50 protein-coding genes and 3 pseudogenes (2 of these 53 running past the window's edge) are annotated in these 56,645 nt (G+C 69.8%); 21 read left to right on the top strand and 32 right to left on the bottom strand.

Translation table 11 applies throughout. From position 1 onward, the window contains the following. Positions 1-1,159, bottom strand: partial view of an FAD-dependent oxidoreductase gene (locus RG19_RS11865; protein ID WP_058836584.1) — the 5' portion only. The gene continues 20 nt to the left of window position 1, outside the view; 1,159 of the gene's 1,179 nt are visible here — the first part of the coding sequence; its start codon is at positions 1,157-1,159; its stop codon lies beyond the left edge, outside the window. Beyond that, on the bottom strand, positions 1,156-2,379 hold the full coding sequence (gene ubiH / locus RG19_RS11870; RefSeq protein ID WP_058835445.1) for a 2-octaprenyl-6-methoxyphenyl hydroxylase: 1,224 nt from the start codon (positions 2,377-2,379) through the stop codon (positions 1,156-1,158). Before ubiH ends, RG19_RS11865 begins: the two co-directional genes overlap by 4 nt. 87 nt (positions 2,380-2,466) lie before the next feature. Between ubiH and RG19_RS11875 the strand changes: the two genes are divergently transcribed. The 10 genes and pseudogenes from RG19_RS11875 to RG19_RS11920 all read left to right on the top strand — a co-directional run. Continuing rightward, positions 2,467-3,051, top strand: coding sequence for a hypothetical protein (locus RG19_RS11875; protein ID WP_058835446.1), 585 nt, complete (start codon positions 2,467-2,469; stop codon positions 3,049-3,051). A 22-nt stretch (positions 3,052-3,073) separates the two neighbouring features. Further along, positions 3,074-3,631: a cob(I)yrinic acid a,c-diamide adenosyltransferase gene (locus RG19_RS11880; protein ID WP_058835447.1), complete on the top strand. Its 558-nt coding sequence runs from the start codon at positions 3,074-3,076 to the stop codon at positions 3,629-3,631. A gap of 2 nt (positions 3,632-3,633) precedes the next feature. Continuing rightward, positions 3,634-4,548 carry a histone deacetylase family protein gene (locus RG19_RS11885; protein ID WP_058836585.1) on the top strand — a complete coding sequence of 305 codons (915 nt, stop codon included), beginning with the start codon at positions 3,634-3,636 and terminating at the stop codon, positions 4,546-4,548. A gap of 282 nt (positions 4,549-4,830) precedes the next feature. Then, positions 4,831-7,236, top strand: coding sequence for an LPS assembly protein LptD (gene lptD, locus RG19_RS11890; RefSeq protein ID WP_058835448.1), 2,406 nt, complete (start codon positions 4,831-4,833; stop codon positions 7,234-7,236). Then, a complete protein-coding gene (locus tag RG19_RS11895) occupies positions 7,233-8,543 on the top strand; it encodes a peptidylprolyl isomerase (protein WP_058835449.1) in 1,311 nt (436 codons plus the stop codon). The genes lptD and RG19_RS11895 overlap by 4 nt, the downstream gene beginning before the upstream one ends. Before the next feature lies 1 nt (position 8,544). Next, complete coding sequence (gene pdxA / locus RG19_RS11900; RefSeq protein ID WP_058835450.1) at positions 8,545-9,543, top strand: 4-hydroxythreonine-4-phosphate dehydrogenase PdxA; 999 nt, start codon at positions 8,545-8,547, stop codon at positions 9,541-9,543. A gap of 10 nt (positions 9,544-9,553) precedes the next feature. Further along, the gene (locus RG19_RS11905; RefSeq protein ID WP_058835451.1) at positions 9,554-9,904 is read left to right on the top strand and encodes a tRNA-binding protein; all 351 of its coding nucleotides are present in this window, start codon (positions 9,554-9,556) and stop codon (positions 9,902-9,904) included. A gap of 7 nt (positions 9,905-9,911) precedes the next feature. Next, positions 9,912-10,730 carry a 16S rRNA (adenine(1518)-N(6)/adenine(1519)-N(6))-dimethyltransferase RsmA gene (gene rsmA / locus RG19_RS11910; RefSeq protein WP_058835452.1) on the top strand — a complete coding sequence of 273 codons (819 nt, stop codon included), beginning with the start codon at positions 9,912-9,914 and terminating at the stop codon, positions 10,728-10,730. A 201-nt stretch (positions 10,731-10,931) separates the two neighbouring features. Beyond that, a complete protein-coding gene (gene apaG / locus RG19_RS11915) occupies positions 10,932-11,315 on the top strand; it encodes a Co2+/Mg2+ efflux protein ApaG (protein ID WP_058835453.1) in 384 nt (127 codons plus the stop codon). 25 nt (positions 11,316-11,340) lie between these two features. Continuing rightward, positions 11,341-12,159: pseudogene (locus tag RG19_RS11920) on the top strand (symmetrical bis(5'-nucleosyl)-tetraphosphatase); the annotation flags it as partial. Between the two features lie 37 nt (positions 12,160-12,196). Here the strand turns inward: RG19_RS11920 and RG19_RS11925 are convergent. From RG19_RS11925 to RG19_RS11950, 6 genes are all read right to left on the bottom strand, one after another. Next, complete coding sequence (locus tag RG19_RS11925; protein ID WP_058835454.1) at positions 12,197-12,679, bottom strand: dihydrofolate reductase; 483 nt, start codon at positions 12,677-12,679, stop codon at positions 12,197-12,199. Beyond that, the gene (locus RG19_RS11930; protein ID WP_058835455.1) at positions 12,669-12,971 is read right to left on the bottom strand and encodes a hypothetical protein; all 303 of its coding nucleotides are present in this window, start codon (positions 12,969-12,971) and stop codon (positions 12,669-12,671) included. Before RG19_RS11930 ends, RG19_RS11925 begins: the two co-directional genes overlap by 11 nt. Before the next feature lie 33 nt (positions 12,972-13,004). Further along, positions 13,005-13,799: a thymidylate synthase gene (locus RG19_RS11935; protein WP_058835456.1), complete on the bottom strand. Its 795-nt coding sequence runs from the start codon at positions 13,797-13,799 to the stop codon at positions 13,005-13,007. 1 nt (position 13,800) lies between these two features. Continuing rightward, complete coding sequence (lgt, locus tag RG19_RS11940; protein WP_058835457.1) at positions 13,801-14,721, bottom strand: prolipoprotein diacylglyceryl transferase; 921 nt, start codon at positions 14,719-14,721, stop codon at positions 13,801-13,803. A 106-nt stretch (positions 14,722-14,827) separates the two neighbouring features. After that, the gene (locus RG19_RS11945; protein ID WP_058835458.1) at positions 14,828-15,607 is read right to left on the bottom strand and encodes a TerC family protein; all 780 of its coding nucleotides are present in this window, start codon (positions 15,605-15,607) and stop codon (positions 14,828-14,830) included. Positions 15,608-15,641: 34 nt separating this feature from the next. Beyond that, a complete protein-coding gene (locus tag RG19_RS11950) occupies positions 15,642-16,019 on the bottom strand; it encodes a diacylglycerol kinase (protein ID WP_058835459.1) in 378 nt (125 codons plus the stop codon). A 243-nt stretch (positions 16,020-16,262) separates the two neighbouring features. Between RG19_RS11950 and RG19_RS11955 the strand changes: the two genes are divergently transcribed. Further along, on the top strand, positions 16,263-16,973 hold the full coding sequence (locus RG19_RS11955) for an SGNH/GDSL hydrolase family protein (RefSeq protein ID WP_058835460.1): 711 nt from the start codon (positions 16,263-16,265) through the stop codon (positions 16,971-16,973). 22 nt (positions 16,974-16,995) lie between these two features. Here RG19_RS11955 and RG19_RS11960 read toward each other — a convergent pair whose 3' ends face one another. The 6 genes from RG19_RS11960 to RG19_RS11985 all read right to left on the bottom strand — a co-directional run bounded on the left by RG19_RS11960 (position 16,996) and on the right by RG19_RS11985 (position 24,042). Next, positions 16,996-18,051: an isoaspartyl peptidase/L-asparaginase family protein gene (locus RG19_RS11960; protein WP_082672639.1), complete on the bottom strand. Its 1,056-nt coding sequence runs from the start codon at positions 18,049-18,051 to the stop codon at positions 16,996-16,998. Between the two features lie 221 nt (positions 18,052-18,272). Continuing rightward, a complete protein-coding gene (locus RG19_RS11965; RefSeq protein ID WP_058835461.1) occupies positions 18,273-19,505 on the bottom strand; it encodes an ABC transporter permease in 1,233 nt (410 codons plus the stop codon). Then, positions 19,502-20,227, bottom strand: coding sequence for an ABC transporter ATP-binding protein (locus tag RG19_RS11970; protein WP_058835462.1), 726 nt, complete (start codon positions 20,225-20,227; stop codon positions 19,502-19,504). Before RG19_RS11970 ends, RG19_RS11965 begins: the two co-directional genes overlap by 4 nt. Beyond that, complete coding sequence (locus tag RG19_RS11975) at positions 20,224-21,777, bottom strand: efflux RND transporter periplasmic adaptor subunit (RefSeq protein WP_058835463.1); 1,554 nt, start codon at positions 21,775-21,777, stop codon at positions 20,224-20,226. Before RG19_RS11975 ends, RG19_RS11970 begins: the two co-directional genes overlap by 4 nt. A gap of 257 nt (positions 21,778-22,034) precedes the next feature. Further along, on the bottom strand, positions 22,035-23,306 hold the full coding sequence (locus RG19_RS11980) for a sensor histidine kinase (protein WP_058835464.1): 1,272 nt from the start codon (positions 23,304-23,306) through the stop codon (positions 22,035-22,037). 22 nt (positions 23,307-23,328) lie between these two features. Further along, positions 23,329-24,042, bottom strand: coding sequence for a response regulator transcription factor (locus RG19_RS11985; RefSeq protein WP_058835465.1), 714 nt, complete (start codon positions 24,040-24,042; stop codon positions 23,329-23,331). A gap of 129 nt (positions 24,043-24,171) precedes the next feature. Between RG19_RS11985 and RG19_RS11990 the strand changes: the two genes are divergently transcribed. Further along, the gene (locus tag RG19_RS11990) at positions 24,172-24,522 is read left to right on the top strand and encodes a DMT family protein (RefSeq protein WP_058835466.1); all 351 of its coding nucleotides are present in this window, start codon (positions 24,172-24,174) and stop codon (positions 24,520-24,522) included. Positions 24,523-24,849: 327 nt separating this feature from the next. Here the strand turns inward: RG19_RS11990 and RG19_RS11995 are convergent, their stop codons facing one another. From RG19_RS11995 to nudE, 4 genes are all read right to left on the bottom strand, one after another. Beyond that, the gene (locus RG19_RS11995; protein ID WP_058835467.1) at positions 24,850-25,152 is read right to left on the bottom strand and encodes an Mpo1-like protein; all 303 of its coding nucleotides are present in this window, start codon (positions 25,150-25,152) and stop codon (positions 24,850-24,852) included. A 119-nt stretch (positions 25,153-25,271) separates the two neighbouring features. Then, positions 25,272-26,108, bottom strand: a complete 837-nt coding sequence (gene mazG / locus RG19_RS12000) for a nucleoside triphosphate pyrophosphohydrolase (RefSeq protein ID WP_425599701.1) — start codon at positions 26,106-26,108, stop codon at positions 25,272-25,274. A gap of 32 nt (positions 26,109-26,140) precedes the next feature. Then, entirely contained in the window at positions 26,141-26,938 is a 798-nt protein-coding gene (gene cysQ, locus RG19_RS12005; RefSeq protein WP_058835468.1) for a 3'(2'),5'-bisphosphate nucleotidase CysQ, read from the bottom strand. Next, positions 26,925-27,488, bottom strand: a complete 564-nt coding sequence (gene nudE / locus RG19_RS12010; protein ID WP_058835469.1) for an ADP compounds hydrolase NudE — start codon at positions 27,486-27,488, stop codon at positions 26,925-26,927. Before nudE ends, cysQ begins: the two co-directional genes overlap by 14 nt. Positions 27,489-27,517: 29 nt before the next feature. On the opposite strand from nudE, the gene bioA reads away from it, so the two are divergent. Together bioA and RG19_RS12020 are read left to right on the top strand one after the other, a co-directional pair. Continuing rightward, positions 27,518-28,915 carry an adenosylmethionine--8-amino-7-oxononanoate transaminase gene (gene bioA / locus RG19_RS12015; protein WP_058835470.1) on the top strand — a complete coding sequence of 466 codons (1,398 nt, stop codon included), beginning with the start codon at positions 27,518-27,520 and terminating at the stop codon, positions 28,913-28,915. A 196-nt stretch (positions 28,916-29,111) separates the two neighbouring features. Continuing rightward, a complete protein-coding gene (locus tag RG19_RS12020; protein ID WP_058835471.1) occupies positions 29,112-29,849 on the top strand; it encodes a 16S rRNA (uracil(1498)-N(3))-methyltransferase in 738 nt (245 codons plus the stop codon). Positions 29,850-29,923: 74 nt separating this feature from the next. Here RG19_RS12020 and RG19_RS12025 read toward each other — a convergent pair whose 3' ends face one another. Genes RG19_RS12025 through RG19_RS18520 form a run of 3 tightly spaced genes read right to left on the bottom strand, consistent with a single transcriptional unit; the run spans position 29,924 to position 34,413 of the window. Then, positions 29,924-30,427 carry a chemotaxis protein CheW gene (locus RG19_RS12025; protein WP_238376631.1) on the bottom strand — a complete coding sequence of 168 codons (504 nt, stop codon included), beginning with the start codon at positions 30,425-30,427 and terminating at the stop codon, positions 29,924-29,926. After that, complete coding sequence (locus RG19_RS12030) at positions 30,420-32,021, bottom strand: chemotaxis protein CheB (RefSeq protein WP_162267073.1); 1,602 nt, start codon at positions 32,019-32,021, stop codon at positions 30,420-30,422. Before RG19_RS12030 ends, RG19_RS12025 begins: the two co-directional genes overlap by 8 nt. Then, entirely contained in the window at positions 32,014-34,413 is a 2,400-nt protein-coding gene (locus RG19_RS18520) for a hybrid sensor histidine kinase/response regulator (protein WP_202905377.1), read from the bottom strand. The genes RG19_RS12030 and RG19_RS18520 overlap by 8 nt, the downstream gene beginning before the upstream one ends. Positions 34,414-34,505: 92 nt before the next feature. Between RG19_RS18520 and RG19_RS18525 the strand changes: the two genes are divergently transcribed. Continuing rightward, positions 34,506-35,705 (top strand): pentapeptide repeat-containing protein, encoded by a 1,200-nt coding sequence (locus RG19_RS18525; RefSeq protein WP_425599728.1) that lies wholly within the window; start codon positions 34,506-34,508, stop codon positions 35,703-35,705. 391 nt (positions 35,706-36,096) lie between these two features. Here the strand turns inward: RG19_RS18525 and RG19_RS18530 are convergent. The 5 genes and pseudogenes from RG19_RS18530 to pilG form a co-directional block, all read right to left on the bottom strand. Beyond that, positions 36,097-38,343, bottom strand: a pseudogene (locus tag RG19_RS18530) (Hpt domain-containing protein); the annotation flags it as partial. 76 nt (positions 38,344-38,419) lie between these two features. Then, positions 38,420-40,441, bottom strand: coding sequence for a methyl-accepting chemotaxis protein (locus tag RG19_RS12040; RefSeq protein ID WP_058835475.1), 2,022 nt, complete (start codon positions 40,439-40,441; stop codon positions 38,420-38,422). Positions 40,442-40,471: 30 nt separating this feature from the next. After that, positions 40,472-41,026, bottom strand: a complete 555-nt coding sequence (locus RG19_RS12045) for a chemotaxis protein CheW (protein WP_058835476.1) — start codon at positions 41,024-41,026, stop codon at positions 40,472-40,474. Next, positions 41,023-41,394, bottom strand: a complete 372-nt coding sequence (locus tag RG19_RS12050) for a response regulator (RefSeq protein ID WP_058835477.1) — start codon at positions 41,392-41,394, stop codon at positions 41,023-41,025. Before RG19_RS12050 ends, RG19_RS12045 begins: the two co-directional genes overlap by 4 nt. Before the next feature lie 21 nt (positions 41,395-41,415). Next, the gene (pilG, locus tag RG19_RS12055) at positions 41,416-41,817 is read right to left on the bottom strand and encodes a twitching motility response regulator PilG (protein WP_058835478.1); all 402 of its coding nucleotides are present in this window, start codon (positions 41,815-41,817) and stop codon (positions 41,416-41,418) included. Positions 41,818-42,017: 200 nt separating this feature from the next. Here pilG and gshB point away from each other — a divergent pair, with 200 nt between their 5' ends. Continuing rightward, positions 42,018-42,965 carry a glutathione synthase gene (gene gshB / locus RG19_RS12060; protein WP_058835479.1) on the top strand — a complete coding sequence of 316 codons (948 nt, stop codon included), beginning with the start codon at positions 42,018-42,020 and terminating at the stop codon, positions 42,963-42,965. 24 nt (positions 42,966-42,989) lie between these two features. Continuing rightward, positions 42,990-43,859, top strand: coding sequence for an energy transducer TonB (locus tag RG19_RS12065; RefSeq protein ID WP_058835480.1), 870 nt, complete (start codon positions 42,990-42,992; stop codon positions 43,857-43,859). Between the two features lie 33 nt (positions 43,860-43,892). On the opposite strand, the gene lepB is transcribed toward RG19_RS12065, so the two are convergent. The 3 genes from lepB to RG19_RS12080 form a co-directional block, all read right to left on the bottom strand. Next, complete coding sequence (gene lepB / locus RG19_RS12070; protein ID WP_058835481.1) at positions 43,893-44,531, bottom strand: signal peptidase I; 639 nt, start codon at positions 44,529-44,531, stop codon at positions 43,893-43,895. 328 nt (positions 44,532-44,859) lie between these two features. After that, positions 44,860-45,564, bottom strand: a complete 705-nt coding sequence (tsaB, locus tag RG19_RS12075) for a tRNA (adenosine(37)-N6)-threonylcarbamoyltransferase complex dimerization subunit type 1 TsaB (protein ID WP_058835482.1) — start codon at positions 45,562-45,564, stop codon at positions 44,860-44,862. A 123-nt stretch (positions 45,565-45,687) separates the two neighbouring features. Then, positions 45,688-46,029 (bottom strand): FmdB family zinc ribbon protein, encoded by a 342-nt coding sequence (locus RG19_RS12080; RefSeq protein WP_058835483.1) that lies wholly within the window; start codon positions 46,027-46,029, stop codon positions 45,688-45,690. A gap of 113 nt (positions 46,030-46,142) precedes the next feature. On the opposite strand from RG19_RS12080, the gene RG19_RS12085 reads away from it, so the two are divergent. After that, complete coding sequence (locus tag RG19_RS12085; RefSeq protein ID WP_058835484.1) at positions 46,143-46,856, top strand: SIMPL domain-containing protein; 714 nt, start codon at positions 46,143-46,145, stop codon at positions 46,854-46,856. A gap of 122 nt (positions 46,857-46,978) precedes the next feature. Here the strand turns inward: RG19_RS12085 and RG19_RS12090 are convergent, their stop codons facing one another. Continuing rightward, complete coding sequence (locus tag RG19_RS12090) at positions 46,979-47,656, bottom strand: hypothetical protein (protein WP_058835485.1); 678 nt, start codon at positions 47,654-47,656, stop codon at positions 46,979-46,981. A 244-nt stretch (positions 47,657-47,900) separates the two neighbouring features. After that, on the bottom strand, positions 47,901-49,784 hold the full coding sequence (locus RG19_RS12095) for an ABC-F family ATP-binding cassette domain-containing protein (protein ID WP_058835486.1): 1,884 nt from the start codon (positions 49,782-49,784) through the stop codon (positions 47,901-47,903). Between the two features lie 189 nt (positions 49,785-49,973). Here RG19_RS12095 and RG19_RS12100 point away from each other — a divergent pair, with 189 nt between their 5' ends. Further along, positions 49,974-52,388 carry a TonB-dependent receptor plug domain-containing protein gene (locus RG19_RS12100; protein WP_058835487.1) on the top strand — a complete coding sequence of 805 codons (2,415 nt, stop codon included), beginning with the start codon at positions 49,974-49,976 and terminating at the stop codon, positions 52,386-52,388. 167 nt (positions 52,389-52,555) lie between these two features. After that, positions 52,556-54,223, top strand: a pseudogene (gene ybaL, locus RG19_RS12105) (YbaL family putative K(+) efflux transporter); the annotation flags it as partial. Between the two features lie 119 nt (positions 54,224-54,342). On the opposite strand, the gene RG19_RS12110 reads toward ybaL, so the two are convergent. Continuing rightward, positions 54,343-55,266: a TIGR01777 family oxidoreductase gene (locus RG19_RS12110; RefSeq protein ID WP_058835488.1), complete on the bottom strand. Its 924-nt coding sequence runs from the start codon at positions 55,264-55,266 to the stop codon at positions 54,343-54,345. 169 nt (positions 55,267-55,435) lie between these two features. Here RG19_RS12110 and RG19_RS12115 point away from each other — a divergent pair, with 169 nt between their 5' ends. Beyond that, positions 55,436-56,645 carry the 5' portion of an MFS transporter gene (locus tag RG19_RS12115; RefSeq protein WP_157515371.1) on the top strand. Its footprint extends 74 nt past the window's final position, so the window shows 1,210 of its 1,284 coding nt (coding positions 1-1,210); its start codon is at positions 55,436-55,438; its stop codon lies off the right edge, out of view.

Consider the following 56,645-nt stretch of genomic DNA (forward strand, 5'->3'; position numbering starts at 1 on the left):
GCCACAGCGCCTGGGCCAGTGATGGCACCCGGCCGGCCGCGCCCAGCGCATGACCGCGCGCGAGCGTCAGCAGCGGGTCGTCGCTGGCGTAGGTCCGGTTGATGCCGTCGAAACTCCAGGCCGCCACCGCGTTCTCGCTGCGCCGCGTCCGCGCCCAGCGTCGCAGCCCATGCGGCGAGGCCCAATCGACACGCCGACGCCCGGCCGCTTCGACCGAAGCCAGCAAGGCGGCGACATCGCGCAGGCCCAGGTTCACGCCCTGCCCCGCGAGCGGATGCACGACGTGCGCGGCATCGCCGAGCACCAGCACGCGTCCCTCGCACTGGCTGTCGGCCAGTTGCCTGCGCAGCGGGAACGCCACCCGCCGCGTCAGCGGCCGTGCCCGGCCAAGGCGTGCGGCGAACGCCCGGGTCAGCGCATCGCCGAATCCGGCGTCGTCGAGCGCCAGCACGCGCTCGGCGTCGTCGTCGGGCAGGCTCCACACGATCGAACTGCTGCCGTCCGCGCACGGCAGGAACGCCAGCGGCCCACCCACCAGGAAACGCTGCCACGCCGTGGACTCGTGCGCGGCCTCGGTGGCGACATAGGCCACCACGCCACGCTGTCCGTAGGCGTGTCGCACGATGCCGATGCCGGCCAGCGCGCGCAGCGTGGACGCCGCGCCGTCGGCGGCGATCGCCACACGCGCAGCGATCCGGCCGCCGCCAGCCAAACCCAGGCGCACGCTCTCGTCGTCCTGCTCCAACGCGTCCAGCTCGGCCGGACAGCGCACCTCGACGCCCGCCGCCGGCAACGCCGCCCAGAGGCGGTCGACCAGCAGGCCGTGCTCGACGATCCAGCCCAGCGCCTCGCGTCCGTAGGCATCGGCGTCGAAACGCAGTTCGTCGCCGCCGGCCGCATCCCAGACCCGCATGCGCCGGTACGGCTGCGCACGCGCACCGCGCACCGCATCCCAGACGCCGAGATCGCGCAGCAGCACGACGTTGTCGGCGGCGAACGCATAGACGCGCAGATCGGGCGCATCGGCCTGCCAGGGCACCGGCGGGCGCGCTTCGAGCAGCACGACATCCAGCCCCGCCCGCGCCAGGCCGAGCGCGCAGGCCGCGCCGACCACGCCGCCGCCGACCACGGCCACATCGTGACGTGGGCGTCGGCTCACGAGGCGTCCCTCCGGCACAGGACGGGCACTTCGCCGCGATATCCCATGGCGCCGCCGGCCACGCCCGCTTGCAGGCCGCTATCGAGATCCAGGGCCATCAGGCCGGCACTGCGCAGCGGGCGCAGCAGACCGGAGGGGTTGGACGTGAGCCGCGCCAGCTGATCCGAGAACGCCAGCGTGCGTTCGCGGTCGTCATGGCGCCGCCGCACGTGCGTGTCCAGCACCTGCGCCTGGCCGGCGTCGCGCGGCGACGCGGCGATGGCTTCGGCCAGGATCAGCGCGTCGCGCAGGCCGAGGTTGAATCCCTGCGCACCGATCGGATGCAGGGTCTGTGCGGCATTGCCGACCAGCACCGCGCGCGGTGCGGCGACCGCCTTCGCGACCACGCGGCGCAACGGATACCGGCTGCGCGGCCCCGCCTCGACGAAGCGCCCCGCGCGCCAGCCGAAGACGGCCTGCACGCGAGCCAGGAATCCGGCGTCGTCCAGCGCGGCCACCGCGTCGGCCTCGTCGGCGAGCACGCCATGCACCAGACCGTAGTGGCGGTCTCCACGCGGCAGCAACGCCGTCGGTCCGCCGGTGGTGAGCCGCTCCCAGGCCACACCGCCCGGCGGCCGGTCCGTGCGCAGGCGCGACACGAACAGCGCCTGGCCGTAGTCGTGCGCGTCCACGCCGATTCCGAGTCCGTCGCGGACACCGCTGGCGGTCCCGTCCGCGCCCACCAGCAGACGGGTCTGCACGGTCTCGACCGCGCCATCGCGTTCGATCCGGATCCGCCGCACATCGCCGTCCACGACGCTGTCCAGATAGCGGGCGGGCCGATAGCGGGTCAGACGCGGCAGCGCGGCGAGTCCCTGCTCCAACGCCTCGCCGAAATCGCGCGCCACCACGACTTGTCCGAACGCCTCGCGGCCGTAGTCGGCCGCGCGCAGGCGCACGCGGCCGAAATCGCCCTGGCGGCTGACATGGATTTCGCGGATCGGCCCGGTCGGCGCACGCAGCCGCCGCATGACGCCCAGGGCGTCGAGCGCGTTCACCGTGGCGTCGGCGAAACTCAGGTTGCGCTGGTCGAACACCGCCGGCAGGTCGCCAGGAGGCGCCAGCTCGACCAGGCCGACATCGAGGTCGAGGCGGTCGAGCGCGATCGCCAGGCTGGCGCCCACCAGGCCGCCGCCGACGATCAGGACATCATGGGAAGCCGTCGTGCCTTGGAGGGTCATCCCGGCATGATACGGCCGACGGGCGTCGCCGGCTGCCGCGCCGTGCGCACTCGGCTAGAATGCGGGCCTGAGCCACCGGAGCCGTCCATGTCCCCCACCGCCCGCAATGCCCTGATCTTCGCCCTGCTGGCGCTCGTGCTGGCGGCGACCCGCCTGCATCACTTCGCCGTGGTGCCGGACGCCTCCTGGGCCGTGTTCTTCCTGGGTGGCTTCTATCTGCGCGCGCAGGCCCGCTGGGCATTCCCCGCGCTGATGGCGCTGGCCGTCGTGGTCGACTGGGCGGTCATCACCGGCCAGGGCCTGAGCTTCTGGCAGCACTACTGCGTGTCGCCGGCCTACTGGTGCCTGATCGGCGCCTATCTGCTGCTCTGGGGCGGCGGCGCCTGGGCGGCGCAGCGTGCGCCGACGCTGGACCTGACCACCGCTGGCCGCGTGGCAGCGGCGCTGTTGGTGTCGGGCGCGGCCTGTCACCTGGTGGCCCAGGGCAGCTTCTACTGGATCAGCGCCAGCGTGGCCGACCCGACCTTCGCCGGCTGGTGGAAGAACTACAGCGACTGGTTGCCGGCCTATCTGGGCAGCATGGCGCTCTATGTGGCCATTGCCGCCGCCGTGCATGCGGGCGTGGCGCAGGTCTCGGCCGCCGGCGCGCTGCAGCGCGACCGTTCGGCCTGATTCCTCGGCCGACCGCTATCCGGTGGGCAACCGCCTCTCCAAGATCTACACCCGCACCGGCGACGATGGTTCGACCGGCCTCGGCGACGGCACCCGGGTCTCCAAGGATTCGGCCCGTGTCGCCGCCTACGGCACCGTCGACGAGGCCAACTCCTGCATCGGCGTCGTGCTGGCCTGCCCGGATCTGCCGGACGACGTGCGCACGCTGCTGGTCTCGGTGCAGCACCAGTTGTTCGATCTCGGCGGTGAGCTGTGCATCCCCGGCCACGCCGCCATCGACGACGCCGACATCGAGCGCCTCGAGGCGCAACTCGATCATCACAACGCGGACTTGCCGGCGCTGAAGGATTTCATCCTGCCCGGCGGGGGCGAGGCGGCGGCGCGCTGTCACGTGGCCCGGACCGTGGTGCGACGCGCCGAACGCGAGGCGATCACCCTGGCCCGGCAGGATGCGGTCCGTCCGCAGGCGATCCGCTATCTGAACCGCCTGTCCGACCTGCTGTTCGTGCTCGCCCGCGTGCTGGCACGCGCCAGCGGCCAGGGCGAGGTGCTCTGGCATCACGAGCGCCGGTGCGGGTGAGCCTGCCGGTCTTCACCCATTCAGCCTGTCTCGGCCACGACACCGGCCCGGGACATCCCGAGTCGTCCCAGCGCCTGGCCGCGGTGATCCAGGCGCTTCACGACGCCCTGCCCACGCTCGACTGGCGCGAGGCGCCGCGCGCCAGCCGCGGCCAGCTGTTGAGCGTCCACGACGCGGCCCTGCTCGACGCGATCCTCGAACGCGCCCCCGACACGCTGACCCACCTCGATCCAGACACCGTGCTCTCGCCGTCCTCGGGGGAGGCCGCGCTGCGCGCGGCGGGCGCCGGCATCGCCGCAGTGGACGCCGTCATGGCCGGCAACAGCGATACCGCGTTCTGCGCGGTCCGCCCGCCCGGGCATCACGCCACCGGCGGCCAGGCGATGGGGTTCTGCCTGTTCAACAACGTCGCCGTCGCGGCTGCGCACGCGCTCGACCGGCACGGCCTGGCCCGCGTCGCGATCGCGGATTTCGACGTCCACCACGGTAACGGCACCCAGGCGATCTTCGAGGCCGACCCCCGGGTCCTGTACCTGAGTTCGCACCAGAACGGCCTGTTCCCGCACAGCGGCGGCGCCCGCGAGCGCGGCGTGGGCAACGTCATGAACCTGCCCCTGCCCCCCGGCACCGGCAGCCGCATGTTCCAGGAGGCCTGGGTGGAGCGGTTGCTGCCCGAGCTCGAAGCATTCCGGCCGCAGTTGGTCCTGATCTCGGCCGGCTTCGACGCCCACTGGCGCGACCCGCTCGCACAGATGCAGCTCGACGCCGACGACTACGCCTGGCTCACCGGCGAACTGCGGGCCATCGCGCAGCAGCACGCCGCCGGCCGCGTCGTCTCGACCCTGGAGGGCGGCTACGACCTGCAGGCCCTGCGCGAGTGCAGCGTCGCCCATCTGCGCGCGCTCGGCGCCGGCTGACGCTCCTGCGCCGCCGGCCCGACGCTCCGCAGCAGCGCGTGACACCCACTCGCACGGAACAGGGGCCACCCCTCCCAAAGCCACCACCCGGGCCGGCGCCATGCGGGGTCTCGCGCCCCCCGGCACCACCCGCCTGGAACGCGGGGTCCACGCTCCCTGAACGAAGCCGGGGATCGCCGGCGTACGGAACCTGAGGCCTGCCCGCGACCTGCCATCGATCGCAATTGCCGCTTCGAAAGGGATACGGCATGCTGGCGACCGTTTGACCCGACGGACCACCGCGTGCGACCTGCCCTGCGCCTGCTGCCCCTGCCCCTGTGCATCGCGTTCTCGCTGTCGGCCACGGCCCAGGAGCGTCCCGAGGACTGGCGCCTGTGCCCGCTCGAAGACGCGGTCCCGGTGTTCCCCGATGCGCCGCCGCCGATCGGCGATGCGGCCGACCGCCAGTCGATGCCGACCGACATCGACGGCGACATGCTCACCGGCCAGCGCGACGAGGTGGTCAACGTCGACGGCAACGTGCGCCTGCAGCGCGGCGACCAGTTTCTCGGCACCGACAACCTCGACTTCAACCAGGAAACGGGCCAGTACGTGGCCGAAGGCAGCGTCCGCTACCAGGACTCGGGCATGCGCATCGTGGCCGAGCGCCTGCGCGGCAACCAGGAAGAGGACAGCCACGAGATCGAGAACGTCCGCTATCAGTTGCTGGAACAACGCGGCAACGGTGGCGCCGACCGGGCGGAGATGGTCGGCCATCTCGGCTCGCTGTACGGCTCGACCTATTCCACCTGCCCGCCGGAAGACCGCCACTGGGAACTGCGTGCGCGGCAGATCGACATCGACTCCGAGGAAGGCTGGGGCACCGCGCGCGGCGCGACCCTGCGCCTGGGCCGGTTCCCGATCCTGTACATGCCCTATTTCAAGTTCCCGATCGACGACCGCCGCAAGACCGGCCTGCTGTATCCGGCAATCGGCTACTCGGGACGCAACGGTTTCGATTACCGCCAGCCGATCTACCTGAACCTGGCACCGAACTACGACATGACGCTCGAGCCGCGGCTGATGACCAACCGCGGTGCCCTGTTGGGCACCGAGTTCCGCTACCTCACCGACAACGGGCGCGGCACGGTGTACTTCGAGTACCTGCCCTCCGACGACCTGACCTCGCGCGACCGCCAGCGCGAGATCGACGAGGGCATCCCCGAAGAGAATCGCCGCGAGGAAGATCGCGGCATGTTCCATTACTCGGGTCGGCATCGTTTCAATTCGACCTGGTCGTCCTCGACCAGCCTCAACTGGATCAGCGATCCGCGCTACATCGAGGACATGAGCAGCTCCACCATGGAGGGCTCGTCGGCGTCGCTGACTAGCGTCACCGGCTTGTATGGCCGCGGGCGCTATTGGGATGCGGGCATTCGCGCGGACTACAACATCCTGGCGGACTACACCCGCGGCGAACGCCAGTTGCCGTACAACCGCATGCCCAACATCTTCGGCCACTGGGAACAGCCTCTAAGCCCTTGGCTGGTGGCGGGCATGGATGTGGACATCACCCGCTTCTCTCATACCGACCACTCCCGTCTCGGAAGCGGCTTGCGTGATAGGGCGGGCGGCAGCCGTATCGATGCCAAACCCTACGTTTCGATGCCGTTCGAAGGCGCGGCCTGGTATGTCCGCCCAACGCTCGCCTATCGCAGCACGGCCTATCAGTTGGACGAGGAACTCGCACGGCAGCTGGCGCCAGAAGGCGCTGAAATCGACCGTTCGCCGACCCGCAACCTGCCCATCGCCAGCCTCGATGCAGGCCTGTTCTTCGAACGCGAGTCGATGTTCCGTGGCGACCAGCATGTGCATACGCTGGAGCCGCGGATCTTTTACCTGAATACGCCGTACCGGAATCAAGACAATCTGCCGTTGTTCGACACCCGCGCGATGACCTTCAGCTGGGGGCAACTGTTCCGCGACAACCGCTTCTCCGGCGGCGACCGTCAGGCCGACGCCAACCAGATGACGGTGGCGCTGACCACCCGCCTGATCCGCGAATCGGATGGCCTGGAGCGACTGTCGGCCAGCATCGGCCAGATCCGCTACTTCGACGACTCCGAAGTGACTCTAACTCCGAACCAGCCCCCGCTGGAGTCCGGCGAGTCGTCCTGGGTCGCCGAGGCCGCCTACGCGATCAACGACCGCTGGAGCGTCAACGCCGGTTACCAATGGGATCCGGAGATCCGCCGCGAAGACCTGATGAGCTTCCGCACCCGCTACCTCATCGGCGACGACGGCATCGTCAATCTCGGCTACCGCTACCGGCGCGACCTCCTCGAGCAGATCGACTTCTCGTTCCTGTACCCGATCAACCAGACCTGGAGCCTGGTCGGCCGCTACTACTACTCCCTGCTCAATAACGCCAATTCCAACCCCGGCGTTCTCGAAAGCATCGCCGGCGTGCAGTGGGACAGTTGCTGCGTCACCATGCGGCTGGTCGCCCGCCGCTACGTGCGCAATCGCCTCGGCGAGATGAACAACGCCATCCAGCTGGAAGTTGAACTGAAGGGTCTGAGCTCGCTGGGCGCGGACACGGAGGACCGGTTGCGCCGTGCTATTCTCGGCTATCACCGAGACGACCTGTATCTCGTGCCGCCGCCAGGCCTGAACGGCGAACCCGTCGAAAACGATCCCCTGCCATGAAGAAACTGTTCCTGTCCCTGCTGGCGGCCGCCGTGCTCGCTGGCGCCTCCGTCCACGCGCAACAGGTGCAGCCGCTCGAGCGCATCGTGGCGGTCGTCGACGAAGACATCATTCTCCAGACCGAGCTCGACCGCGCGGTCGCCAACGTGCTGTCGCAGTACGACGGCCGTTCGGACCAGTTGCCGCCACGCCACATCCTGGAGCGGCAGGTCCTCGAGCGTCTGGTCCTGGTGCGTCTGCAGACCGCCCAGGCCTCGCAGATGGGCGTGCGCGTGAGCGATGCCGAAGTCGACGGTGCGGTCGGCATGATCGCCCAGCAGAACGGGTTCTCGCCCGACCAGCTGCGCCAGCAGCTGGCGTCGGAAGGCCTGTCCTTCGACGAGTTCCGCGCCTCGCTGCGCGAGGAGCTGATGATCCAGCGCCTGCGCCAGCGCTTCGCGCAGACCCGGGTCGTGGTCAGCGATGCCGAGGTCGATGCCGCGCTGGAGGGTCAGGCCAACAACCGCCAGTACCAGCTCGCCCACATCCTGGTCGCGCTGCCCGACGGCGCCACCCCGGACCAGATCGCCACCGCCGAAGAGCGCGTGAATGGCGTCAAGAGCCTGATCGATCGCGGCGAGATGGCGTTCCAGGCGGCGGCCGTGCGCTACTCCGACAGTCCGAACGCGCTCGAAGGCGGCGACCTGGGCTGGCGCTCGCTCGACGAAATCCCGACCTCGTTCGCGGGTGCCGTGCAGTCCATGCAGCCGGGCGAAATACTCGGCCCGCTGCGCGGACCCAGTGGCTACCAGTTGCTGCAGCTGGTCGACGTGCGCGATACCGATGGCGCCAGCGGCTCGGTCACCCAGTACCAGGCGCGCCACATCCTGATCCGCAGCGGCGGCGAGGTCACCGACGACCAGGCCGAGGCCCGCGCCCGGACCTTGCGCGCACGCGCGGTCGGCGGCGCCGACTTCGCCGAGCTGGCCCGCGAAAATACCGACGACGCCTCTTCCCGCGACAACGGTGGCGATCTGGGCTGGTTCACCGTCGATCAGTTCGGCCCCGACTTCGGCGCCCAGGTCGCCGGCCTCGCCGACGGCGGCGTGTCCGAGCCGTTCCGGACCCAGGCCGGCTGGCACGTCGTGCAGCGCATCGGCACCCGCCAGACCGCGGCCAGCGACGAAAACCGCCGCGCCCAGGTGCGCGAGGCCATCGGCCAGCGCAAGCTGGAAGACGAGTGGAACCGCTTCCTGCGCGAGATCCGCGGCGAAGCCTACGTCGACGTCCGCAACGGCGACAGCGATCCCGCCGCTACCGGCGGCTGACATGCGGCGTCCACGGCTCGCGCTGGTCCCGGGCGAACCGGCCGGCGTCGGGCCGGAGCTGGCCGTCGCGGCCCTGTGCCGCGACTGGGAGGCCGACCTCGTCGTCCACGGCGATCTGCCGAGCCTCCAGCGCGCCGCCGCACAGCTGGGCCGCACCCTGCCTCGCAGGATTGCCGCCGATGCGCCCACCGGCACCGCCGGGCTGCGCCTGGTCGAGCACCCCCATCCCGAACCCGCGCCGCACGGCGAGCCCCGCCCCGCCAACGCCGCGAGCGTGGTCGCGGCCCTGACCGCCGCCGCGCGGGCCTGCGTGGCGGGCGACTGCGATGGCATGGTGACCGGGCCGGTGCACAAGGCCACGATCAATGCGGGCGGCATCGCCTACACCGGCACCACCGAGCTGCTGGCCGCGCATGCCGGCCGCGACGTGGTGATGATGCTGGCCAACGACGTGGTGCGGGTCGCCCTGGTCACGACCCACCTCCCGCTGCGCGCGGTCGCGGATGCGGTCGACGCTGCGACAGTCGAGCGCGTGGTGGAGATCCTGCACCGCGCCCTCGTACACGACTTCGGCATCGCCTTTCCCGTGATCGCCGTCCTCGGTCTCAACCCGCATGCCGGCGAAGACGGGCATCTCGGGCGCGAAGAGATCGACGTCATCGCCCCGGCGCTGGCCCGGCTGCGTGCTGCACGCGGCTACGACCTGCGCGGCCCGCTACCCGCCGACACCGCCTTCCTGCCGGCACGATTGCGCGATGTCGACGCGGTGCTGGCCATGTACCACGACCAGGGCCTGCCGGTGCTCAAGTACAGCGGCTTCGAGCGGGCGGTGAACCTCACCCTCGGCCTGCCCTATCCGCGCGTGGCCGTCGACCACGGCACCGCCCTCGACCTGGCCGGCCGCGGCATCGCCGATCCGTCGAGCCTGTTCGCCGCGATCGAGACCTGCACCCGTCTCGCACGGCAGCGGCTCGCGGGCGATCCGGCCGTCCGCGCGTGAGCACGCGCGCATGAGCGACATCGACTGGGACGCCTTCCAGCAGGTCGAGTTGCGCGTCGGACGCGTCGTCGAAGCCCGTCCGCTCGCCGAAGTGTTTCCCGGCGCACGCAAGCCGGCGTACGTCCTGCACGTCGACTTCGGCCCGGGGATCGGCATCCGCAAATCGAGCGCACAGATCACCGAGCGCTACTCCGTCGACGCACTGATCGGCCGCCAGGTGGTGGCCGTGCTCAACCTTCCTCCCAAGCAGATCGGGCCGTTGATGTCGCAATGCCTGGTCACGGGCTTCCACGACGCGCAGGGGCACGTGGCATTGTGCGTGCCCGATGCCGACGTCCCGCTCGGCACCCGACTGGCATGAGTTCGCCATGAATACCTCCACCGACTCCGGTTTCGGCCGCGCCAAGAAGGCGCTCGGCCAGCACTTCCTGCACGAGCGCGGCGTGATCGAGCGCATCCTGCAGGCACTGAACCCGACGCCTGGCGACCGCATCGTCGAAATCGGACCGGGCCAGGGCGCGCTGACGTTCCCCCTGTTGCGCGCGCACGGCGATCTCACGGTGATCGAGTTCGACCGCGACCTGATCGCCCCGCTGACTGCGGCTGCCGCGCCGCTGGGCCGGCTCGAGATCGTCCACCGCGACGTGCTCAAGGTCGACTTCGCCGCCCTGGCCGGCGACGACGCGCCGCTGCGCCTGGTCGGCAACCTGCCGTACAACATTTCCTCGCCGATCCTGTTCCACGCCCTGGAGCACGCCACGGCGGTCCGCGACATGCACTTCATGCTGCAGAAGGAAGTCGTCGACCGCATGGCCGCCGCACCCGGCAGCAAGGTCTACGGACGTCTGAGCGTGATGCTGCAGGCCTGGTGCGACGTGACACCCCTGTTCACCGTGGCGCCGGGCGCATTCCGTCCACCGCCGAAAGTGGACTCGGCCGTCGTGCGGCTGGTGCCGAAGCCGGCGACGCGGCGGCCTTCGGTCGATCCGGCGCGCTTCGCGCACGTCGTGCGCGCCGCGTTCGGCCAGCGCCGCAAGACGCTGCGCAACGCGCTGTCCACGGTCATGGATGCCGAAGCCATCGCGGCCGCCGGGCAGGAGCCCGGCGCCCGCGCCGAGCAGTTGTCGGTGGACGATTTCGTCGCACTGGCCAACGTGCCGGTCGACACCGCCACCGCGAACCGCTGAGTCCGCAGGCGAATCGCGCACCACGCCGTTGCGGGTCTCCGCACCAGGATCGCGTGGGAAAAGCGGGGGCCCATGCCACGCGGGCGGCGACGCGCACGGCAGCATCGATCGCGGATGATCGTCCGATCCGCGCGCGGCGCGCCCGCTTCCCGTGCATCGGCATCACCCACCGTTGCAGCGCGCTCCCTATACACTAGGCGCATGAGCGAGACGCCCGACTACACGCTGGAGATCCACATCGCGACCCGCTTCCTCGACGAGGAATCGGAGCCCGAGCAGGACCGCTACGTGTTCGCCTACACCATCCGCATCCGCAATCTCGGCCGGCGTGCGGCGCAGTTGATCTCGCGGCACTGGATCATCACCGACGGCAACGGCAAGGTCGACGAGGTGCATGGCGAGGGCGTGGTCGGCGAGCAACCGACCATCGAACCGGGCGACGCATTCGAATACACCTCCGGCGCGGTGCTCGAAACCGCAGTCGGCAGCATGCAGGGGCGCTACGACATGGTCGGCGACGACGGCACGCAGTTCGATGCGCCGATCCCGCCGTTCACCTTGTCCATGCCGCGCACGCTGCACTGACCTCGACACGGGAGCCGGAGAGGACATGGCGGTCTGGGCGATCGGAGACCTGCAGGGGTGCTACACGGCAACCCAGCGCTTGTTGGAGCGGATCGCGTTCGATCCCGCCCGCGACCGGCTGTGGTTGTGCGGGGATCTGGTCAACCGCGGCGGCGAATCGCTGGAGACGTTGCGTCTGGTTCATTCGCTGCGCGACAACGTCGACGTCGTGCTGGGCAATCACGACCTGTCGCTGCTGGCCATCGCCGAGCGCGACGAGGCGCAGCAGCGGCGGGTGAACCCGGACCTGCAGCGGATCCTGTTCGCGGACGATCGCGCGCCGCTGCTCGACTGGCTGCGCGCCCGGCCGCTGTTGCATCAGGACCGCGACCTCGGCTGGATGATGATCCACGCCGGCCTGGCGCCGAAGTGGACCGTGCAGATGGCGGCCAAGCACGCCGAAGAGGTCGAGCGTCGGCTGCGCGGCAACGGCTATCGCAAGCTGCTGCGGAACATGTACGGCGACCGCCCCGCCTGGACCCCCGGCCTCAAGGGCGTGGAACGCGAGCGGGCGATCATCAACCTGTTCACCCGCATGCGCTACTGCACGCCGCGCGGGCGGATCGCGTTCGAGGAGAAGGGCGCACCCGGCACCCAGGCCAACGGCCTGTATCCCTGGTACGAAGTGCCCGGACGCGCCGAGCGCGACTTGCGCATCGTGTGCGGCCACTGGTCCACGCTGGGGCTGTTCATCGGCCACGGTGTGCATGCCATCGACACCGGTGCGGTCTGGGGCGGCAAGCTGACCGCCCTGCAGCTCGATACCGACGAATTGCGCGTGGTGCAGGTGCCGGGGCGCGATGTGCCGGCCGGCGACCGCAGGGAGTGAGCGTCCGCGCGGCTCAGCCGCGTGCGTAGTCCACGAACTCGAACGGGATCACATGCCGTGTGTCGGCGGGTCGTGCCTCGCGCGCCACGACGTTCCACGCCATTTGCGTCCAGTCCGGAAAGAACGCATCCGCATCGGCCACGATCGTATCGACATGGGTCAGGTGCAGCACGTCGGCATGCGGCAAGGTCAATGCGTAGATCTCGCCACCGCCGATCACGCACAGCTCGTCCGCGTCGACGGCCAGCGCCGCGTCGAGCGAGCTCACCGCACGCATGCCTTCGAACGGCAACCGGCCACTGCGCGTGAGCACCAGATTCTCGCGTCCGGGCAATGCACGCCCCAACGACTCGGCGGTCTTGCGTCCCATCAGCACAGGCTTGCCGAGGGTCAACGCCTTGAACCGTTTCAGGTCGTCCGGCAATCGCCAGGGCAACGCGTTCCCCCGCCCGATCGCGCGGTTGCGGTCCAGGGCGGCGATCAGGCTAATGCGCATCCGGATGGAGCCTTGAGTAGATGCGCATGCCTTCCTGGCGCGCGTATGCGCCAAGACAGATCGTGGCGACGTAGACCACGAGAAAGGTCAGGCTCGTGCCCACCGGCAGATTCAGGACGGCCGATAGCACCGAGATCTGGGGCGTTTCGGGCATCAACATCTGCCGCAGCAACGCCCCCATCGGGACGATCAGCAGGCTACCCAGTACGCCGCAGAACAGGAAGTTGGACATCGTGAGCAGGGAGTCGGCGAACTTCTCCTGCGCTCTCCTGCTGTGATCTCGAACACGCATGTACGGGCCCGCTCCTTGCGATCGTCGAAGTAGCTAGACCGCCACCGGCGCCTTGATCGCCGGGTGCGGGTCGTAGCCCTCGATGGCGATGTCGTCGTAGGCGAACGCGAACAGGTCGGTCACGTCCGGATTGAGCACCAGCCGCGGCAGTGGCCGCGGCGCGCGCTCGAGCTGCTCGCGCGCCTGCACCTCGTGGTTCGAATACAGGTGCGCATCGCCCAGCGTATGGACGAAATCGCCCACACCCAGTCCGGTCACCTGCGCCACCATGTGGGTCAGCAGGGCGTAGCTCGCGATGTTGAACGGCACGCCGAGGAAGATGTCACCACTGCGCTGGTAGAGCTGGCAGCTCAGCTTGCCGTCGACGACGTAGAACTGGAACATCGTGTGGCACGGCATCAGCGCCATCTGCGGCAACTCGGCCACGTTCCAGGCCGAGACCACCAGGCGCCGGGAATCCGGGTTGCGACGGATCTCGTCGACCACCCAGCGGATCTGGTCGATCTCGACGCCGTCGGCACCGGCCCAGCGGCGCCATTGCTTGCCGTATACCGGCCCGAGCTCGCCATCGGCATCGGCCCATTCGTCCCAGATGCTGACGCGGTTGTCCCTGAGGTAGGCGATGTTGGTCTCGCCCTTCAGGAACCACAGCAGCTCGTGGATGATCGAGCGCAGGTGCAGCTTCTTGGTGGTGACGAGGGGGAAACCCTGCGCCAGATCGAAGCGCATCTGCCAACCGAACACGCTGCGCGTGCCGGTGCCGGTGCGATCGGACTTGACCGCGCCCTGCTCGAGGACATGCTGCAGCAGTTGAAGATACGGCTGCATGTCAGCGCCCCTTGGCCGGTGCGGGAGCGTCGATGCGCGGCTGCAGGACCGGCGCGGTCCGCGATTTCCAGAACAGGAACACGCCGAGCAGGATCAGCGGCACGCTCAGGATCTGCCCCATGGTCAGCCAGCCGAACGCCAGGTAGCCCAATTGCGGGTCCGGTTCGCGCACGAACTCGACCAGGAAGCGGAACACGCCGTAGCCCACCGCGAACATGCCCGACACTGCGTATCGCGCCCGCGGTTTCATCGAGTACACCCATACCAGCGCGAACAGCGCCACACCCTCGAGGAAGGCCTGATAAAGCTGCGACGGATGCCGCGCGAACGCGTCCAGCACGCCGCTGGCGTGCGCGGCGCGCAGGGCTTCGCCATCCATGCTCCAGAACGGTTGCGGCAGCGAGTGCGGGAACACCACCGCCCAGCTCACGTCGGTGGTCCGCCCCCAGAGTTCGCCGCCGATCCAGTTGCCGATGCGACCGAAGCCCAGCCCCAGCGGCACCAGCGGCGCGCCGAAGTCCATCACATCGAAGAAGTGCAGTCCCTTCTGCCGTGCCCAGAGCCAGGCCGCCACCAGCACGCCCAGCAGCCCGCCGTGGAAACTCATGCCGCCTTCCCACGGCCGCAGCAGCATGGTCGGATCGGCGAGGAAATCGCCGAAGGCGTAGAACAGCACGTAGCCGACCCGGCCGCCCAGCACGACGCCGAACATGCAGTAGAACAGCAGGTCGCCGAACGCGGTCTGGTCGACGCCCGGCAGACGCCCGGCACGGATCCGGCTGCGCCCCAGCCACCAGGCGCTGAGGAAGGCGATCAGGTACATGATCCCGTACCAGTGCACCTGCGGATGGAACTGGCGACCGAACAGTTCGAACGCCGGCAGCGAGAACGCGATGGGGTCGACCTGGTGCAGGATCGTCACGGGAAGTCAGCTCCTCCGGAAAAACGGCCCCGCCGGCGGCCGCCGGCGGGTGAAACAGCGTGGCGATGCGCGCCCACGGAGCGATCCGCGGACGCGCATCGGCCCCTCAGCGCGGCAGCGGCTGCCGGGGCTCGTCGACCGGCGGCACCACCTGACCCTGGTTGCGCATCGTATTGCGCTTGGCCCACAGGTTCATGATCTCGACGAAGGCCGAGAAGCCCATCGCACCGTAGATGTAGCCCTTCGGAATGTGCAAGCCCAGACCATCGAAGGTCAGGAACACACCGATCAGCACGATGAATGCCAGCGCCAGCATCTTCACCGTCGGGTTCGCATCGATGAAGCGGCCGAGCGGCTGCGCGGCCAGCAGCATCACCGCCACCGCGATCAGGATCGCGGCGACCATCACCGGCACGTAATCGCCGGCCATGCCGACCGCGGCGATCACCGAGTCCAGGGAGAACACGATGTCGATGATCGCGATCTGCACGATCACCGAACCGAACGATGCGGTCGCGGCACCGGCCGCGCTGGCATCGCCGTGCGGCTCGCCCTTGAGCTGCTCGCGGATCTCCATGCCGCCCTTCACGATCAGGAACAGGCCGCCGAGGATCAGGATCAGGTCGCGCACCGACACACCGCGCCCGAACAGCTCGAACAGCGGCGTGGTCAGCCGCGCCAGCCAGGCCAGGGTGAGCAACAGCGCGATTCGCGTGATGCACGCCACCGCGATGCCGAACTTGCGCGCGAACTCGCGCCGTTCGATCGGCAGCTTGCTCACCGCGATCGAAATGAACACCAGATTGTCGATGCCGAGCACGATCTCGATCGCGGCCAGCGTTACCAGCAGGATCCACACCTGTGGATCGGTCAGCAGTTCCATCATTGGGTCGATGTCCTCGTCAGTTACGACCTATCCGTCACAGCCAGCGCGGGACCAGGATCAGGCCCCACACCACGCCGACGTTCACCATGGCGATCAGCACGGCGGCCGATCCCATGTCCTTGGCGCGGCCGGCCATCTCGTGCCATTCCGCGCCGAATCGTTCGATCACCGCCTCGATCGCCGAATTCAGCAATTCCACCAGCAACACCAGCAGACAACTGCCCAGCAGCAGCGCCCGCTCCACGCCGGTATCGCCCAGCCACAGCGCCACCGGCGCCAGCACCGCCAGCAGGTAGACCTCCAGCCGGAACGAGGACTCGTGCAGCCAGGCCGCACGCAGCCCCTGCAGCGACCAGACCGTCGCTTTCCAGATCCGGGCGGGTCCTCGCGGCAGGTGACCGGTCTCGTCCATCGTTCACACGCCCCGGCCCGGCCGCGACGCCTCGCCGGCGGCAGCCTGCAGGTGCGACGCGAGAGCGGAATCGGCGGGCGGGCTCGGGAACTCGGCGGGACGACACATGGGAACGGGAATCGGCGCGCTGGGCGGGTCCGGGCGACGGGCCATTCTGCCATAAGCCCGTCCCCGCCCCGCGCCGGTTTGCATCCGCCGCCGGCCCCTGTTTGACTGGCGTTTCCCCGCGCCCTGCCGTCCACGATGTCCCGACGAACCAACCTGCGCCTGACCGGCGCGCTCTGCAGCCTGTTGATCGCCTGGTCGGCCTGTGTCGGCGCATCCGACGGCACCGCGCCAGTCCTGCTTCCGGTGGACCCGGTGTCGTCGTCGGAATGGACCCGGGACATGGCCCGGTTCGCCGCCGAGGACGCCGCCCATCCGCCGCCGGCGCGTCCGATCGTGTTCACCGGCAGCTCATCGGTCCGGTTGTGGACGACGCTCGCCGAGGACCTGCCGCACCTGCAGGTCCTGAACCGGGGCTTCGGCGGCTCGCAGATCCGCGACGCCGTGCATTTCGCCGACGAAGTGGCGCTGCGTTACCGGCCCGCCCGCATCGTGATCTATTCCGGCGACAACGACACCATGTCCGGGCGCTCCCCGGATCAGGTGCTGTCGGATTACCGGCAGTTCGTCGCCCGGATCCACCGCGACCTGCCCGGCACCCGCATCGACATCATCTCGATCAAGCCCAGTCCGATCACCGCCCACCTGCTGGACGTGCAGCGCGAGGCCAACGAACGCGTGCAGGCCTGGGCCGGGACCACGCCGCAGGTGGGCTTCATCGATGTTTTCACGCCGATGCTCGACGCCGACGGCCAGCCCCGCGAGGACCTGTTCGTCGCCGACGGACTGCATCTCAACCGAACCGGCTACGCGCTGTGGCGCCAGGTGATCGGCGACGCGCTGCGCTGATGCCGGGTGCCGGGCACCCCGGTCATTCGTCGGCGAAGATCGCGGTACCGCGGCTGCCGTCGGGCGCGAGCCAGCCGCGGTACATGCCCGAGGTGTTGAACGGCAGCGCCAGGTGGCCCTGCGCGTCGAGCGCGATGACGCCGCCGTCGCCGCCGTGCTCGGGAATCACCCGCATCACCACCTCGTCCGCGGCCGTCTGCAGGCTGTCCCCGCGGTAAGCCACGCGCGCGCAGATGTCGTGGGCGACGGCATTGCGGATGAAGAACTCGCCCCAGCCCGTCGCCGACACGCCGCAGCCGGCATCGGCCCAGGTGCCGGCACCGATGATCGGCGCATCGCCGACCCGGCCGTAGCGCTTGTTGGTCATGCCACCGGTTGAGGTGGCGGCCGCGATCCGACCGTCGCGGTCCAAGGCGACGGCGCCGACGGTGCCGAAGTACGCGTCCGGCGCGTCCGCGTCCCTGCCGTGTCGTGCCTGGCGCTGTGCCGCCTCGCGCGCTCGCGCACGATCGAGCTGCTCGCGACGCTGCGGGGTGCCGAACCATGCATTCGGCACGCGCTCGAGATCGTCGTGTGCATCGGCGAACCGCTCGGCGCCGTCGCCGATCAACATCACGTGTGGGGATGCGTCCATCACCCGCCGCGCCAACCGCACCGGATTGCGCACGGTGGTCACGCCGGCCACTGCGCCGGCCCGTCGGGTATGGCCTTCCATCACCGAGGCGTCCAGCTCGTGGCCGCCGTCGGCGTTGAACACCGCGCCGTGCCCGGCGTTGAAGCGTGGCGATTCCTCCAGCACGCGGACCGTGGCCTCCACCGCATCGAGCGCCGAGCCGCCCGCACCGAGAATGCCCTGCCCGGCGTCCAGCGCCTGGTCGAGCGCGGCACGGATCTCGCGCTCGTCGTCGGCCGACAAAGCGTCGCGCTCGATGACGCCCGCCCCACCGTGGATCACCAGTGCGATCGGCCCGCTGCCGGTGTCATCACGCGACGCGTCCGCCCAGGCCGCGCCCGCACACAGGGTCGCCACCAGCGCGCCGCACAGGCGCAGTCGGTTCGAAGAAAGAGAGGCCGGCATGGACGATGCTCGCGTCGGAAACGGGCACCGAGCATAGCAAGCGACCCCGGCATGGCCGGGCGGCCCAGGGGGGGGCGCGCCAGCGGCGACATTTCGCCGACCCACGCACGCGGAGATCGAGCGAAGCGCGCTGCAGCACGCACGTCATGCCGCATGCAGCCGGCAAGGCTCGACCGCCACGGCGGGAACCGCCATGGGCGCCCGCCGGTCGTGCGGATTCGCTACTGCCGCAAGGCCTCGATCGGATCGAGCTGCGACGCCTTGCGCGCCGGGTAGTAACCGAAGAACAGGCCCGTCGCCACCGAGAACCCGGCCGCGAGGCCGATCACATTGCCGTTGAGCGCCACCGGCAGCGCGCCCATGTGCCCGACCAACAGCGCGCCGACCACCCCCAGCGCGATGCCGATCGCCCCGCCGATCAGCGAGATCAGCATCGCCTCGGCGAGGAACTGCCGGCGCACGTCCGACGGCCCGGCCCCGACCGCCATGCGCAAGCCGATTTCGCGGATCCGCTCGGTCACCGAGACCAGCATGATGTTCATGATGCCGATGCCGCCCACGATCAGCGAAATGCTCGCCACCGCACCCAGCAGCAGCGACATCAGGCGCGTGGTCGCCGTCCGCGTGGCGATGATCTCGGCCATGTTGCGCACGGTGAAATCATCCTCGTCGCCGGGGCCGATCCGGTGCCGCTGGCGCAGCAGACCCTCGAGTTCCGACTGTACGTAACCGAGGTCGCCGGCATCGTTGACGGTGAGTGCGACCTGCATGACCGCACGCGGCGGCAGGCCCATCGCACCGAGCAGGTTCCGCCGACCCGTGGTCAGCGGCACCATGATCACGTCGTCCTGGTCCTGGCCGAAGCCGCCCTGGCCCTTGGGTTCGAGCACGCCGGCCACGGTGAACGGCACCCGCCCCAGCCGGATCGTTTCGCCGACGCCGCTGTAGTCGCCGAACAGGTTGCGGCGCACGGTTTCGCCGAGGATCACCACCTTGCCGGCACCGGTGTAGTCCTGCGCTTCGAACCCATCGCCCTCGGCCAGCGTCCAGCCGTTGATGTCGAAGAAATCCGGCTCCACTCCCTGCCAGCTGGCGGGCCAGTTGTTCTCCGCATAGACCGCCTGGGTATTGCCGCGCAGCGAGCCCGAGACGTACTGCACCTCCGGGATCTCGTCGCGGATGGCCTGCACGTCGCCCTCGGTGAGGGTGAAGAAACTCGACGACGCCGTCCGCGCGCCGCCGGGCCCGCGACGCGAGCCGGGCGAGATGTCCAGCCGCTGCGAGCCGAGCCCGGACACCAATCGGTCGAGCTCGGACTGGGTCCCCTGCCCCACCGAGACCATCACGATCACCGCGGCGATGCCGATGATCACGCCCAGCGACGTCAGCGTGCTGCGCATCCAGTTGCCGCGTAACGCATGCAGGGCGGTCCGCAGAATGTCGGTGAAGTTCACGCGGAAGGCTCCTTCGAGAGTTCCGGATGCGGCGGCTCGCCTTCATGCAGTTCACCGTCGCGCATCACGTAGATGCGGTCGGCATGCGCGGCCACCTCGGCGTCGTGGGTGATCAGCACCACCGTGTGGCCGTCGTCGCGCAGGCGCTTGAACAGCGCGAGGATCTCCTCGCCGGTCTTCGAGTCCAGCGCACCGGTCGGCTCGTCGGCCAGCAGCACCGGGGGCTGGTTGATCAGCGCGCGCGCGATCGCCACACGCTGCTGCTGGCCGCCGGACAGCTCGTTGGGCCGATGCCCGGACCGCGCGCCCAGCCCGACCGATGCCAACGCATCCTGCGCACGTGCGGTGCGTTCGTCGGGCGGTACCCGCGCATAGCCGAGCGGCATCGCCACGTTCTCCAGCGCGGTCATCCGCGGCAGCAGATGGAAGCCCTGGAACACGAAACCGATCTTGTCGCGGCGCAATTCGGCCAACGCTTCGGCATCGAGCGTCGCCACGTCGATGCCGTCGCACAGGTACTGGCCGTCGCTCGGAGTATCGAGGCAGCCGATCAGGTTCATCAGCGTCGACTTGCCCGAGCCCGACGGCCCCATGATGGCGACGAAATCGCCGTGGTCGATGCGCAGGTCCACGCCCTTGAGCGCCGCCACCTCGGCCTCGGTGCCCTCGGCGTAGATCTTGCTCAGGCCGCGGGTCTCGATCACCGGCACCGGTCCGGTCATGGGCTGGCGCGCTCGCCGGTGATCACGGTGTCGCCTTCCTGCAGGTCGCCCGCGACCTCGGTCGCGCTGCCGTCGCTCGCGCCCACGCGCACCATCACCTGCCGCGGCTGGCCGTCGACCAGCGTGTACAACGGCGCGCGCCGGGCGCCGAGCGAGGCCTGCAGGGCGCGGTCCCACTGCGCGCGCTGGTCGTCGTCGAGCGTCGCACGGAACTCGGCGAAGTCCTGCTGGAACCGCTGCAGCATCCGCTGGCGAAGTTGCGCAGCCATCTCGCCGCCTCCGCCACCCGCCGCACGCGCACCTGCGCCGCCCCCGAACATGCCGGGCCCTGCGCCGGACTGGCCCTGGCGCGCCTGCGGCGCCGCCTGGCGCGACGCCGCGCGCTCGCGCACGCTGGCGATCGCGGCGTCGAAGGCGGCCTGCTGGCCGGCATCGAGCGTCATCGGGCCGGTGGCGCGGACCAGATCGTCGAGCGCTCCGCTGCCGCCTGCGCGGCCCGTCGGCGCTCCCGCGGGTGCGCCCTGCCCGCCGCTGGGTGTATACCGCAGCGCCGCATTGGAGACCTTCAGCACATCGTCCCGTCGGCTGACCTCGATCTCGGCGTTGACCGTCAGCCCAGGCAGCAGGATGCGCTCGCTGTTGTCGACGCTGACCACCACCGGGTAGGTGATCACGTTGTTGGTGTTGGTCGCCGACAGCCGCACCTGTGCGACTTCGCCGCGGAACTGGCGGTCCGGAAACGCATCGACGCTGAAGGAGACGCCCTGTCCGGGCTGCACCTGGCCGATGTCGGCCTCGTCGACTTCCAGCTCGATCTGCATCTTCGCCAGATCTTCCGCGATCGTGAACAGTTCCGGCGCCTGCAGGCTGGCCGCCACGGTCGCGCCCGGCTCGATGTTGCGCACCAACACCACGCCATCGACCGGCGAGCGGATCTCGGTCCGCTCGAGATTCACTTCGCTGGTGCGGGTGGACGCGGTCTGCTGCGCGATCTGCGCACGTGCGGCGTCACGCTGCGCGCGCGCCTGGTCGTAGTTGGCGCGCGCCAGATCGATGTCGGCCCGAGCCACCAGTTGCCGTTCGCCCAGTTCCTCGTTGCGGCGAAAGGTCGCCTCCGCATTGATCAGGCTGGCCTCGGCCTGGGCGAGGCTGGCGCGCGCACTGGCGATCTGTGCGTTGCCCTGGTCGATCTGCGCCTGGTACGTGCTGGGGTCGATCCGGGCGATCAGTTGCCCCGCCTCGACCGTGTCGTTGAAATCCACCAGTACATCCGTGACCTGGCCGGAGATCTGCGAGCCGACGATGACGGTGCTGGTCGCACTGAGAGTGCCGGTGGCCGAGATGGCCACCCGGATGGACCCGCGCTCGACCGCGACGGTCCGCCAGGGTCCCTCGTCCTGAGTGGCACGCTGGTGCTGCCACCACCACACGCCCGCGGCGACACCCGCCAGCAGAGCCAGGGCCGCGACGATCTTGAGCGGCCGCCCCTGTGCGCGGGCACGGGGACGCGGACGGGAACCGGAGGTGGGCGGACGGCTTGCTGGGCTCATGGGCGACTGGCGACAGGGTGTGAATGCGGACAACGCCCGAGTCCGGGGACCGTTGACAAGGACGGCGTCATTGGCGGGCGCGACGACGAGTGTGCCCGATGCCGGGATCGACCTGGGCCGTACGACCATCGCCTGCCGGCTGCACGCCGCGGACAGATGGATCGCCGGCGTGCTGGAGCGGCGCCGACGGAAGCGGCCTCGATCGCGACGCACCGGGCGCCGTCGAGCCGCCCGGCGTCGCTCGACCGGAGCGACGTTCAACCGAAGCGAATCGTCGCCACCGTCCCCTGACCCGGCTGGCTGTCCAGCGTCACCGCCCAGCCGAAGCGCTCGCCCAGCCGACGGACGATGGACAGGCCCATGCCTTTGCCACCGGCCCGGAACGGATCCACCCGGTAGAAGGGGTCGTAGACACGCTGGAGCACCTCGGGCGACATGCCGATGCCGGTGTCGCGCACTTCCACGCGATCGTCGCTGATCTCGACCTCGATCACGCCGGATTCGGTGAAGATACAGGCGTTGCTGAGCAGATTGCCCAGCATGACACCGAGCACGCGCGGCGGCGCGTCCAGTTCCGGCGTCGCGCTCCCGGTCACCCGCAGCTCCACCGGCTTGTCCTGCAGCAGGGGCGTGACCTTCTCGACTTCCTCCAACACCACCTCGCGCACGTCGAAGGCTTCTCCCGGCAACTCCACATCCTCCTCCCGCGCCAGGATCAGGAACGCCTCGATCACCGCCTCCATGTCGCGACTGGCGCGCTGGATCCGCTGGAGCGAACGCTGCGAGCGGTCGGGAATCGCGCCGTCGGCCAGCAACATGTCGCTGGCGACACGGATCACCGTGAGCGGGGTGCGCAGTTCATGACTGGCATCGCGGGTGAAATCGCGCTCGCGCTGCACGAACGACTGCACGCGCGAGGCAAGCGAACGCAAAGCGCCGCTCAACTGCTCGACTTCACGCCCCACGAGCCCTGGAATGCGCGCCGGGACCAGCGCCGTGGTGTCGGCATCCTCCGGCTCCCAGCGCGAGACCTCCTCGGCCAGCCAGCTCACCGGCGCCACCAGCCGGCGGGTGGTTCGATAGGTGTACCAGCTGACCAGATGGATCGCGACGATGCCGCCGATCATCAGGGCGATGCCGACCATCCACAGCACCTGCCGCGCATGCGTGAACCGCATGCTCAACACCAGGCGCCCCTCCGGACGCTCTTCGACCAGAACCTCGCGGCGCCCGGCAGCCTCGAAATGCCGACCCGGCGGCAGGTCGCGCAAAGCCGAAGGAACCGCAGCGGCCGGGCGGCCCGCGGCGACGAAGTAGGCGCTGACCTCGTCAGTCTCCGGCAACAGCGCATCGGGGCTGCGTTCGACGAGCGACCAGGACTCGGCCGCCTGCGCGTGCAACCGGGCATCGATGAGCACGCTCAACGCGGCGGAGAACGCGAACGTCACCGCCAAAACGATGCCCAGGCTGCCGAGGGCAGCCTGGAACAGGAAGGCGTAGCGGAGTTTTCGGGGGATACCTTGAGACATCGGGCGAGGCGCGTTCGGATCGTCAGGAAGGCGCCTGTTCGATGTCGGCGATTCGATACCCCGCGCTCTGCACGGTATGCAGCAACGGCTTGTCGTAAGGCTTGTCGATGGTCTTGCGCAGGTTGTAGAGATGGCTGCGCAGGGTGTCCGAATCGGGGAGGCTGTTGCCCCAGATCTCGCGCTCGATCTCCTGCCGGCTGACCACGCGCGGCGATTCGCGCATCAGGATGGTCAGCAACTTGAGGCCGATCGGCGACAACTGCAGCTCCTGCCCGGCGCGGGTCGCACGCAGGCTGGCCGGATCGAGGACCAGGTCGGCGACCTTGAGCACTTCCGAACCGACCTGGCGGCGCTCGCGGCGGATCAGCGCACGCAGGCGGGCTTCCAGCTCCTGGATGGCGAACGGCTTGGTCAGATAGTCGTCCGCGCCCGAACCGAGCCCGGTCAGCTTCTCGTCGAGCGTGTCGCGGGCGGTGAGCATGAGCACCGGCGTGGACTTGCGGGCCTCCTCGCGCAGGCGCTTGCAGACCTCGATGCCGTCCAGCCGGGGAAGCATCAGATCCAGTACGATCACGTCGTACGTATTCTCCGACGCGAGCCGGTAGCCATCCAGGCCGTCGGAGGCGTAATCGACCTCGAACCCCTTGCCCTCGAGATACTCGCCAATCATCTCGGAAATGTTGCGATTGTCTTCGACGATCAGGACGAGACCGCCCGGCTCTTGGCTTGCACGCATGAACGAACTCCAGGGAAGGTGGATACTGGCTATTGCCTTCAGCTTTGTGAATTTACGTGCTTTCCAGTCGACGTGCCGTGAAGATCGCCACACCCGTGTTCCGTCACTTCCCCGCACCGGACTACCGCCATGCCGCCTGGTTTCGAACGATTCGCGCCGATCCTGTTGCTGATCGCGTCCAACGTCTTCATGACGTTCGCCTGGTACGGCCATCTCAAGTACCGCAGCGCGCCGCTGCTGCTGGCGATCGTCGCCAGCTGGGGCATCGCGTTCTTCGAATACGCACTGATGGTGCCCGCGAACCGCATCGGCTACACCGTGTATTCCGCGCCGCAGCTCAAGGGCATGCAGGAGGTGATCACGCTGCTGGTGTTCGCCTGGTTCTCGAGCTGGTATCTCGGGCAGCCCTTGAAGTGGAACCACTGGGCCGGCTTCGCCCTGATCGCGGTCGCGGCCTGGCTGATCTTCCTGGAAACCTGAGGACGGGCCTGGCGTTGCCTCTCCACGCGTCGGCAGGCATGCGCCTTCCTCTTGGCAGCGGACGGGGCCCGGCGATGCCGTAGCCGGTCGCCTCCACCACAGGCAGAAGAAGCGACCCCGGACATGCCGTGATTACCCCTTCTCCCGCAAGTGGGAGAAGGGGTCCCGAAGGGGCGGATGAGGGCCGCTTTCCAGGCTGCGGCCGCACGCCAGCCCTCACCCCAACCCCTCTCCCGCAGGCGGGAGAGGGGCGATGGTGCCGGGCCGGCGCCGCTTCGATCGTCGGAGCGGCGAGCTGCGGGTTGCGAGGGGGGGCGTGACGTCGAATTAAAAGGGGATCTTTCCAGTCAGGATGTCCTTGAACATCACCCAGTCGCCGAGAAAGGAATAGAGCGGGTGCCGGAACGTCGCCGGCCGGTTCTTCTCGAAGAAGAAGTGCCCCACCCAGGCGAAGCCGTAGCCGCAGACCAGCGCCGCCAGCAGCCACCAGCCGTTTCGCTGCCACACCGCCACGCCCGACAACACCAGCACCCCACAGCTGCCGATGAAATGCAGCCGTCGCGACACCCGGTGCGCGTGTTCGCTCAGGTAGAAGGGATAGAACTCGCGGAAGCTGGCAAATCGGCGCATGGCACCCCCTGTGCGGTCCTCTCGTCGCCACGACACGCGCGCTGAGGAGATGCCGAACCGTAGGCGGCGCGGGGACGGCCCGCACGCCGCACTGCAACGCGACCCTGACAGGCGGGCGATCAGGTGCCGTCGTCGCGCTCGTTCGACTTCACCCGCTGCCACAGTGCTTCCTGCGCCTCCAGCCCGTGGTCAGCCAGAGTGCCACCGGCCTCCGCCGCCAACGCCTCCATGGCGCGGAACCGCCGCTCGAACTTGAGGTTGGCTCCGCGCAATGCGCGCCCGACATCGACACCCACGTGCCGGGCCATGTTGGCCGCGACGAACAGCACGTCGCCGATCTCGGCCTCCAGACGCGCCTGTGCCGACGCATCTCCGGGCGAGGCGGCCACGGCCGCGAACTCCACCTCGACCTCGCCGACTTCCTCGCGCAGCTTGTCGAGCACCGGCATCGGCGCCGGCCAGTCGAACCCGACCCGCGCCGCGCGCTGCTGCAGTTTGATCGCCCGCTGCCATTCGGGAAGCCCGCGGGCGATGCCGGCCAACGCCGAGGTATCGGTCTCGCCGCGGGCCGCGCGTTCCTCGCGCTTGATCCTTTCCCAAGCGTCCTTCACCGCGGCGCTGTCGCCGCGATCGGCATCGCCGAACACATGCGGATGGCGCCGCAACATCTTGTCGCAGATGGCGCCCACCACGTCGCCGAATGCGAATGCAGCGCGCTCCTCGGCCAGGCGGGCGTGGAACACCACCTGGAGCAACAGATCGCCGAGCTCGTCCTGCAACGCGGGCAGATCGCCACGGGCGATCGCGTCGGCCACCTCGTAAGCCTCCTCGATCGTGTACGGGGCGATGCTGGCGAAATCCTGCTCGAGGTCCCACGGGCAGCCACCGTCGGGGTCGCGCAACCGCGCCATGATCGCGATGAGATCCTGGATGTCGCGCGTTTTCGGTTCGCTCACTGTCGGGTCCTGCAGGTCGGAATACGGCCGCCCTATTGCCTCAGCCACGCCTGCCACGGCAGGTCCGGGTCGCCCAGGGCGATGAAGTCGCCGTTGAGCAGCGTGTCGCGCTGGTTGTAACGGAAAGGCCGTCCTCGCGGATCGAGCAGGGCACCGCCGGCGCCCTCCAGGATCGCCTGCCCCGCCGCCGTATCCCACTCGCTGGTGGGGCCGAAGCGGGGGTAGACATCCATGCGGCCCTCGGCCAGCCGGCAGAACTTCAACGACGATCCCAGCGCCACCGGCTCGATCCTGCCCAGACCGTCGAGCACGGCGGCCGTGCGCGGGTCGCGGTGCGAACGGCTGGCCGCCACCCGCAGCGGCGCCGTGGCCGGCCGCCGGACCCGCAGCGGCGTATCCGTGCCGCCCTCGCGCCGGAACGCGCCGGCTGCCGGCCGGCCGTACCAGGCGACCGAGGTGAGCGGATGCTGGATCACGCCGAACGTGGACACGCCGTCCTCGATCAGGGCGATGTTCACGCTGAACTCGCCGTTGCGCTTGACGAATTCGCGGGTGCCGTCCAACGGATCGACCAACCAGAAGCGGGACCAGCCGCGACGCCCCTCGACGGACGCGTGCGCCGATTCCTCCGACAGCACCGGGATCCCCGGGGTCAGCGCGGCCAGGCCATCGACGATACGGTGGTGGGCCGCGAGATCGGCCGCGGTCACCGGGGAGGCGTCGGCCTTGCGTTCGACATCGAAGTCGCCGGAATACACGGCCAGGATCGCCTCCGCGGCATCGTGCGCGACCGCCAGCACACCGTCGAGCAGCGCGTCATCGAGCAGCATCGGCACGCAGCAGTTCCCGCACGATGAACAACGCCGCGATCGAACGGCCGTCGGAGACATCCTCGCGCATGGCCAGGGTGTGCAGATCGTCGAGTTTCCACGGCACCACTTCGAGCTCTTCCGGCTCGTCGCCCGGCAACCGTTCCGGGTAGAGATTGCGTGCCAGCACCAGGGTGGTCTGGTGACTCATGTAGGTCGGCGCCAGCGACAGGTTGCGCACGACCTCGACCCGGCGCGCACCGTAACCCGCTTCTTCCTTCAGCTCGCGGTCGGCCGCCTGTTCGGCGGTCTCGCCGGGATCGATGCGCCCCTTGACCAGGCCGAGTTCGTAGCGGTGCACGCCGGCGGCGTACTCGCGCACCAGCAGCACGGTGTCGTCGTCGAGCATCGGCACCACCGCGACCGCGCCGTGGCCGCTGGCCTGCAGGCGCTGGAACACGCGGCGTTCGCCGTTGGCGAACTCCAGATCCAGGTGCTCCATCCGGTAGGGACCGGCATCGCGCTCAGTGATCCCGTGCACGATCGGCAGCCGTCGGCTCACGCGCAGCATCCGCGGCGAAGGGAGGCGATAATGCGGGGATGGGCAAGACACATCACGATGCGGCCATTCTAGCCGACGCCGATGCCTGGCGATCCCGCGATCTCGCGGTGCTGTGGCATCCCTGCACACAGATGCGCGAACACCCCGGCACCCTGCCGCTGTTGCCGGTGAGTCGTGGCGAGGGCGCCTGGCTGGTCGGCCCCGACGGCCGACGCACGCTGGATGCCGTCTCCAGCTGGTGGGTGAACCTGTTCGGCCACGGCGAGCCGCGCATCGCCGAGGCGATCGGCCGCCAGGCGCGGACCCTCGAACACGTGATCCTGGCCGGCTGCTCCCATCTGCCAGCGGTGGAACTGGCCGAACGGCTGCTCGCGCTGGCCCCGCGCCAGAGCGGACGCGACCCGCTCGCCAAGGTCTTCTACGCCGACAACGGCTCGGCCGGCGTCGAGGTGGCGCTGAAGATGGCGTTCCAGTGGTTCGCCAACCGCGGCGACGAGCCCCGCCGGACCAAGTTCGTCGCCCTGGAGAACGGCTATCACGGCGAGACCATCGGCGCGCTGTCGGTCGGCGACATCCCGCTGTACCGTCGCGTCTACGCGCCGCTGCTGATGGAAGCGCTGTTCGCACCCTCCCCCGACGCCTACCTCGCGCGCGAGGGGCAGAGCGCGGCCGGCCATGCCGAAGACGCTGCCGATGCGCTGGCGCGGCTGCTCGACGAGCACGCCGGCGAGATTTGCGCACTGGTGCTGGAACCGCTGGTGCAATGCGCCGGCGGCATGCGCATGCACGATCCGGTGTATCTCAAGCGCGTGCGCGAACTGTGCGATGTGCACGGCGTGTTCCTGATCGCCGACGAGATCGCGGTCGGCTTCGGCCGTACCGGGACGCTGTTCGCCTGCGAGCAGGCCGGTATCCAGCCGGACCTGCTGTGCCTGTCGAAGGGCCTGACCGGCGGGTTCCTGCCGCTGTCGGCGGTGCTCGCCACCCAGGTCATCTACGAGGGCTTCCTCGACGACTCGCGCGAGCGCGCATTCCTGCACTCGCACAGCTACACCGGCAATCCCATCGCCTGCGCCGCGGCCCTGGCGACGCTGGACATCTTCGAGCGCGACGACGTCGTCGCCCGCAACCGACGCACGGCCGCGCGTATGGCCGAGCTGGCCGCACCGCTGCGCACGCACCGCCACGTGGCCGACGTGCGCCAGACCGGGATGATCCTGGCGATCGAACTGGCCCAGGACGGGCGCCGGGATACCCCGTTCGAGGCCACACGTCGCATCGGATTGCACGCCTATCGGCATGCGGTCGACCGCGGCGTGCTGCTGCGCCCGCTCGGCGACGTGCTGTACTGGATGCCGCCGTACTGCATCGACGATGCCGAGCTGGAACTGATCGCCGACGTCACCCGCACCGCCATCGAAGCGGCGACCGCATGAGGGCCGCGGCGATGCTGGCGCGAGCCTGCCCCGACGCGATGTGGGTCGACGCGGATGCGACGTGCAGCCGGGGTGCGACGCGCTCGAAATCCCCGCACGCTGACACGGCGCACGTGGTCCGCAGACCCCGCCCGGCCTTGCGCCATCGACGGCCGTCGGCGCACCTGCGCGCACGCGCGGTGCCGGGAGCCCGTTCGTGCGACTGACCCGGGCCTGCGTCGATCTGGATCTGACCCCCGGCACGCGGGTCGCGCTGCCGGAAAATGCCGCCTCCCACCTGCTGCGGGTATTGCGCCTGCGCGAGGGCGATGCCTGCGTGCTGTTCAACGGCGACGGCTACGACTACGACGCGCGCGTGGTCGCCGCCGGCAAGCGCGGCGGCGAGGTCGAGATCCTCGCCCGGCGCGCGGTCGATCACGAATCGCCGCTGCGCATCCACCTGCTGCAGGGCATCGCGCGCGGCGAGAAGATGGACCTGATCCTGCAGAAGGCGACGGAGCTGGGGGTCGCCGGCATCGTGCCGGTCCACAGCGAACGCAGCGAGGTCAGGCTCGAGGGCGCGCGCGCCGACAAGCGCCTGGCGCACTGGCGCAGCGTGGTGACGTCGGCCTGTGAGCAGAGTGGGCGCGCATGGATCCCCACGGTGGCACCGCCGCAGGCGCTCCGCGATGCACTCGCGGGCGTCTCCACGCCCGGCATGCGCCTGTTGCTGGATCCGACGGCCGATGCGGCGCCGCGCTCGCTCGCCGCACCCGGCGATGCGCCACTCACACTGGCCGTCGGCCCCGAGGGCGGCTGGTCGCCACGCGATCGCGCCATGTTGCAGGACGCGGGTTTCTCCGGCATCCGTTTGGGTCCGCGCATCCTGCGTACCGAGACCGCCGGGCTCGCCGCCATCGCGGCCCTGCAGGCGCGCTTCGGCGACCTGGCCTGACGCAGCGCGCGTCAGCGCGTCCCGTATCGCATTCGGCGCCGCATCCGGACCGGCGGTCCGCAGCGACCTCCGGCTCAGCTGTCCGCGTGCAGCGCCGCGTCGATCCGAGCGGCGATCCGCTCGAGATCCGGCAACAAGGCCTCGTCGTCGTTCAGACGCACGCGCGCATGCACGCCATCGGGCAGTGCCGCACCGTCGTCGCCATCCGCGACGAGCAGGTCTTCGGACACCGTGACCAGCCTGGGAAACCCTTGCGTGAGCAGCGCGAAGTACGGCAAACGGTCGCCGCCGCGCAGGTTCTTCATGATCGCGACCTTGCTGCCCAAGCCACCACGTTCTTCGGTCGCCAGGCCGGCCATTTGCGAAAAGGCCACCAGCGGCAGCTCCCAGCCGCGCCAGCGGATCCGACCGAGCATCCAGTCCGGTGCGTCGTGGATCGGCTCCGGATCGGCATAGGTGAGCACCTCCGAAATCGTCGCGTTGGGCAGGAGCAGGCGCCCCGCGGCGATCTGAATGAGCACGCCGCGAATGCCGTGCGGCATCGCCCGAAGCGCGGTGTCCTGGTGTACCTCAGTCATCGGTCGTCTCGAGTTCGATATCCGACGCATGGCCGCCGGGGTTCCAACGCCGCACCAGCACCGCGGCAAGCGCGCCCGGTTCGGCCAGCTCGCCGCCTTGCTCGACCACGGCGGCCGACGCCGCCGGGTCGTAACAGCCGTCGAGCGTCTGCGCGATCACCAGGTTTCCGCCCTGGATGGCGTGCGGCACCAGCGCGGCATCGGCGCCACTCAGGAAGACCGCAGCGCTGTCGTCGCCAGGCAGCGCCGCGGGCCAGCGACCGGAGGCGCCGGGCTCGTCAGCGAAACGCAGTTGCCCGCGCTCGGCGACCAGGCCGAGATCGGGCGACAGGAAGTACACCGTCCCCGGCTCCACGGCCCCACCGGGCTCCGCGAGCGCGACCTGCAGCGCCGTCGCCCGGGCCATCTGCCGGACGAGGCGGTCGTAGCGCCCACCGTCCAGGCGCAGACGCACCAGCAGCGCACGCGGAAACGTCTCCGGCACCGCGGCCAGCAACTGCCGCACGGCATCGGGACCGCCGAGCCCGCCTTCGACCAGCACCGCGCCGCGCAGCGGCCCATGCCCGTAGCTCTCGACATCGACCAGCGAAAGGCCGCCGATGCGTTCGTCGAGATCGGCCAGACGGGGATCCGGCACGGCGCCGGCGACGCCGAGCGGGGTATCGTCGCGCTCGGCCAACGACAGGCCCGCACCAGTCGGCAGCCCCGGCGACGGGGCGGTCACGTCGGCGACTTCGGCGGACGCGGGCACGGTGCCCTGCCCCGCGCCCCACGGCATGTCCCAGTCCAGTCCCGCCGACAGGTCTTCGCGGACCGCTTCGGACGATGCTTGCGAAGGCTCTGCGCGGTCGTCGGGCGGCGTGTCGGGCGCAGCCTCGGTGTCGGCGAGGCCGTCGACGGCGTCCCACGGACCGGCAGCATCCGGCCCCGGTGACGCGGTGCCGTCCCCGCTGTCGATATCGAGCACGACATCGCCGAGTGGCGAGCCGCCCAGCGCGATCTCGTCCAGATCGAGGGTGGATACGGTCTCTCCATCGTCGTCCAACGCCAGCACGCCGAAGTCGAGATCGCGTGCGTCGCCATTGGCATCGAAATCGCCGCGTTCGCCTTCGCCTTCGCGGTCGCGGGTGGGGATCGTGTGCGATGTGGCGTGCGCTGCGGCGCCCGATCCCGTCTCATCCCCGACCGTCCCCGAAACGGATGCGGACGAGACTGCCGGCGCCTCGGTTGGCACCGGCTCCGCACCCGGCGGCAGCACGTCGTCGTGACGATGCAGTTTCGCGGACAGGTGCCGCTGCCAGCGCGCGGCCTCCCAGCCGTCGCGCTGCACGATCAGGTCGGCTTCCTCGTAGATCACCGCAACCGCCGGATCCCACAACAGCGCCTGGAAGGCATCGAGGGCGTCTTCGACCGCGGGCTCCAACGCCACCAGCACGGCCTGCGGCGCGAGGTCGATCAAGGCGGTGACATCGCCGTCCAGGGGGTCCACCGTACCCAGCAGGCGCGCGCCGGCGTCGCCGACCGCGGTTTCGAGCCGGTCGCGGGCCGCCCCCGGCCGCGCCAGGATCACCACGCTCAGGGATGCCTCAGTCACCGGCGCGCCCCCTGCCCAGCAGTTCGTGCACATGACGCATCAACTCGTTTTCCTGGTACGGCTTGCCGAGGTAGCGCTCGACGCCGATCTCGAACGCACGCTGGCGGTGTTTCTCGCCGGTACGCGAGGTGATCATCATGATCGGCACGTTGCGCAGGCGTGCATCGTCCTTCATCTGGGTGGCCAGTTCGTAGCCATCCATCCGTGGCATTTCGATGTCGAGCAGCATCAAATCCGGCACCCGCTCGTCGAGGCGTTCGAGCGCATCCACGCCGTCCTTCGCGGTGACCACCTCGAAGTTGTGACGTTCCAGCACGCGGCCGGTGACCTTGCGCATCGTCACCGAGTCGTCGACCACCATCACCAGCGGGACCGGCCGGCGTTCGCGCTCCGGGCCCGGCCCGGTCTCCGCGGGCAGCGCCGCCTGGCGACGCACCAGCGGCGCCACATCGAGGATCACGCGAACACTGCCGTCGCCCATGATCGTGGCGCCGAAAATGCCGGGAATCGACGCCACCTGCGGCCCGACCGGCTTCACCACGATCTCGCGGTTGCCGATGATCTGGTCGACCGCGACGGCCGCGCGCAACTCGCCTGCGCCGATCAGCAGCAACGGCACCTGCAGATGCCCGTCCGCGCGGGCGGGCGGCAAGCCCACCAGATGCCCCAGGTCGTGCAGCGCATAGGTCTCGTCGCCGTAGTCGTAGGTCGCGCCGGGCTGCGCCAGCGCATCGCGCGCGATGCGGCCCACACCCCGAACCGAGGCGATCGGCACTGCGTAGCTGGTCTCGCCGATCTGCACGAACACCGACTGCGTGACCGCCAGCGTCTGCGGCAGACGCAGGGTGAAGGCGGTGCCTTCGTGCTTGCGGGTCGCGATGTCGAGGCTGCCGCCCAGTTGGCGGACCACGCTCGACACCACGTCCATGCCGACGCCGCGACCCGCGAGACGGCTGATCTCGTCGGCGGTGGAGAAACCGGGCTCGAAGATCAGCGCGTCGAGCGCCGCATTCGCCAGCACCGCGCCCGGCTGCACCAGTCCGCGCGCTTCGGCCCGGCGCCGGATCGCGCCGCGATCGAGGCCGCGGCCGTCGTCGGCAACTTCCAGCACCACCTCAGAGCCTTCGCGGCGCACCGCGATCCGGACCTCGCCCTCCTCACCCTTCTTGGCCTTGCGCCGTTGCTCCGGCGCCTCGAGACCGTGCACGACCGCGTTGCGCAGCATGTGCTCCAGCGGCGCGATCATGCGATCGAGCACGTTGCGATCGAGCTCGCCCTGGGCACCCTCGATCTTCAGCTGCGCGTGCTTGCCGGTCTCCTGCGCCGCCTGCCGCACCACGCGACGCAGGCGCGGTACCATGGTGTCGAACGGCACCATGCGCGTACGCATGAGGCCTTCCTGCAGGTCTGAGCTCACCCGCGACTGCTGCAGCAGCAAGGTCTCGTACTGCCGGGTCAGGTCGTCGAGCGTCCCCTGCAGGCTCGCCAGATCGGCGGCCGACTCGCCGAGCCCACGCGACAGTTGCTGCAGCGTGGAGAAGCGATCCAGCTCCAGCGGATCGAACGTCGCATCGCTGGTCTCGCCCTCGCGCTGGTAGCGGGCGATGATCTGGGCTTCGGTCTCGATGTCGAGACGGCGCAACTGATCGCGCAGACGCATGTTGGTCTGCTCCATCTCGCCCATCGCACCGCGGAACGCGCCCAACTGCTGTTCCAGCCGCGCGCGGTAGATGGCCACTTCGCCGGCGTAGTTGACCAGGCGATCGAGCAGGTCCGCGCGGATGCGCACCTGTTCCTGCGGCGCCCGGGCTCCGCCTTCGTCCTCACCTTCGACATCGTCGGAAATCGGCGCCGACAGCGGACCCAGTTCGGGCATCGCGACACGCGGCGCATCGTCGACGACAGCCGCCGGGGCTTGCGTGTCAGGGACTTCGGGCGCAGCGGCCGCAGGCACCGGCGCGGACGACGACGTCGTCGTCGTCGCGTCCGCCGACGGCAGCGGGACGCTCTCGCCCAGGGCGCGGGCATCGAATGCCGCGATCAGTGCAGACGGCAGCGCCACCGCACGACGCTGCCCGACGCGCGTCACCATCGCATGCAGGCGATCGAAGCCGCGCTCCAGCAGCGGCACGCCATCGCGGCCCAGCTCGCAACGCTGCTCGGCAACCCCTTCGAACAGCGACTCCATCGCATGCCCCAGCTCGCCGATGGCCATGATCCCGGCCATCCGGGCACCGCCCTTGATCGTGTGCAGATCACGCTGCAGGCCCACGATCGGCTCGCGCTCCGCGGGCGCTTGGCGCAGTCGCGCCAACAGGCCATCGGCATGATCGAGCAGGTCGCCGCTTTCCTCGACGAAGATGTCGAGCAGTTCGGCGTCGAGCTGGGTCATGTCCAGCGCTGCATCGGGATCCGCATCGCCCTCGGCGACGAAATTCTCGCGGACCGCGCGCTGGTCCGTATCGGCAACCGCCGGAAGTTCCGTTGCAAGGCGTTCGGCTTCGAGACGTTCGGCTTCGGCGCGTTCGGCGTCGACACGCACCGCTTCGAGATGCTCGGCCTCGGCGCGTTCAGCCTCGACACGCTCGGCTTCGACACGCTCTGCTTCGACTCGCTCGGCCTCGACGCGTTCGGCTTCGGCACGCTCGGCTTCGGCACGCTCGGCTTCGACGCGTTCGGCTTCGACGCGTTCGGCTTCGACGCGTTCGGCCTCGACGCGTTCAGCTTCGGCACGTTCCGCCTCGGCACGTTCGGCCTCGACGCGTTCGACCTCGACGCGTTCGACCTCGACGCGTTCGGCTTCGAGACGTTCGGCTTCGAGACGTTCGGCTTCGAGACGTTCGGCTTCGATACGTTCGGCTTCGAGACGTTCGGCTTCGAGACGTTCGGCCTCGACACGCTCGGCTTCGGCACGCTCGGCTTCGGCACGTTCGGCTTCGACGCGTTCGGCTTCGACGCGTTCGGCCTCGGCACGCTCGGCTTCGGCACGTTCCGCCTCGACGCGTTCGGCCTCGACGCGTTCGGCCTCGGCACGTTCGGCCTCGACGCGTTCAGCTTCGGCACGCTCGGCTTCGGCACGTTCCGCCTCGGCACGTTCCGCCTCGGCACGTTCCGCCTCGGCACGTTCGGCCTCGACGCGTTCGGCCTCGACGCGTTCGACCTCGACACGTTCGGCTTCGAGACGTTCGGCTTCGGCACGTTCGGCCTCGACGCGTTCGGCTTCGGCACGCTCGGCTTCGACGCGTTCGGCCTCGGCACGCTCGGCTTCGACGCGTTCGGCTTCGAGATGTTCGGCTTCTGCTCGTTCGAATTCAGCGCGTTCGGCTTCGACGCGCTCGGCCTCTGCCGCATCGTCCCGGGACGCATTGTCTTCCGTGCCGCCGTCGACATAAGCCGAGAGATCGAGTGCCACGAGCGCGTCGTCGGCACCTTCATCCGCGAGATCCTCGCCCACGGAGAACGTCATCGGCGGTGGTTCGGGCAGGCTGTCGCGCAGCGCGACCAGTTCGGCCGCCAGCGCGTCGCAACGCGGCACGTAGGAATGCGCGGCGTGCAGACCGGCCAAGGTCTCGCGGATCAGCCGGCTCAGCGCACGGATCGCGTCGACACCGGCCACGGCGGCTTCGCGGTCGGCGGCCAGCAATCTGCGCACATAGGCTTCGGCTGTGGCGAGCGCGGTGGTGACGACGGGCACTTCGGCCATCGCGAAGGCGCCGTTCATCGTATGCACGGCGCGTAGCAGGGCGTCGTCGACGCGATGCTGAGTGCGCGCGGTCCAGCCGTCGAGCGTCGTCAGGTGCCCGTTGACTTCCGCGTCCAGGATCTCAAGAAGCAGGGCATCCACCGCTGCGGGCACGCGCGCGTCCATGGAGAGCGCCCCGGCCTCGGGCATCACCGCACGCGGCGTCTCCCGGACGTCCGGATCCGCCGGCGGCGGTGCCGGCGTGTCGTCGGCGACCGCAACGGGGGCCGCGGCGACCGGCAAGGTTTCGTCGCCGGCCGCGATCCGCTCCGCATCGGCCTGCAGGCGCGGCAGATCGAGCGGCAGACCGGATTCGCCGCGCAGGGAGGCCAGCAGTTGCGGAAGCACCGCGAACGCCTGGTCGACCATCGCCACGACCGCCGGCGACGCGACGCGGCTGCCGTCGAGCACGCGGTTGACCAGAGACTCGACTTTCCAGCTGAACTCGCCCAGCGCTTTCGCGCCGACCAGCCGTCCGCTGCCTTTGAGGGTGTGGAACACCCGTCGGATCGGACGCAGCCGCTCGATGTCATCGGGACGCTCGCGCCACGGCGGCAACAGCTGCTGGAGATTGTCGATTTCCTCGGCGAACTCCTCCAGGAAGACATCGCGGATCTCGTCGTCGATATCCTCGCCGGCGGCATCGAAACCGCCGCCGGATGCCGGCCGGACGGCCACATCGGGAGGCGCCTTGTCCGGAGCGTGCACGACCGGTGCAGGCGCGGACGGCGCCGGGGACGAGCTCGTGATCGGATTCGGGGGTGGGCTCGAAAGCGGGGTCAGCCCCCGGTCGAGGAAGGCCGCCGTGGCGTCCAGCGTCGCCGCATCGATCGGCGAATCCTCGGATTCGACCAGCGCGGATACCGCACCCTGCGTGCCGGGCGCCGGCAGCGGCCAGTAGCCCAGGGCCTCGAGACTGTTCCTGGCGATCGCCAGGATTTCCTCGCGCCCGGCGCGCTGCTCGCGCAAGGCCTCCAGGTAGTACTCCAGGCTCGCCAGCGCATCGGCGAACGTGTCCAGCTGACGGCCGTTGGGCACCCGGCGGCGGCCGAGCAGCTCGTGCTCGATATAGCGCCCGACGCCGGTCAGATACGCCACCGGCTCGGTGAGATCGAGCATGCGCAGCGCGCCGGCCACCTCCTGCAGCAGGCGCGGTACCTCGACCAGTTCGTCGTGCTCCCAGCCGATTTCGACGAAGGCGACGAACGCCTGCCGCGCATCGGCGAAGTTGGCCACCGCCTCGCGGACGATGACCTCCAGCACCTTTCCGGCCTCGCTGGCGAGGGCATCTTCCTCGCCGACCGCATCGCCGCCGCCCAAGCGTGCGACCTGGTCGTCTAGCGAGGCGTCCACGTAGAGCAGCGAACCCGCGATATCCAGCAATGCGTCCTCGTCGGCGTGCCGGTGGCCGCCCACGATGGCCGCCATCGCGTCGCGCTGCTGCTGCACGACGCTGCGCGCCACCCCGAGCTCCAACATCCCGAGGGTGTCGGCCACCTGCGCCAGGACGTCGACCTGGGGCGCCAGCAGCGCGACGTCGGTCGCACCGGTGCGCAGATGCAGGTCCAGAGCGTCCTTGACGCGCAGCAGATCCTCTTTGACCGCACCGGCCGCCGTGTCCAGCAGCGCGCGATTGCGGCCGCTGATGCTGCCGCGTGCGTGTTCGACTTCGGCCTCGGTCGCACCGTCGCCTTCGAGCCGGAACGCCTCGCGCACTTCGCGCAGTGCGGCATGCTCACCGGGCGTTGCCGTCACCAGGTACAGCAGCTGCCGTGTCGGCTCCAGCGCGGTATCCGCGCTCGGCGTGCCGAAGCCGTCGTCATGGAAATGCCGGCGCACCTCGCGGACGACGCCGACGAAGCCGTGTCGAACAGCAGCCGTCGATTCGAGCGCGCCCGCGTCGAGCGCGTCGAGCACGCGCGCGGCCACCCACAGCATCCGCCGCACGGGCTCTTCGGTGGTGAGCGGAAGCAGGGCTTCGATCGCACGCGCGAAACCGCCCGGATCCGCTGCCTGCCCGTGCTCCGGCCATGCCGCAAGATGCGCCGCGACATCGGCGGCACGGGATCCCGCCGAGCCCTTGCGCTCGGCCTCCGGCGCCGTGGTCGGCGCCGGCAGTTCAACCGGCAGCGGCGCCTGCAGATCCGGTGCGAACAGCACGCTTTCGTTGAGCCCGGAGGCGCCGCGCGCGGTGCGCAACTCGTTGAGCAGCGGCAGCAGGACGATCGGGATGTCCTTGTGGCCGCTCTGCAGCCGCTCGAGGTAGTCGGGCAGCAGGACCACCGCGCGCATCAGCGTGGCGCAGGCGGTGTCGACATCCTCGAGCTCGGCGCGGGCGAGCGCTTCGGCCAGCGCTTCCATCTCCTCGGCCACCATCGCCGGCGCATACAGCTCGACCATGCGCAGCGTGCCCTGCACCTGGTGCAGGTGCCCGGCGCACAGGTGCATGTGACTGCCGTCGTCCGGCGCGTCGACGAACGCCTCGATCGCCAGGCGCGCCTGACGCAAGGTTTCGTCGAGTTCCGGCTTGACCCAGCCGAGCGTCGTGTAATCGATCGCGTCGCGCAGCGCGGTGGTCATCGGCGGCCTCCCGGCCACGGGCCGGCCGGACGGCGAGCGGGGAGCATCCACATCATCGGCAGGATCGTCCCTTCGGTCAGGCCGGCAGCTTGAAGTCGGCGACGGAGCGGCGCAGGTCCGCGGCCAGCTGGGCGAGGTTGCCGATGGATTCCGCCGTCTGGTTGGCGCCCTGCGAGGTCTGCGCGGTGATCGACTGGATCGTGCCCATGGTCTGGGTGATGTTCGACGCCGCCGCGGACTGCTGCTGCGCCGCGGTCGAGATGCCCTGGATGAGGTCGGCCAGGCTGGTGGACACGTTCTCGATCTCGCCCAGCGCGGTGCCGGCGTCCTCGGCCAGGCGCGCACCCGCGACCACCTCCGACGTCGTCTGCTCCATCGAGCTGACCGCCTCGTTGGTATCGGACTGGATCGTCTGCACCAGGGTTTCGATGCGCTTGGTCGCGGTGGACGCGCGTTCGGCCAGTCGTTGCACTTCGTCGGCCACGACCGCGAAGCCGCGGCCTGCTTCGCCCGCCGATGCCGCCTGGATCGCCGCGTTCAGCGCCAGGATGTTGGTCTGCTCGGAGATGTCGTTGATCAGTTCCACGATCGAGCCGATTTCCTGCGAGCTTTCGCCGAGTCGCTTGATGCGCTTGGAGGTCTCCTGGATCTGGTCGCGGATCGAGTCCATGCCCTGGATCGTCTGCCGCACCACGCCCGCGCCCTTGGTCGCGATCTGCACCGAGCGCTGCGCCACGTCGGCGGACTCGGCGGAGTTCTTCGAGACCTGGTCGATGCTGGCCGCGATCTCGTTGATGCGGCTCGACGCGGAGGTGATCTCGCGCGCCTGATGCTCGGCGGCCTCGGCCAGGTGCATCGCGGTGGCCTGGGTCTCCTGGGCGCTGGCCGAGACCTGCACCGAGGTGTCGTTGATGGTCTGCACCAGGTTGCGCAGCTGCTCGACGGCGAAGTTGATCGAGTCGGCGATCGCGCCGGTCATGTCCTCGGTCACCGTCGCCTTGACGGTCAGGTCGCCTTCGGCCAGCGACCCCATTTCGTCCAGCAGGCGCATGATCGCCTCCTGGTTGCGGTTGTTGAGCTCCAGCGAGGTGGCGTAGCGCTCGCGCTGGGCGCGATTGAGTTCGTACAGCAGGCCGGCGATGGCGAAGATGGTCAGCAAACCGAAACCGATGCTGATCCAGATGTTGCCGAGGATGCTGCGGTCGGCCAGCGAGCCGAACGCGGTGAATGCCTGGAACAGGCTTTCGCTCTCCGACAGCAGCTGATCGGAGCCGCCGGTCAGCGCCGCGGCAGCGGACTGCGCCGAGAACACCGCCGGCGCGGCGGCCAGGATCGCATCGAGATCCTGCTTCATCTGCGTCCACAGTTCGCTCGACTGGCCGAGCGCGTCCAGCGCGCCCGCGTTGCTCAGCGCCTGCACGTTCATCGACTCGTCGCTTTCGCGCAGCCCGTCGAGCACCTGCTCGAACACGCCGACATCGCGCGCCAGCGCTTCGCCGGCGACCGCGGCACCCGGGCCACCCGCCTGGATCTCGGTCACCCGGCGGGCCATGGTCGAGGCCAGCACGACCTGCCGCAGCGCGATGTAGATCTGCGACGCGGGCGAGCCGCTGTTGGACATGGCCCGAACCAACTCGTCGAGCTGCGCCTGCAGCTGCGGCACGCGCTGGGTGAAGCGGCTGGCATTGCCCGCGAACGCGAGCACTGCCTGCTCGCCGGCGATCACCTGCTGCGCACTCTGCTCCAGCGGCGCCCAGGTCCGGCTCACCGTCTGGATCGGGCCGGACACGCCGGTGGTGTCGCCGAAGCCGCTCTGCAGCCCGGCGATATCGGTATCGATGTCCGCCTTGGTCAGCTTGAAGGCGGCATAGGCCTCGCCGTCACCGGCGACCGCCTCCCGGCCCTGGATCGCCAGGCGCTGCGAGTTCACCTGCAGGCTCGACGCCGCGGCGCTCGCGCCGGCCAGCTGCGAGGCCTTCCATATCGCGAAACCCGTGTTGGCCACGACGATCAGCAGCGCGACCGCCAGCAACGCCAGCCAGAAATTGGTTCCCAGCTTGCGCCCCTGTCCGGCAGCGTTGTCCATTGCAGTACTCATCGATTGACCCCTGTCGATACGAAGCGGCGGTCAGGCCGCGGCTTGTCTGAATTCCGGTGTGCGCGCCAGCCGGTCCAGGCTGAAGACGCCCCATGTGTCGCCGCCGAGCTGGAACGCACGATCCACGAAGTGCGCATAGCGCCCCTGCGCGAACGCGTCGACCGGCGTTTCGTTGGATTCGTGGAAGCTGCGTTGACCGAACAGTTCGTCGATCGTCACCGCCACGTCGCCCCCCGGTTGCCGCACCAGCAGCATCCGCTGGCCTTCGTGCAGCACCGTGCGCTCGCCTTCCAGGAACTGTTTGAGATCCACGATCGGCAGCAGGTTGCCGCGGACGTTGGCCACGCCCAGCATCCAGCCCTGGGCACCCGGCACCGGTGTGATCTGCGGCAGCGGCAGGATCTCGATCACTTCGTCGAACGCCGACGCCAACCGGCGCGTGCCGATCCTGTAGCCCACGCCTCGCCAGAGGCCGGGCGCGTCGAGCTGTTCGGGCAGGCCCGCCTCGTGGGCGAGGCTGCGGCGTTCGTAATCGAGCAGCAGCGCGAACGCGTCGCCGGTTCCGTGGCGCGCGTCCTCGCTCATGCCCCGGCGCCGAGCAGCGCGTCGATCTGGGCGATCAGCGCGCCCTCTTCCGGCGGCTTCACCACGTAGCCCTTGGCGCCCTGCCGCATCCCCCACGCCTTGTCGGTCTCCATGCCCTTGGTGCTCACGATCAGCACCGGAATCTCGCTGGTCGCGGCATCGCGCGACAACGCACGCGTGGCCTGGAAACCGTTCATGCCGGGCAGGACCACGTCCATCAGGACCAGATCCGGCGACTGGCTGCGCGCGACGTCGAGCCCGTCCTCGGCACTGGCCGACGCCAGCACCTCGTGACCGTGCCGCTGCAGGAGCTGGGTGAGGACGGCCGTATCGGTCGGCGAGTCCTCGATCAACAGGATGCGTGCCATGGTAGTGCCCTACCCCCCGGATCAGGCGTTGACGTGTTTGCGGATCGCGTCGAGGAGCTCCTCGCGCGTGAATGGTTTGGTGACGTATTGCTCCGAGCCGACGATGCGTCCCCGCGCCTTGTCGAACAACCCGTCCTTGGACGACAGCATGATGACCGGTGTGTGCCGGAACACCTGGTTGTTCTTGATCAACGCGCAGGTCTGATAACCGTCGAGCCGCGGCATCATGATGTCCACGAAGATGATCTGCGGCTTCTGGTCGGCGATCTTGGCCAGCGCCTCGAAACCGTCCACGGCGGTGACCACGTCGGCCCCCTCGCGCTTGAGCAGTGTCTCGGCGGTCCTGCGGATGGTTTTCGAATCGTCGATCACCATCACCCGCATGCCATCGAGGCTGCCGGCGCGCTTTTCGTCTTGCGTCATGCTGTTTCCCCCGGTGTGGCAGCGCGTTCGACCGGTCCAGGGCGCTGCCACAAGCGGCTCTTTATACTTCAATGGGGCGACGGGGTGTCAAGCCGTGTCCACGGATTCTGCGGAGCGGATGCGCAGAATCGCCCGTCTCGGCAGGCCGGTGGCCGGAGCCGCCTGATACCATCGCGGCCTCGCCGCCACCGCTGTCCGCCATGTCCTACGAAGTCGTCGTGGTGATGGACCCGATCGGGTCGATCAAGATCGCCAAGGATTCCACGTTCGCGATGTTGCTCGAGGCGCAGCGTCGCGGCCTGAAGCTCTGGTACGTGATCCCGGGCGGCCTGTCGGTCGACGGCGAGGGCCGTGCGCAGGCGCGGCTGGCACCGGTCGCCGTGCGCGACGATCCCGACGACTGGTACACCCTCGGTCCGGAAACCCGGCGCGCGCTGGGCGGCGGCGACGTGGTCCTGATGCGTCGGGACCCCCCGGTGGACGCGGACTACCTGCACGACACCCAGATCCTCGGCCTGGCCCGGCGTGCGGGCGCGCAGGTGGTCAACGACCCGCAGGGGCTGCGCGACCTCAACGAGAAACTGGCCGCGCTGGAATTCCCCCAGTGTTGCCCGCCGAGCCTGGTCAGCCGCGAGGCGGCGGCACTGAAGGCGTTCGTGGCCGAACATGGCGAAGCGGTGGTCAAACCGCTCGACGGCATGGGCGGTCGCTCGATCTTCCGCACCCGTGCAGGCGATCCCAACCTCAACGTGATCCTGGAGACGCTCACCGAAGGCAACCGGCAACTGGTCGTCGCGCAGAAGTACCTGCCCGAGATCGTCGACGGCGACAAGCGCATCCTGCTGGTGGACGGCGAACCGGTCGATTACTGCCTGGCGCGGATTCCGCAAGGCGACGAGTTCCGCGGCAATCTCGCCGTTGGTGGACGCGGCGAAGGCCGCCCCCTGAGCGACCGGGACCGCTGGATCGCCGCGCAGGTCGGGCCCGAACTGCGTCGGCGCGGCATGCTGTTCGTCGGCCTGGACGTGATCGGCGACTGGCTCACCGAGGTCAACGTCACCAGCCCGACCTGCATCCGCGAACTCGACGCCCAGTTCGGCCTCAACATCGCCGGGTTGATGTTCGACGCCATCGAACGCAAGCGCTGACGCCCAGCGGTCACGCACCCGCGCATGAAGGCCTTGCCGCGCCAGCCGATCAACGACGTCTCGCGCCTGCGCACGGCGCTGATGCTGTCGCTGCTGCTGCATACCGCCCTGGTGCTGGGGCTGAGCTTCTCGCTCGACGAGGCCGCGCCGGTGACGCCGACGCTGGACGTGATCTTCACCGAGACCACCAGCCCGCTGACCCAGTCGCAGGCCGACTTCCTCGCCCAGGCCAGCAACCAGGGCGGCGGAGAGCACGAGCAGGCCCGGCGGCCGAGGGAATCCCAGTTGGGTGCGGCACCGCACGAGACGCCCGGGATCGCGCCTGAAGCGTTGCGCGCGCAATCGCCCGATGCCCGGCCGCCCCCGCAGGCCCGGGTGGTCAGCAGTGCCGCCGGCGCACATCGGGTGACGACGCCGGACCCGACGCCGCAGGCCGACCCGAGCCTGCTGCCCAGAGGCCCGGACCGCATCGAGCGCGACATGGAGATGGCGCGACTGGCGGCCGAGATCCACCTGCGCTCGGAAGCCTATGCCAAGCGCCCGAAGCGCAAGTTCGTCTCTGCGAGCACCCAGGAGTACGCGTACGCGACCTACCTGCGCCAATGGGTGGACCGGGTCGAGCGGGTGGGCAATCTCAACTATCCCGACGAGGCGCGCCAGCGCGGCCTGGCCGGGGAACTCGTCATCAGCATCGCGATCCGTCGCGACGGATCGGTCGAGGGCGCCCGCCTGATCCGTTCTTCCGGCATCCCGCTGCTCGACGACGCGGCCCTGCGCATCGCCCGGCTGGCCGAACCCTACGCACCCTTGCCGCCGACCGAGGAGAACATCGACATTCTCCACGTCACCCGGACCTGGCAATTCCTTCCCGCCGGCGCCCTGGTCGACGGCTGAGGCGATGCACCCGACCGCCGGCTGCGTCTGCGTCTACAGCCGGCGCCAGCCGAAACCGTCGCCACGGCGATGGTAGACCCCGAGCGCACGGCCGTAGAACGCCTCCACCGGCACCAGACCGAAAAGGCGGCCGTCGTAACTCGCGCCGCGATGATCGCCGAGCACCAGCACCTGCCCGTCCGGCACCGTCATCGGCGCCAGATCCGGGCCGCCGCCGCGATCGAGATCGAGCACGACCGCACGCGAACCGAAGTGCTCCTCCGGTATCGCGCCGTCGGCCAGCGGGCGGCCGTCCACCCAGAGGCGGCCGCCACGCACCGCCACCGTCTGCCCGCCCACCGCCGCCACGCGCTTGATCAGGCGGGTGCCGTCGGTCGGGGAGTCGAACACCACCACCTCGCCCGGCCGCGGGTCGCGCACCGCCACCAGATCGTAGGTGGTGAACGGCAGGTGCCACCCGTAGGCGCGCATGTCCACCACCACCCGATCGCCGGGCTGCAGGGCCGGCTGCATGGAACCGGTGGGCACGTGGTAGTGGTTGGCCAGCGACGAGCGCGCCGCCGTCAACAGCAGGAGCAGTACCAGCAGCGGGAGCGCCTCGCGACGCAGCCAACCGAGGCTGCGGACGACGGCGGAGCGCGGCGGCTCGGCGGGCTGGAGGGTGGCGGGCATCGGGTCGCTCCTGCGGGATGATTCGATAAGACCGGGCGCGCCCGGGAAAGTTCGACGCGCGCCGGCATGGCGACGACCCCCTTGCCCGTCGTCGCCTGCTTCGCTCGCGCCCAGCGCTCATTGGAACGCCCGAAGGCCGAAGCGCCGCGTCGCGCTGCCGCCTGCCCGCTCGGCTTGCGCACGATGCAGCTCCCCGCGTTGCACCCGGTCTGCTCGACTGGACGACAGAGGGCGCCGCGCTGGCCGTCCCGGGCACGGGTTCCTCCACCATGCGCCCAGACCGCCGGGAAGGATCGCGAAGACCCGCCGACACCGGGCGACGGCGGCGTCAGCCGCGGCGTCGCGCTGCCTGCTCGGCGAGGGTCAGTGCGACCTGGTTGCGCAGATAGGCGGGCTCGACCCGTTCCGGCGCCACCGCCCGACCGGCCGCATAACCGGCCGCACCCAGCCGTGCGGTGTCGGCCGCGTGCGGCAACGCGTCGGCATCGACCCGCACCAGCCGCGTGGCCAGGCGCCCGGCCAACGCCGCCTCGCGCGCGCCGAAGCCCGTGCCCACGCCGTGCCATGTCGCGCCGTCGTCCGGCAGCACGACCGTCTCCGGAGCGCACACGCGTTCGACATCCAGTGCCAGCGGCGAGTCCGGCGTGCCGGAAAACGCCGCCACATAGACCTCGTCCATGCGCGCGTCGATCGCGGCCAGTACACGGGTGCCGCCACCGGCATCCAACGCGGGCGCCGCGAGCGTGGCGAGCGTCGAGACCGGCACGATGGGTCGATCCAGCGCGAGCGCGATGCCTTGGGCAAGGGCGATTCCCAGACGGACGCCGGTGAACGCGCCCGGCCCGCGCCCGACCGCGATCGCATCGAGCTGCGATTTCGCCACCCCGGCGTCGGCCAGCAGCGCCTCGGCCCAGGGCAAGGCGAGCTCGGCATGGCGGCGCGGGGCGATCTCGAAACGCTCGCGCACGGCGCCGTCGACCAGAATGGCGACGGAACAGGCTTCGGTGGAGGTTTCGAAAGCAAGCAGGCGCATGCGGCACACGGATTCGGCGGGGGCGCACAGAGTAGCCGCTGTGCGGGTCCGCTTCATCGCATCGCGCGCGAGGGTGGGCGCCGCGACGACGCCTCTCTTTCCCACGATTCCGGCGAGCCGGGCTCAGGACTCGGGCTTGGCCGGCTTCGCAGCGGTCTCGGACTTGGCGGCCGGCTTGGCAGCGGCCTCGGACTTGGACGACACCGGAGCGGCCGGCGTCGCGTCGGCCGACTTGCCCTCGCTGCTACCGCCGGCGTCGACGAGGTTGCGCTTCTTGTCGCCGTCCTTCTTGAAATCGGTCTCGTACCAGCCACCGCCGGCCAGACGGAACGACGGCGCGGTCACCTGCCGCGTCACCGTCGCCGCACCACAGGACGGGCAGGTCTCCGGGTCCGGATCGGACATTTTCTGCAGGCGGTCGAAGGAATGACCGCATTCGGTGCAACGGAACGCGTAGATCGGCATGGCGGGATCGCTGAACGGCAACCTGGGAGCCGGCATTCTGGGGCCCCCGTCCCTACTTTCAAGTCCCGACCCACGCGGCTAGGCTGGCTGCACATCCGATCCGGAGCTCCGGCATGAGCCAGCCCCCGAATTTCCGCACCGTCCTCGCAGCCCTGCTGGTCGCGCTCGGATTGCTCGGCGCAGGCTGGTTCGCCGCACAGGGCATGGCCAAACTGCGCACCGCGGATCGCTTCGTCACCGTGAAGGGACTGGCCGAGCGCACCGTCGATGCCGATCTGGTGGTCTGGCCGCTGTCGCAGACCGTGGGCGGTGACGATCTGGCGGTGGTGCAGGCACAGCTGGATGCGAATACCGCGGCGATCCAGGCATTCCTGTCCGGAGCCGGCTTCCCCGACGACGAGGTGGTGGTGTCGCCGCCCCGCCTGGAGGACCGCTGGGCCTACTCCTGGGGCGACAGTCGGCCGCCGGAGCGCTACCGCTACTCGAACACGGTCACCCTGCGCACCGGCCGCGTGGCCGAGGCGATGGCCGCGCTGCGCCGCAGCGGCGAGATCGTCGCCAAGGGCGTGATGCTCAACACCGACGACGGCGCCGGTCCGCAGTTCGAATTCACCGGGCTCAACGACATCAAGCCCGAGCTCATCGCCGATGCCACCGCCAATGCGCGCACCTCGGCCGAGCAGTTCGCCAACGATTCCGGCGCCTCGCTGGGCGGGATCCGCAGCGCCAACCAGGGCGTGATCTCCATCGTCGACCGCGACCGCGGCAGCCCGCACGTCAAGACCGTCCGGGTGGTGACCACGGTGGAGTACTTCCTGAAGAACTGATCGCGGGCGTCCTTCGCAGCCCGGCCGGGCTGCGACCGCAGCGGCACCCGTGGCATGTCGCCTGTGGCCCTGCCTCCACCGCCCTGCGGCGGTGGAGGCGCGCGCCGCCCGCGGTGATGGGCTTACTCGTGGCCCCAGGGGGTCGGCGGCAGATCGACCGGGTTGGTCAGGTCGAACTCGACCTGGAACATCCGCCCGCCCGGACGCGAGAGCTCGTAGAGGAACCGCTGGTCCGGTTCGATCTCCATCGCCCAGGTGTTGGTGACCGAAGCGGTCAGGCCTTCGCGCTCGAAGGTGGCGATCGACTCGGCATCGACCGGAAACTCCTGCCGCTGCGCGCTACCCGGTGCGGCGGTGTCGCCGCCGTACATGGTCACCGCGTCCTCGCTGCCGTCCTCGTGGCGGTGATCGTGCTTCAGACGCAGGCCCGTGTCGGTACGGGTGAGGACCCAGGTCCGCGAGTGGTCGTCGCCGACGTGGAACGGCACCTTCAGTTCGCGGGTCGGATCGTCGCAGCCGCGCACGTGCATGACCAGGCGCTGGCCTTCGAACGGATCGGCCTCTTCCGGCGGCGGCGCGTTGGCGACGATGCGCCCCTCGAACGCCTGGCCGCAGTGGTGCGCGATGGCGATCAGGAACTCATCGGCCGGAGCCGAGGACACGGTCACGTCGTCGCTGGCCACGTCGGCCATCGGGTCGATCGCGGGATCGGTCGCGCCGTCGACGGCGTCGTTGGAAGGCGTGCAGGCCGCGAGGGCGAGCACGAGCGTAGCCGCTGCTGGGATCTTGAACGTATTCATCCAGCCAACTTAACCGCTGGCGCCGCGCCGCGGCAAATCCGCTGCGGTTCGACGGATGCACAGCGCGTGGCCGCAACGCGCCCACGCAACCTCCTCCCGGAGCGCACGGCATCGCATCCGCCGCATCACGCGACGCCGCGCCTGCGAAACGTCCGCGCCGCCGATACCGGCACGCAGGCCGGGGCCCGACCGTGCCGGTGCTGCGGATGCCGTCGCGCCGCGCACGAGGCGCGACGCCTGGCGCTCAGGCGGCCTCGTACAGCGCCAGCCAGCGCGCTTCGGCGTCCGCCAACCGGACCGCCGCCGCCTCGCGGGCGCGGCCGAGCTCGCCCAGCCGGGCCGGGTCCGAGGCGTGGGCGCGATCGGCCAGATCGGCATCGATACGCGCGACCTCGGCTTCGCACTCGGCCACCTGCCGCTCGGCTTCGGCCAGCTTGTGCGGGTTGGCCTTCGGACGAGCGCCGGAAGCCTTCGCCGACGCCACCGGAGCCGGCTGCGCATCCGCAGCCCGTGCCGAGGGCTTCTTGCTCCCCGAGCGCTCCTCGCCCTGGCGCGCACGCAACCACAGTGCGTATTCGTCCAGATCGCCGTCGAACGGCTGCACCGCGCCGTCGGCCACGCGCCAGAAGGTGTCGCTGACCAGCCCGATCAGATGCCGGTCGTGCGAGACCAGCACGATCGCGCCGGGGAAATCGCTGAGCGCCTCGGCGAGCGCCTCGCGCATCTCGAGGTCGAGGTGGTTGGTCGGCTCGTCGAGCAGGAGCACGTTCGGCTGCCGCCAGGCGATCATGGCCAGCGCCAGCCGCGCGCGTTCGCCGCCGGAGAAGCCGTCGATACTCTCGAAGGCGCGGTCGCCGGGGAAGCTCCACTTGCCGAGGAAGTCGCGGAACGCCTGGGTGGCGGCGTTGGGCGAGAGTTCGCGCAAGTGGTCGATCGGCGACGTGCCGGCGACCAGCGACTCGACGGTGTGCTGGGCGAAGTAGCCGATGCGCAGATCCGGGTGCGCGTAGCGCTCGCCGGCCAGCAACGGCAGGCTGCCGACCAGCGATTTCACAAGGGTCGATTTGCCCGCGCCGTTCGGGCCGAGCAACCCGATGCGGTCGCCCGCCTCGAGGCCGAACCCGACCGGGTCGAGGATGACCGCCGGGCCGCCGGGGGTGGCGTAGCCGCAGGTGCCGTCGTTGATCCGCAGCAACGCGTGCGGCAGCTTGACCGGCTGCGGAAAGTCGATCTGCACCTCGCGCTCGGCGCGCACCGCCTCGGTGTCGGCCATCTTCGCCAGCCGCTTGACCCGCGACTGCGCCTGCTTGGCCTTGGCCGCGCTGGCCTTGAAGCGGTCGATGAACTTCTGCAGGTGGGCGCGTTCGGCCTGGGTCTTCTCGTGGGTGATCTGCTGCAGCCGCAGTTGTTCGGCGCGCTGGCGCTCGAACGCGGTGAAGTTGCCGGCATAGAGCTTCGCGGTCCCACCGTGCAGATGGAGGGTGTGGGTGCAGGCGTTGTCGAGAAACTCGCGGTCATGGCTGATCAGCAGCAACGTGCCGGGATACTTCAGCAGCCACTGCTCCAGCCACAGCACCGCATCGAGATCGAGGTGGTTGGTCGGCTCGTCGAGCAGCAGCAGGTCGCTGGGCATCATCAGCGCGCGGGCCAGATTCAGGCGCACCCGCCAGCCACCCGAGAAGGCGCTGACCGGTCGCTGGTGGGTATCGGGCGAGAAGCCGAGCCCGTGCAGCAGCTTGCCGGCGCGCGCGGTGGCGTCGTAGCCGTTGATCTCGGCCAGGCGCACGTGCGCCTGGGCCACGGCGTCCCAGTCCTCGGCGGCGGTGGCCTCGGCCTCGGCACGCAGCGCGGCCGCCACCTCGGTGTCGCCCGAGAGCACGAATTCGATGGCCGGATCCGGCAGCGACGGAGTTTCCTGGGCGACGCTGGCGATGCGCACCCGATTGGGCACGTCGAGGTCGCCCCGGTCGGCCTCGACCTCACGGCGGACCGCCGCGAACAGCGAGGACTTGCCGGTGCCGTTGCGACCGACCACACCGACACGCCAGCCGGCGTGCAGGGCGAGGTCGACATTGGACAGCAGCAGGCGTTCGCCTCGCCGCAGGGCGAAATTTCGGAAAGCGATCATCCGGCCATTCTAACGGCGCGGGCCGATCCGCTGCCCGCTCCGCCGGCGACGCCGACCCGCATCGCCCGTTGGTCGGCGGCAAAGCGGTTGCACCTGAAACATTTGCGCGCCGCAGCAGTGCGGTGTTACAGGATCGTTAACACCCGAAGACATCCCCCGTTCATCCCCCAAGCCGAGAGAGGTAAGCGCATGATCCGTCGTCCCCTCGCCATCGCTGTCCTGGCCGCGCTCGCCGCGCCGGTCGCGTTCGCCCAGTCCCCCGCCGGAACCGAGGCCTCGCCCACGCGCGCCACCACCCTCGACACCCTGATCGTCACCGGCACGCGCACATCCGACCGCACCGTGGCCGAGTCGCAATCGCCGATCGACATCATCACCCCGGAGAACCTGCAGGCCACCGGCACGCCGGAGCTGGCGACCGCGCTGTCGCGCGCCGTGCCCTCGCTGAATTTCCCGCGCCCCGCGATCACCGACGGCACCGATGCGGTGCGTCCGGCGCAATTGCGCGGGCTGGCGCCCGACCAGGTGCTGGTGCTGGTCAACGGCAAGCGCCGCCACACCACCGCGCTGATCAACCTCAACGGCAGCCAGGGGCGCGGCTCCTCGCCGGTGGATCTCAACGCCATTCCGATCGCCGCGATCGAGCGCGTGGAAGTCCTGCGCGACGGCGCCGCCGCCCAGTACGGCTCGGACGCCATCGCCGGCGTGATCAACGTGGTGCTCAAGGGCAGTCGCGAAGGCGGCAGCATCGTGGGCAGCGCCGGCCAGACCAGTGCGGGCGACGGCGAGCAGTGGAACCTGGGCGCCGACACCGGCATCGCGCTGGGCGAGGCCGGCTTCCTGCACCTGGCCGCGCAGGGCGGCCATCAGGACAACACCAACCGGGCCCGCCCCTTCAACGGCGTGGTCGAGCAGCGCTACGGCGACCCGGAGGTCGAGTCGGCCGGCGTGTCCTACAACACCGAGTTCAGCCCGGCCGAGGGCATCACGTTCTACTCGTTCGGCAGTTACAACGAGCGCGACGTGCTCTCCAACGGCTACTTCCGCTGGCGCGGCGACAACCGCAACGACCCGACGATCTACCCCGACGGCTTCCTGCCGCAGATCCACAACGTCAGCGAGGATCGCGCCTTCGTCGCCGGCATGCGCGGCTTCACCGCCAACGACTGGAACCTCGACCTCAGCTACAACTACGGCCAGAACCACCTGACGTTCGACATCGAGAACACGCTCAACCGCAGCCTGGGCGGCACCTCGCCGACCGCGTTCTACGCCGGCGCGCTCGAAACCACCCAGAACGTACTGAACCTCGACGTCAACCGCGCGTTCGACGTGGGCTGGCTGGCCTATCCGCTGACGGTGGCGTTCGGCGCCGAGTGGCGCGGCGAGAAGTTCAACCTGTCGCCCGGCGAGCCCGGGTCCTACGCCGATACCGGCCTGATGATTCCCGAGCGAGACGGCAACGGAAACCTCACCGGCAACATGATCCGCGCGGCCGGCGGCGCCCAGGTGTTCGCCGGCTTCCGGCCGGGCGACGCCGGACGCTTCAACCGCGAGAGCTACTCCTTCTACCTCGACCTGGAGGCCGACATCACCGAACGCTTCTCGCTCGGCCTCGCCGGTCGCACCGAGGAGTACAGCGACTTCGGCAGCACCTCCACCGGCAAGCTGTCGGCACGCTTCGCCTTCAGCGATGCCGTCGCCCTGCGCGCCACCGCATCCACCGGCTTCCGTGCGCCGTCGCTGCAGCAGCAGCACTTCCAGTCCACCGCGACCAACTTCATCGACGGCGTGCCGTTCGACATCGTCACCTTCCGGGTCGACAACCCGGCGGCGATCGCGCTCGGCGCGGAGCCCCTCCAGGCGGAAGAGTCCACCAATTTCGGCCTCGGCCTGGTCCTGCAGCCGATCGACAACCTGTACGTGACCGTGGACGCCTACCAGATCGAGATCGACGACAGGATCTACCTGTCGGAGAACCTGACCGGGCCGGTGGGCGATTACCTGGCCGACGTGCACGGCATCTTCAACGTTCAGGGCGGCCGTTACTTCACCAATGCGCTCGACACCCGGACCCGCGGCATCGACGTCGTCGGCCGCTACAGCTGGCCGACCGCAAGCGGCAGCGTCGACCTGACCGGCGGCTACAACTACAACAAGACCGACATCCAGCGCATCGCCGCCAACCCCCCGGCACTCGAGACGGTGGCCGACGAGTACGGCGTGGTGCTCAACCGCATCGGTCGCGTCGAGCAGGGGCGCATCACCCGCGGCACGCCGCGCGACAAGTTCTTCCTCAACAGCATCTGGACACTGGGCAACTTCACCGTGGACGCCACCGCCACCCGCTGGGGCGAGTTCACCAACTTCGGCACCACCGAGGCGCTCGACCAGACCTACGGCGCGAAGTGGACCCTGGACCTGGCCTTCAACTACCACCTCGACAACTGGACCTTCACCCTGGGCGGCGACAACGTGCTCAACGAGTATCCGGACCTCAGCGAGGCCGGTGCCGGCACCCGCACCTGGCTGCCTTACAGCACGCAGTCGCCGTTCGGGTTCAACGGCGCCTATGTCTACGGCAAGGCCGCGTATCGCTGGTGATCGTGCGCCGTCGACCACTGTAAAGTGGATGCACCAAAGGACGCCCGGGGTCACCCGGGCGTCGTCGTTTCTGTGGCAGACTCGAGCCATCGCATGCGTTTTCCGCTCGCGCGCCACCGGCGCGCGAGGCATGCCCGACCCCGCCTGCCACGGTTGCCGCTTCTTCCATGCCGCACAACATCTCGCTGATCGCCATCCTCTGCGTGGGCTTCGTGCTCGCCTTCGTGCTGGGCTTGACCGCCCAGCGGCTGCGGATGTCGCCGATCGTGGGGTATCTGCTGGCAGGGGTGATCGCCGGGCCGTTCACGCCGGGCTTCGTCGCCGACCAGGAGCTTGCCCCGCAGATCGCCGAGATCGGCGTGATCCTGCTGATGTTCGGTGTCGGCCTGCATTTCTCGCTGCGCGACCTGATGTCGGTGCGGGCGATCGCGTTGCCCGGCGCGATCGTGCAGATCACCGTCGCCACGCTCATGGGGTGGGGACTGGCGCGGCTGCTGGGCTGGTCGAATGCCGCAGGCCTCGTCTTCGGCCTGTCGCTGTCGGTCGCGAGCACGGTGGTGTTGTTGCGGGCGCTGGAAGAACGACGCCTGATCGACACCAACCGCGGTCGCATCGCGGTCGGCTGGCTGATCGTCGAAGATCTCGCCATGGTGCTCGCACTGGTGCTGCTGCCGCCGCTGGCTGCGGCACTGGAAGGCGCCGCGGCCAGTGGCGACGGCGCGAATCTGGGCACCACCCTGCTGGTGACACTGGGCAAGGTCGGTGCGTTCGTCGCGGTGATGCTGATCGTGGGCCGCCGGGTCATTCCCTGGATCCTCAGCCGGGTGGCCGGCACCGGCTCGCGCGAACTGTTCACCCTGTGCGTGCTCGCGGTGGCGATGGGCGTGGCGTTCGGTGCGTCGGAACTGTTCGGCGTGTCGTTCGCATTGGGCGCATTCTTCGCCGGCATGTTGCTCAACGAAAGCGAGTTCGGTCACAAGGCCGCCAACGATTCGCTGCCGCTGCGCGACGCGTTCGCGGTGCTGTTCTTCGTGTCGGTGGGCATGCTGTTCGACCCGTCGATCCTGCTGCAGCGGCCGGCCGAGGTAATCGCCACCTTCCTGATCATCGTGGTCGGCAAGTCGGCCGCGGCCTGGGGCATCGTGCGCCTGTTCGGCAAGCCGAACTCGACCGCGCTCACGATCTCGGCAAGCCTGGCCCAGATCGGCGAGTTCTCCTTCATTCTGGCCGGGCTCGGCATCGGTCTGGGCGTGCTGCCGGAGGAAGGTCAGGACCTGATCCTCGCCGGTGCGTTGCTGTCGATCGTGTGCAATCCGCTGATCTTCGCCATGCTCGATCGCTGGCAGGCACGCGAGGACGCGCGCGCCGCCGCGGCGGCGCCGAAAGCGGCCCGTGCCGCGCCGATCGAGATCGCCGACCACGCCATCCTGATCGGCTTCGGTCGCGTCGGCAGCCAGCTGGCCGAACTGCTGCGCGACCGCGGCGTCCCGTTGGTGATCGTGGAGGAGGACGGCGAACTGGTCGCCCAGGCGCGCGATGCCGGCTTCCTCGCCGTACGCGGCAACGTGGCTGCCGAAGCGGTGATGCTCGAGGCCCGTCCGGACACCGCGAAGCTGGCGATCTTCGCGATCCCGCGCGCACTCGAGGCCGGCGAGACCATCGCACGGATGCGCGAAGCCAATCCTGCGCTCAGCATCCTCGCACGCGCGCACAGCGACGGCGAAGTGCGGCACCTGCTCGAACGCGGCGCCGACGCCGCGGTGCTGGCCGAACGCGAGCTGGCCTATTCGCTGTCGGAGATGGTCATGGCCACCCCGCCGTTCCGCGCGATGCGCGGCGACAGCACGCCGACGACGCCCCCCGTACCGGCGAACGGCCCCGATCCGACGCCCGGCCCGGGCACCGCGACACCGGCGTGACGCCGCGTGCGGATCGATCGCGCCCTACGGCGCGATCAGGAGGCCGCCCTGACGAAATCCGGACGCAGCAACGCGCCGAGTTCGGGATGGCGGAAGCGATATCCGCACGATGACAGCCGTCCGGGCAGCACGCGCTGGCCATCGAGCAGCAAGGTGGCCATTTCGCCGAATGCCAGACGCAGCATCCGGGCCGGCAGCCGCAGGCGGCCCGGACGGTGCAGCGCGTCCGCCAGGGCCTGCGTGAATTCGATGTTGCTCACCGGCGTGGGCGCGGTCAGGTTCACCGGCCCTGCGACCGCGGTCAGTGATCGACCGGCGTGCTGGTCGACGATCGACAGCACCGCGCCCACCCAGTCTTCGCGCGAGATCCAGCTCAGCGCCTGACGGCCGTCCCCCAGTCGTGCGCCGAGCCCGAGCCGGAACGGCGGCAGCAGCCGCTGCAGCATGCCGGCGCCCGGATCGAGCACGACGCCCGTGCGCAGAAGCACCACCGGCACGCCGAGCGCAACCGCGTCCATCGCGGCGTTCTCCCACTGCGCACACAGCACGTGGACGAATTCGTCATGCGGGGCGCTGCGCTCGTCGAGCGGCGCGGCGTCGAGCGCCTGCCGGCCGTACCAGCCGACGGCGGATCCGCTCAGCATCAGCCTCGGGCGGGTCCGCGCGCTCCGGATCCAGTCGACCAGACGCCGGGTCGGGGTGAGCCGACTGTCGAACAGGACCTGCTTGCGCTTGTCGCCCCAGCGCCGGTCGGCGATGCCGGCACCGGCGAGATTCACCACGACATCGGCCGCGTCGTCGGCCCCCATCGCATCGTAGCTGCGCACCTCGACACCTGCCGGCGCGCGCACGCGGCCGGGCTCTCGGGACAACCAGGTCACGCGCTCGCCCCTTCGCAACAGGGCCTGGCTCAAGGCGCGGCCGAGGAAGCCGCTGCCACCGGAAATCAGGATATGCATGTTTCACCAGCCTCGCAGGCGGTCGCCGCGTCCATTCGCTGCCACCGCTCGCGCGCATTCCACCAGCCTCCGGATGAAGCGCGCGTCAGTTGCCGCGCACGCAGCGTCCGGCAGCGACCGACATGACGCATGCATGCGTTCTCGGTACGCTCGAACCATGCCATCGTTCCTGCGCCCGATCCTGTCTCTGCTGTTCGGCGTGGCCCTGCTGCTGCTCGGCGCCGGGCTGCTGAACACGCTGGTGCCGGTACGCGCGAGCGAGGTCGGATTCGGCGACGGCTTGATCGGCGGCTTGAGCTCCGCCTACTTCGCCGGCTTCTTCATCGGCACGTTCATCGCGCCCACGCTCGTGCGCCGGATCGGCCACATCCGCGCGTTCGCGTTCTACAGCGTCTGCTGCACCTGTACCGCCCTGTTGCACACGCTCGCCGATGCCGCAGCGCTGTGGCTGCTGGCCCGCCTGTTGCTGGGCGCGGCCCTGGTCGGGATGTACACGGTCATCGAGAGCTGGCTCAACGCCCAGGCCGAACCGCGGCATCGCGGCAAGGTGTTCGCCACGTACATGGTGGTGAATCTGGGCGCGCTGGCCCTGTCCCAGCAGTTGCTCCGGATCGACGCCCAGGCGTTCGTCGCGTTCGTGCTGGTGGCGCTGCTGATCAGCGCGGCCAGCCTGCCGGTCCTGCTCACCCGCCAGGCCCTGCCCCAGTTCCCACCGGCGCCGCGTCTTCACCTGCGCCGCCTGTTCCAGACCACGCCCACCGCCGGCGCGGGCGCCCTGTTGTCGGGCCTGGCGATGGGCGCGTTCTGGGGCCTGATGCCGGTCTATCTGGTGCGCGCGCAGCTCGACGCGGCCGCCGTGGGCACGGTGATGAGCATGACCATCCTCGGCGGCGCGGCCCTGCAGTGGCCGGTGGGCTATCTGTCCGACCGTTTCGACCGCCGCCTCGTGCTCACCTTGGTCTGCCTGACCGCCACCGTCGCCGCACTGCTGGTACCGCTGGCGGTCCGGCACGGCGCCGCGCTGATGGTGGTCGCGTTCGTGTTCGGCGGAATGGCGTTCGCGATCTACCCGATCGTGGTCGCGCATCTGGTCGACCACCTGCCACCGGAAGACCTGCTCGCGGCCAGCAGCAGCGCGCTGCTGCTCACCGGGCTGGGCTCGGCCCTGGGTCCGCTGGTGGCGGGCGCCCTGATGGCCGGCCTCGGACCGAACATGCTGTTCGCCTGGTTCGCATTGATGCTCGGCGGCATCGCGGTGTTCGCCGCCCATCGCTACCGGGCCTTCCGCCGGCGGCGAGGCACGGGGGGCAACTTCCTGCCGATGCTGCGCACCAGTCACGCCTCCCTCGATCTCCTCGCGGAGCCGGCGGGCGCCCCGC

The sequence above is a fragment of the Luteimonas abyssi genome (assembly GCF_001482195.1).
Taxonomy (GTDB): domain Bacteria; phylum Pseudomonadota; class Gammaproteobacteria; order Xanthomonadales; family Xanthomonadaceae; genus Luteimonas; species Luteimonas abyssi.

Bases quoted from the DNA above. Each gene is read 5' to 3' on its own strand.
- apaG (WP_058835453.1), top strand. From the start codon at position 10,932: ATGAGCGAGACGCCCGACTACACGCTGGAGATCCACATCGCGACCCGC.
- RG19_RS12085 (WP_058835484.1), top strand. From the start codon at position 46,143: ATGAGCCAGCCCCCGAATTTCCGCACCGTCCTCGCAGCCCTGCTGGTC.
- RG19_RS12080 (WP_058835483.1), bottom strand. From the start codon at position 46,029: ATGCCGATCTACGCGTTCCGTTGCACCGAATGCGGTCATTCCTTCGAC.
- RG19_RS11990 (WP_058835466.1), top strand. From the start codon at position 24,172: ATGCCGCCTGGTTTCGAACGATTCGCGCCGATCCTGTTGCTGATCGCG.
- rsmA (WP_058835452.1), top strand. From the start codon at position 9,912: ATGAATACCTCCACCGACTCCGGTTTCGGCCGCGCCAAGAAGGCGCTC.
- cysQ (WP_058835468.1), bottom strand. From the start codon at position 26,938: ATGCTGCTCGATGACGCGCTGCTCGACGGTGTGCTGGCGGTCGCGCAC.
- RG19_RS12040 (WP_058835475.1), bottom strand. From the start codon at position 40,441: ATGAGTACTGCAATGGACAACGCTGCCGGACAGGGGCGCAAGCTGGGA.
- RG19_RS11985 (WP_058835465.1), bottom strand. From the start codon at position 24,042: ATGCGTGCAAGCCAAGAGCCGGGCGGTCTCGTCCTGATCGTCGAAGAC.
- nudE (WP_058835469.1), bottom strand. From the start codon at position 27,488: ATGCTGCGCGTGAGCCGACGGCTGCCGATCGTGCACGGGATCACTGAG.
- RG19_RS11925 (WP_058835454.1), bottom strand. From the start codon at position 12,679: ATGCGCATTAGCCTGATCGCCGCCCTGGACCGCAACCGCGCGATCGGG.
- pdxA (WP_058835450.1), top strand. From the start codon at position 8,545: ATGCGGCGTCCACGGCTCGCGCTGGTCCCGGGCGAACCGGCCGGCGTC.
- RG19_RS12095 (WP_058835486.1), bottom strand. From the start codon at position 49,784: ATGATCGCTTTCCGAAATTTCGCCCTGCGGCGAGGCGAACGCCTGCTG.
- RG19_RS12110 (WP_058835488.1), bottom strand. From the start codon at position 55,266: ATGCATATCCTGATTTCCGGTGGCAGCGGCTTCCTCGGCCGCGCCTTG.
- RG19_RS12050 (WP_058835477.1), bottom strand. From the start codon at position 41,394: ATGGCACGCATCCTGTTGATCGAGGACTCGCCGACCGATACGGCCGTC.
- RG19_RS12100 (WP_058835487.1), top strand. From the start codon at position 49,974: ATGATCCGTCGTCCCCTCGCCATCGCTGTCCTGGCCGCGCTCGCCGCG.
- RG19_RS11930 (WP_058835455.1), bottom strand. From the start codon at position 12,971: ATGCGTGTTCGAGATCACAGCAGGAGAGCGCAGGAGAAGTTCGCCGAC.
- RG19_RS11905 (WP_058835451.1), top strand. From the start codon at position 9,554: ATGAGCGACATCGACTGGGACGCCTTCCAGCAGGTCGAGTTGCGCGTC.
- RG19_RS12025 (WP_238376631.1), bottom strand. From the start codon at position 30,427: ATGACTGAGGTACACCAGGACACCGCGCTTCGGGCGATGCCGCACGGC.
- RG19_RS11960 (WP_082672639.1), bottom strand. From the start codon at position 18,051: ATGCCGGCCTCTCTTTCTTCGAACCGACTGCGCCTGTGCGGCGCGCTG.
- RG19_RS11945 (WP_058835458.1), bottom strand. From the start codon at position 15,607: ATGATGGAACTGCTGACCGATCCACAGGTGTGGATCCTGCTGGTAACG.
- RG19_RS12065 (WP_058835480.1), top strand. From the start codon at position 42,990: ATGAAGGCCTTGCCGCGCCAGCCGATCAACGACGTCTCGCGCCTGCGC.
- gshB (WP_058835479.1), top strand. From the start codon at position 42,018: ATGTCCTACGAAGTCGTCGTGGTGATGGACCCGATCGGGTCGATCAAG.
- RG19_RS12045 (WP_058835476.1), bottom strand. From the start codon at position 41,026: ATGAGCGAGGACGCGCGCCACGGAACCGGCGACGCGTTCGCGCTGCTG.
- RG19_RS18520 (WP_202905377.1), bottom strand. From the start codon at position 34,413: ATGACCCAGCTCGACGCCGAACTGCTCGACATCTTCGTCGAGGAAAGC.
- ubiH (WP_058835445.1), bottom strand. From the start codon at position 2,379: ATGACCCTCCAAGGCACGACGGCTTCCCATGATGTCCTGATCGTCGGC.
- bioA (WP_058835470.1), top strand. From the start codon at position 27,518: ATGGGCAAGACACATCACGATGCGGCCATTCTAGCCGACGCCGATGCC.
- lepB (WP_058835481.1), bottom strand. From the start codon at position 44,531: ATGCCCGCCACCCTCCAGCCCGCCGAGCCGCCGCGCTCCGCCGTCGTC.
- RG19_RS11935 (WP_058835456.1), bottom strand. From the start codon at position 13,799: ATGCAGCCGTATCTTCAACTGCTGCAGCATGTCCTCGAGCAGGGCGCG.
- RG19_RS12090 (WP_058835485.1), bottom strand. From the start codon at position 47,656: ATGAATACGTTCAAGATCCCAGCAGCGGCTACGCTCGTGCTCGCCCTC.
- RG19_RS11895 (WP_058835449.1), top strand. From the start codon at position 7,233: ATGAAGAAACTGTTCCTGTCCCTGCTGGCGGCCGCCGTGCTCGCTGGC.
- RG19_RS11975 (WP_058835463.1), bottom strand. From the start codon at position 21,777: ATGAGCCCAGCAAGCCGTCCGCCCACCTCCGGTTCCCGTCCGCGTCCC.
- RG19_RS11955 (WP_058835460.1), top strand. From the start codon at position 16,263: ATGTCCCGACGAACCAACCTGCGCCTGACCGGCGCGCTCTGCAGCCTG.
- RG19_RS11875 (WP_058835446.1), top strand. From the start codon at position 2,467: ATGTCCCCCACCGCCCGCAATGCCCTGATCTTCGCCCTGCTGGCGCTC.
- RG19_RS11995 (WP_058835467.1), bottom strand. From the start codon at position 25,152: ATGCGCCGATTTGCCAGCTTCCGCGAGTTCTATCCCTTCTACCTGAGC.
- pilG (WP_058835478.1), bottom strand. From the start codon at position 41,817: ATGACGCAAGACGAAAAGCGCGCCGGCAGCCTCGATGGCATGCGGGTG.
- RG19_RS11950 (WP_058835459.1), bottom strand. From the start codon at position 16,019: ATGGACGAGACCGGTCACCTGCCGCGAGGACCCGCCCGGATCTGGAAA.
- RG19_RS11970 (WP_058835462.1), bottom strand. From the start codon at position 20,227: ATGACCGGACCGGTGCCGGTGATCGAGACCCGCGGCCTGAGCAAGATC.
- tsaB (WP_058835482.1), bottom strand. From the start codon at position 45,564: ATGCGCCTGCTTGCTTTCGAAACCTCCACCGAAGCCTGTTCCGTCGCC.
- RG19_RS11980 (WP_058835464.1), bottom strand. From the start codon at position 23,306: ATGTCTCAAGGTATCCCCCGAAAACTCCGCTACGCCTTCCTGTTCCAG.